Origin of the sequence: Pseudoalteromonas sp. A601 (genome assembly GCF_002165575.1) — a bacterium.
GTDB lineage: Bacteria > Pseudomonadota > Gammaproteobacteria > Enterobacterales > Alteromonadaceae > Pseudoalteromonas.
In genome coordinates, this window is sequence record NZ_MXQF01000034.1 from 1 (window position 1) to 49,993 (window position 49,993).

The 49,993-nt window shown below is 40.4% G+C and carries 36 protein-coding genes; 8 read left to right on the forward strand and 28 right to left on the reverse strand.

All coding sequences use genetic code 11. The annotated features are described in order from the left end of the window. The coding region (locus tag B5G52_RS18405) for a transposase (RefSeq protein WP_140394349.1) at nt 1–666 on the reverse strand (666 nt) is incomplete at its 3' end. A 293-nt stretch (nt 667–959) separates the two neighbouring features. Here B5G52_RS18405 and B5G52_RS18410 point away from each other — a divergent pair. Continuing rightward, nucleotides 960–2,465: a DUF2235 domain-containing protein gene (locus tag B5G52_RS18410; protein ID WP_087534112.1), complete on the forward strand. Its 1,506-nt coding sequence runs from the start codon at nt 960–962 to the stop codon at nt 2,463–2,465. Nucleotides 2,466–2,480: 15 nt separating this feature from the next. On the opposite strand, the gene B5G52_RS18415 is transcribed toward B5G52_RS18410, so the two are convergent. The 10 genes from B5G52_RS18415 to B5G52_RS18460 form a co-directional block, all read right to left on the reverse strand. Further along, nucleotides 2,481–2,720, reverse strand: a complete 240-nt coding sequence (locus B5G52_RS18415; RefSeq protein WP_087534113.1) for a hypothetical protein — start codon at nt 2,718–2,720, stop codon at nt 2,481–2,483. A 128-nt stretch (nt 2,721–2,848) separates the two neighbouring features. After that, the gene (locus tag B5G52_RS18420) at nt 2,849–5,476 is read right to left on the reverse strand and encodes a glycosyl hydrolase family 18 protein (RefSeq protein ID WP_087534114.1); all 2,628 of its coding nucleotides are present in this window, start codon (nt 5,474–5,476) and stop codon (nt 2,849–2,851) included. A 67-nt stretch (nt 5,477–5,543) separates the two neighbouring features. Beyond that, nucleotides 5,544–7,148 (reverse strand): lytic polysaccharide monooxygenase, encoded by a 1,605-nt coding sequence (locus B5G52_RS18425; RefSeq protein WP_087534115.1) that lies wholly within the window; start codon nt 7,146–7,148, stop codon nt 5,544–5,546. A gap of 61 nt (nt 7,149–7,209) precedes the next feature. Then, complete coding sequence (locus B5G52_RS18430; protein WP_087534116.1) at nt 7,210–10,386, reverse strand: glycosyl hydrolase family 18 protein; 3,177 nt, start codon at nt 10,384–10,386, stop codon at nt 7,210–7,212. A 425-nt stretch (nt 10,387–10,811) separates the two neighbouring features. Continuing rightward, entirely contained in the window at nt 10,812–11,012 is a 201-nt protein-coding gene (gene arfA, locus B5G52_RS18435) for a ribosome alternative rescue factor ArfA (RefSeq protein WP_087534146.1), read from the reverse strand. Nucleotides 11,013–11,133: 121 nt separating this feature from the next. Continuing rightward, the gene (gene azu, locus B5G52_RS18440) at nt 11,134–11,574 is read right to left on the reverse strand and encodes an azurin (RefSeq protein WP_087534117.1); all 441 of its coding nucleotides are present in this window, start codon (nt 11,572–11,574) and stop codon (nt 11,134–11,136) included. Nucleotides 11,575–11,658: 84 nt separating this feature from the next. Next, entirely contained in the window at nt 11,659–14,196 is a 2,538-nt protein-coding gene (locus B5G52_RS18445; RefSeq protein WP_087534118.1) for a TonB-dependent siderophore receptor, read from the reverse strand. Nucleotides 14,197–14,491: 295 nt separating this feature from the next. Next, nucleotides 14,492–15,142: a UPF0149 family protein gene (locus tag B5G52_RS18450; protein ID WP_087534119.1), complete on the reverse strand. Its 651-nt coding sequence runs from the start codon at nt 15,140–15,142 to the stop codon at nt 14,492–14,494. Between the two features lie 103 nt (nt 15,143–15,245). Beyond that, complete coding sequence (locus B5G52_RS18455) at nt 15,246–16,199, reverse strand: sensor histidine kinase (RefSeq protein ID WP_087534120.1); 954 nt, start codon at nt 16,197–16,199, stop codon at nt 15,246–15,248. 234 nt (nt 16,200–16,433) lie between these two features. Then, complete coding sequence (locus B5G52_RS18460) at nt 16,434–17,537, reverse strand: HDOD domain-containing protein (protein ID WP_087534121.1); 1,104 nt, start codon at nt 17,535–17,537, stop codon at nt 16,434–16,436. Nucleotides 17,538–17,647: 110 nt separating this feature from the next. Between B5G52_RS18460 and B5G52_RS18465 the strand changes: the two genes are divergently transcribed. After that, complete coding sequence (locus B5G52_RS18465; RefSeq protein ID WP_254911246.1) at nt 17,648–18,949, forward strand: HD domain-containing phosphohydrolase; 1,302 nt, start codon at nt 17,648–17,650, stop codon at nt 18,947–18,949. Nucleotides 18,950–19,047: 98 nt separating this feature from the next. Beyond that, nucleotides 19,048–20,067, forward strand: a complete 1,020-nt coding sequence (gene hemH / locus B5G52_RS18470; protein ID WP_087534123.1) for a ferrochelatase — start codon at nt 19,048–19,050, stop codon at nt 20,065–20,067. Here the strand turns inward: hemH and arfB are convergent. Further along, on the reverse strand, nt 20,064–20,477 hold the full coding sequence (arfB, locus tag B5G52_RS18475) for an alternative ribosome rescue aminoacyl-tRNA hydrolase ArfB (protein WP_087534124.1): 414 nt from the start codon (nt 20,475–20,477) through the stop codon (nt 20,064–20,066). The genes hemH and arfB overlap by 4 nt on opposite strands. A 122-nt stretch (nt 20,478–20,599) precedes the next feature. Here arfB and B5G52_RS18480 point away from each other — a divergent pair, with 122 nt between their 5' ends. Together B5G52_RS18480 and B5G52_RS18485 are read left to right on the forward strand one after the other, a co-directional pair. Next, complete coding sequence (locus B5G52_RS18480) at nt 20,600–21,154, forward strand: short-chain dehydrogenase (protein WP_087534125.1); 555 nt, start codon at nt 20,600–20,602, stop codon at nt 21,152–21,154. Between the two features lie 105 nt (nt 21,155–21,259). Next, nucleotides 21,260–25,306, forward strand: a complete 4,047-nt coding sequence (locus B5G52_RS18485; RefSeq protein ID WP_087534126.1) for a DEAD/DEAH box helicase — start codon at nt 21,260–21,262, stop codon at nt 25,304–25,306. Nucleotides 25,307–25,321: 15 nt separating this feature from the next. On the opposite strand, the gene B5G52_RS18490 is transcribed toward B5G52_RS18485, so the two are convergent. The 8 genes from B5G52_RS18490 to B5G52_RS18525 all read right to left on the reverse strand — a co-directional run bounded on the left by B5G52_RS18490 (nt 25,322) and on the right by B5G52_RS18525 (nt 35,185). Further along, nucleotides 25,322–26,074 (reverse strand): phytanoyl-CoA dioxygenase family protein, encoded by a 753-nt coding sequence (locus B5G52_RS18490; RefSeq protein WP_087534127.1) that lies wholly within the window; start codon nt 26,072–26,074, stop codon nt 25,322–25,324. A 3-nt stretch (nt 26,075–26,077) separates the two neighbouring features. Then, a complete protein-coding gene (locus B5G52_RS18495; protein ID WP_087534128.1) occupies nt 26,078–26,668 on the reverse strand; it encodes a uracil-DNA glycosylase family protein in 591 nt (196 codons plus the stop codon). Further along, nucleotides 26,655–27,029, reverse strand: a complete 375-nt coding sequence (locus B5G52_RS18500; protein ID WP_087534129.1) for a VOC family protein — start codon at nt 27,027–27,029, stop codon at nt 26,655–26,657. The genes B5G52_RS18495 and B5G52_RS18500 overlap by 14 nt, the downstream gene beginning before the upstream one ends. 143 nt (nt 27,030–27,172) lie before the next feature. After that, complete coding sequence (gene yddG, locus B5G52_RS18505; protein WP_087534130.1) at nt 27,173–28,099, reverse strand: aromatic amino acid DMT transporter YddG; 927 nt, start codon at nt 28,097–28,099, stop codon at nt 27,173–27,175. 569 nt (nt 28,100–28,668) lie between these two features. Beyond that, nucleotides 28,669–28,989 carry a DUF2149 domain-containing protein gene (locus B5G52_RS18510; protein ID WP_087534131.1) on the reverse strand — a complete coding sequence of 107 codons (321 nt, stop codon included), beginning with the start codon at nt 28,987–28,989 and terminating at the stop codon, nt 28,669–28,671. Beyond that, complete coding sequence (locus tag B5G52_RS18515) at nt 28,976–29,362, reverse strand: MotA/TolQ/ExbB proton channel family protein (RefSeq protein ID WP_254911247.1); 387 nt, start codon at nt 29,360–29,362, stop codon at nt 28,976–28,978. The genes B5G52_RS18510 and B5G52_RS18515 overlap by 14 nt, the downstream gene beginning before the upstream one ends. Nucleotides 29,363–29,462: 100 nt before the next feature. Beyond that, nucleotides 29,463–33,266 carry a cobaltochelatase subunit CobN gene (gene cobN, locus B5G52_RS18520; protein ID WP_176372582.1) on the reverse strand — a complete coding sequence of 1,268 codons (3,804 nt, stop codon included), beginning with the start codon at nt 33,264–33,266 and terminating at the stop codon, nt 29,463–29,465. Between the two features lie 17 nt (nt 33,267–33,283). After that, a complete protein-coding gene (locus B5G52_RS18525) occupies nt 33,284–35,185 on the reverse strand; it encodes a TonB-dependent receptor (RefSeq protein WP_087534134.1) in 1,902 nt (633 codons plus the stop codon). Nucleotides 35,186–35,757: 572 nt separating this feature from the next. On the opposite strand from B5G52_RS18525, the gene B5G52_RS18530 reads away from it, so the two are divergent. Continuing rightward, nucleotides 35,758–36,756, forward strand: a complete 999-nt coding sequence (locus B5G52_RS18530) for a YecA family protein (protein WP_087534135.1) — start codon at nt 35,758–35,760, stop codon at nt 36,754–36,756. Between the two features lie 416 nt (nt 36,757–37,172). Here B5G52_RS18530 and B5G52_RS18535 read toward each other — a convergent pair whose 3' ends face one another. Both B5G52_RS18535 and B5G52_RS18540 read right to left on the reverse strand, forming a co-directional pair. Continuing rightward, nucleotides 37,173–38,561 carry a HipA domain-containing protein gene (locus tag B5G52_RS18535; protein WP_087534136.1) on the reverse strand — a complete coding sequence of 463 codons (1,389 nt, stop codon included), beginning with the start codon at nt 38,559–38,561 and terminating at the stop codon, nt 37,173–37,175. Next, on the reverse strand, nt 38,545–38,865 hold the full coding sequence (locus tag B5G52_RS18540; RefSeq protein WP_087534137.1) for a helix-turn-helix domain-containing protein: 321 nt from the start codon (nt 38,863–38,865) through the stop codon (nt 38,545–38,547). The genes B5G52_RS18535 and B5G52_RS18540 overlap by 17 nt, the downstream gene beginning before the upstream one ends. Before the next feature lie 525 nt (nt 38,866–39,390). On the opposite strand from B5G52_RS18540, the gene B5G52_RS18545 reads away from it, so the two are divergent. Then, nucleotides 39,391–40,407: a nuclease-related domain-containing protein gene (locus B5G52_RS18545; protein ID WP_087534138.1), complete on the forward strand. Its 1,017-nt coding sequence runs from the start codon at nt 39,391–39,393 to the stop codon at nt 40,405–40,407. A 60-nt stretch (nt 40,408–40,467) separates the two neighbouring features. Here the strand turns inward: B5G52_RS18545 and B5G52_RS18550 are convergent, their stop codons facing one another. Next, nucleotides 40,468–41,145, reverse strand: coding sequence for a uracil-DNA glycosylase family protein (locus tag B5G52_RS18550; RefSeq protein ID WP_254911248.1), 678 nt, complete (start codon nt 41,143–41,145; stop codon nt 40,468–40,470). A 428-nt stretch (nt 41,146–41,573) separates the two neighbouring features. Between B5G52_RS18550 and B5G52_RS18555 the strand changes: the two genes are divergently transcribed. Further along, nucleotides 41,574–43,112 (forward strand): DNA cytosine methyltransferase, encoded by a 1,539-nt coding sequence (locus tag B5G52_RS18555; RefSeq protein WP_087534140.1) that lies wholly within the window; start codon nt 41,574–41,576, stop codon nt 43,110–43,112. On the opposite strand, the gene B5G52_RS18560 is transcribed toward B5G52_RS18555, so the two are convergent. The 5 genes from B5G52_RS18560 to B5G52_RS18580 form a co-directional block, all read right to left on the reverse strand. Continuing rightward, on the reverse strand, nt 43,096–44,466 hold the full coding sequence (locus tag B5G52_RS18560; RefSeq protein WP_087534141.1) for a hypothetical protein: 1,371 nt from the start codon (nt 44,464–44,466) through the stop codon (nt 43,096–43,098). The genes B5G52_RS18555 and B5G52_RS18560 overlap by 17 nt on opposite strands. A 1-nt stretch (nt 44,467) precedes the next feature. Continuing rightward, nucleotides 44,468–46,621, reverse strand: coding sequence for an ATP-binding protein (locus B5G52_RS18565; RefSeq protein WP_087534142.1), 2,154 nt, complete (start codon nt 46,619–46,621; stop codon nt 44,468–44,470). Nucleotides 46,622–46,659: 38 nt separating this feature from the next. Next, a complete protein-coding gene (locus B5G52_RS18570; RefSeq protein ID WP_087534143.1) occupies nt 46,660–47,235 on the reverse strand; it encodes a GIY-YIG nuclease family protein in 576 nt (191 codons plus the stop codon). Between the two features lie 474 nt (nt 47,236–47,709). Then, nucleotides 47,710–48,807 (reverse strand): HNH endonuclease, encoded by a 1,098-nt coding sequence (locus B5G52_RS18575; RefSeq protein WP_087534144.1) that lies wholly within the window; start codon nt 48,805–48,807, stop codon nt 47,710–47,712. After that, nucleotides 48,804–49,403 carry a bifunctional 2-polyprenyl-6-hydroxyphenol methylase/3-demethylubiquinol 3-O-methyltransferase UbiG gene (locus tag B5G52_RS18580; protein ID WP_087534145.1) on the reverse strand — a complete coding sequence of 200 codons (600 nt, stop codon included), beginning with the start codon at nt 49,401–49,403 and terminating at the stop codon, nt 48,804–48,806. Before B5G52_RS18580 ends, B5G52_RS18575 begins: the two co-directional genes overlap by 4 nt. Nucleotides 49,404–49,993: the final 590 nt, after the last annotated feature.

Sequence of the window (49,993 nt, forward strand, 5' to 3'; positions counted from 1 at the left end):
GCGGCGGGGAATAAACCCGAAGAGATTTAAGGCTGAGAAAATTCGACTCTTTACACTGGTATAATCAGAGGTTTCCGGAGAATTTGCGGCTCCAGCACGAACAGGGTTTAGATCTACATATGCCATACACGCGATTAATGCGGGTTCATCAAGTAGGGCTTGTGATTTAAAACGACCTTCCCAAAACCTTCCTTTGCAGTTGTCTTCTATATTAGCCTTGCGTGCAATAAACTCATTCAACGAACGCATGAACCAGCTAATATCCATTAGTCTCGCGCGATACTGCTTTGTTAAACCTAGAATAATTCCCTTCTCACTGGGTGAAAACTTATCTCCTTTAGCAAAACGGCGCGTGAGCTCTGATCCTTTAAAAATTTTATGCCAGCGTATGGCTATTGCTCTGTCATTTAAGCGCTCAGCCTTTTTATTATCAACATGTAATACCATATGTGTATGGTTGCTCATTACTGCATACGCACAAACATCAATAAAAAACACTGAGGCCAACGATATTAACTTATCTTCGACCCACTTTCTTCGATGTTCATATGATTGCCCTGTGTATTTATCTACGCCACACAAGGAAGCTCTTCTTACACAGCGAGAAACACAGTGATAATAGCGAGTGTCAACTAAACTTATTTGTCGGTGCCTTGCTGTAGCCATAAATACCTCAAAATATCGTTCCCTTATTAATACTAGACATTAAAACCGATACTGCAAATGTTATTTTTCCCTTATCCAAGCCGCAAATTAATGTATGCCTGATACTGATACATAAAGATATTGTTCGAATTCTTATTTTGAAATGGGTGTCTTTAAAAAATTTTATTTGAATTCTGATTTTTAGCTGGGTGTCTTCCTAATAATTCCCGGCTTATAAGTTTAACTTTAAAGGCTGTCTTTAATTTTTAATATTTACTGTGTAAAGTGATAAAAACCACATAAGGGATGATGCTATGACGGACAAAACGCTGATTTTCAACTTTGATGGCACGGGTAACGAGCCCCGTGATGCAGAGCAATTTAGTTCTGATCACTTTAAAGAAGACGCCAGTATTTCAAATATCCTTAAGCTACACCTCTTACTCGGTGGCACTTTAAATAACGAACCCACTACCCGCTTTAAAAACCAGCTCAGCTTTTACTTTCAAGGCATTGGTACTAAGGGAAGCCGTTTAAAACGTTTATTGAATCAATCCCTTGCACCGCGAGATGATGATGTAGCCAGTATTTTAAATCACGCAATAAGTGATTTTAAAACTTACTACCAACCAGGCGATACTATTTTACTAACGGGGTTTAGCCGTGGAGCGGCCCTTGCCAGACGATTTGCTAAATGTTTGGAGCCTTTTGTAAGTGACAGTGTTTACCTGTGTGTGTTTGACACTGTTGCATCCATTGGTCTTTCAAAAGTAACCAAAGTAACCCGTGGCGCAGAGCATGTGATTTTTGAAAACCATACAATTGCTAACAACGTTGAAAACGCTTTGCATTGTGTTGCATTAGATGAAAAGCGTCGTGCGTTTGAGCCGACTTTAATGAATCATCAGCATAATGTCCAAGAGCTTTGGTTTGCTGGCGCTCACTCGGATATTGGCGGCGGATATTACCGTGATGGTTTGGCCGATATATGTCTGCGTTTCGCAATTGAGTGGCTACTGGATCAACCTTTATCAATCTCCTTTGTCACAAGTGCACAGATTGATTACCACTCACTATTCCCAAGTGATCACCAAGCTCTTATTGCGCAAGATGATATGACTATCACCCCAGATCCACTTGCATTAAGCCACCAGCAAAATTACTTTTGGTTTAATCCTTTTTTCAAACTGGTTGATCGTGAATGCTGTGTATTGGTTGATGAAGAACAAAGTGATATGAAGCCTCTAATTCACCACAGTGTTGCGACACGAGTTCATAACCTTACCAGCTATCGCCCTGAATCATTAAAAAGCCTGACTTATCAATTAATCTATGCTGATAAAAGTGCGATCGACTTTACCGGCCTAAGCGCCCATATCGCGCTACTAAACCAGAACATGTCGGTATTACAAATTGGACAAAGCCAAGACGTGATTATATTTGCAGCTGAGCAATATAACTCAACAGGATTGATGCTTGAGCAGGGTGCGACTTATCGCTTTACTCCGTACCCTGAACGATACTGGTACGATGATGGCGTAAAGTGTACCTCTTTGGGTTGGAATAGAGATGATGTACAACTCGGAGTTAAAGAAATTCCTATGACATTATTAGAACCGTTTCGTCGTCTCCCTCACGCGCAATGGTTTGCACTCATTGGTGCCATAAACCGCAGTGATGATAACGCTTTTGAGATTGCCGATGGCGGGGAGTTTAAAATTGCTCACTCCGGTGAATTTACCCCTTTTGCTAATGACTTAATACGCTTTTACGGTGCAAATGCAGGGAAAATTAAAGTGCAGGTCACGCGACTCGGTTAGTCCTATACAACCGAGTCAATGAGTATTGTCACTGACTATATGAGTTACTTCCCCTTTTAATTTTACTATTGCGTCGTCTATCATAAAATCAACCCGCTTTGCTCGCAGCATATATAAGCGTTGATTAAAACTTGCAGCAGGTAACATATCAACATTGCCTTTTTCGAGCTCTGCTTTGAGTGTTTTATCACAAGCAACATTCTGTGCGCTAAATAGTATTAATAACAAATACATATATTTAATATGATCATCCATTACTTTTATATAATAACTACAATATGGAACATACTGCTTGAAACACAAAAAAAGCAGCTAAAAAGCTGCTTTGAATGGGTAAAGGTACTTTAAATAGCTGCCTAGAAGTAGGCTAAGCAGCATTTACATTAAAGTAATTTCCATACGTCAGCTGAGCCAGGCACATTTCCTTGAGTCCACCACTTAGCTTGGTATTTATTGCCATTATGGGAAACTTCATCACCAGTATTGTAAACAGCTGATGATTGCCATACAACACTGCCAGTATCATCTACAGGCTGAGTTGTTGCTTCCCACACACCGCCTAAATCAGGACGGTTACCTTGAGTCCACCATTTCGCTTTGTACTCAACACCATTATAAGTAACTACATCGCCACTTACGTATACAGCGTTTTCATCCCAGCTACCAGTCGGCGGCACAGTTGTATCTGTGTTTGTTACTGTGACTGTAAAACTTTGAGTGGTTGTAAACTCACCATCGCTTACTGCTACAGATACCGTCAGACTTGTATCAGCATCAACATTATCAGCTTCTAAGCTAACGTTAGCCCCCGTTCCGACCAGTGTTAAACCAGCTGGCACAGTCCAAGTGTAGGTAAGTGCATCGTTTTGCGCATCGCTCGCTACAACTGCAACAGCTGCAGAGGCGCCTTCTTCAACCGCTACATCAGCAATAGCGTCAACGCTTGGTGCTGTGTTACCACCTGTTGTTGGTGCAATTACATTCACCACAACATCACGACTAACAGTCGCTTCACCGTCAGATACCGCAACAGTCGCAACAAATTGCGTGTCTACAGTCACAGCAGGTGCTGTAATAGCAACAGAAGCTGTATTTTGACCTGAAAGAATTAACGCACTGTCTGCAGTCCAGCTAAAGCTAAGAGGATCGTTGTCAGCATCCGTTGCCGATGCTGTAACGGTAACACTTTCACCCGAGTTAACCGATACTGTGCTTGAAACTGAAAGCACTGGCTTTTTATTACTTGGCGGGTTAACCACACCACCTAAGCCATCGTGCATCGCGTTTAAGATATCGCCATTATCTGCATCAATTTCCCAAGCAAACAAGCCGCCTAGGTTATGCTCTTTAACATAATTACCTTTAGCAATAACTGACTCAGGACTATCGTAAGTGATCAATTTACCAGTAGAGCGGTTCCAAACATAAGCAGCTTGAGCTTGGTCGTCGTAACCCACTTCAAAACCGTTAATACCGGTGCCAGCAGCGCCAATCATGTGCGCTTTAACGCCTTTATAATCAATAACACCGTCTTCCCACACACCTTGCGCAGTTGAGCCTGTTAACTTGCCATTACCTGGGGCAGTCATTGGATTACCATCGATTGTAGCATTTTGTGGATAAACACCTTCCCAACCACGGCCGTACATAGCGGCACCAACAACAATTTTCTTCGAAGGTACATTTTGCGCTAACAATAACTGAATAGCATTATCAGTCGTATAAGCAGGTCCTTTACGCGGCTCGCCATTTTCGTCAAGGCCAGTGCCGTTACATTGGCCTGCACTCATGTGCTCACCACAATAAAGTGCAGTTTGGTGACCGGTTACATTACTCCATGCGCCGTAGAAGTCATAAGTCATGGCGAAAATGTAATCCATATACTGACTAGCCGCTTGGTAATCAACATCTTCAATCTTGTCATAACCTGCACCAATTGCTGAGGTTAATTCATAAGTACGACCAGTTTCAGCCTCTAGTTTATCTAGCATGGCGCGTAGCTCTTGCATTAGTGCAACATATGCAGGGCCATCATTGATTGGATCACCGATATCAGGGTTCGGGCCATCACCACCAGGGAATTCCCAATCGATATCTACACCATCGTAAAACTTCCACGTTCTTAAAAACTCTTCCATTGAGGCCACAAACGTGTCGCGGTTTGCTTTATTAGTAAAACCACCAAATGGGTCAGATAGAGTCCAACCACCTACTGATGGTAGAATTTTTAGATCAGGGTAACGTTGTTTTAACGACATTAACTGCGAGTAAGTTCCGCGGATCGGATCTTTTGAATCTACACCTGGCAATGCCTTTTGCACAGCAGCCCATGGGTCATGAATAACCACTTCATAATCAGCAGAGCCTGCACAAGCTGTATCAAGTGCACGTTTAGGGCCACCAGTTAACGATGCGTTCTCACCACAAATTGGAATAAAGCCGTATAAAATATGGCTCAGGTTTTGAGCAGGCATATTCGTTACATCGTAGTCACGACCGTAAATACCCCATTCAACAAAATAAGCACCCGTTACTAAGCCTTCTTTAGTACCAATATCGCGGTTATTAGGATCAACATCCATAGGGAGTGGCGCTAAATGTCCGCCATCCGTATCGGCAATTACAATTGGTTTACCTGCACTACGTGCACACGTTGTACCGCCTTCACATAATTCAACATACATAGTGTGACGACCCGCTTTATCATACGGGAATGAAATAGTGCCAGTCTTAGAACCTGCACTCAGTGCACCTTCATTAACAAGCATGTCATCAAAATAAACTTTGTAGCTGTCGCCACCGTCACCACTCCAAGCACTCCATTTTATGCTTATGTTTACTTGCTCTACACGGGTAACGAGTTGCTTATATGAACCATTCCCTTCAAGATCCACTTCAACAAATGAATATTGTTGTGGCTCCCAGCTAATGCTAGGGGTTGAAGGCGCTGCCGTTGCAGCACTGGCAAATAAAGCAACACCAATAGCTGCACTTAATTGTTTAATATTCATATTTCTCTCTTATCCATTATTAATGTAATTATTTAATAAGTTTGAACTACAAAACTTAGGTTTTTAGTTAAAGCTGAGTCCATACATTGGCTTGTCCAGGTGCATCACCTTGAGTCCACCATTTAGCGCGATAGCGCTGTCCTTGATGCGTTACTTCGGCGCCAGCTTGATAGGCTTTACCGCTATTCCAAGTAACCGATGTTTCTGGTTGTGCTTGAGACTCCCACGCATTAGAGCTGTCAGGTTGCTGACCTTGGTTCCACCATTTAGCGATATACACAATGCCAGCAAAACTTACTTTGTCATTGGCGTTGTAAACTGTTGTGCTGTCCCATGCAGGCACATTCGGATCAACAGGATCGACTACGCTAGTATCATTAACGGTGACCTTGAAGCTGGTTTGAGTCGTTAATTGACCATCAGATACCGACACCGAAACGGTGTAGTCAGTAGTTGCTGATACCTCAGGCGAGATTAAATTGATGTTTGCATCACCACCGGTAAAACTCAATGGTGCAGGCACTGACCAGGTGTAAGTTAATTCACTTTGCTCATCATCAAAAGCATGTAGATGCACCGCTGTACTGGTGTTTTCATCAACCACTAAATCAGCCGGTGGATGAACTATTGGTGCAGTGTTACTAGGCGCACTCTGTACGCTTAAGGTATAGCTGTAATTTTCATTACTGCTGTACACTTGATTAGTGAGCACATCACTGGCATTAAAGTGCACATCGCCAGCTTGGTTTTGCACCCCAATTTGCACTAAATGGGCATAATCAAGGTTGAGCTTCTCTGCCAGTACTTGTTGCCAATTCGTTTGGTTATCGGCACTAATTCTAAGCTGCTGATTTATAACCTCTTGCCCCGTTTCATCAAATAAACGTGCCCAAACAGTATCGCCCGCAATGGCATCTTGTCCTTGGCGAACAAAATAGCCAACACTGGTCCATACATTAGGATCGGTTGGTCCGGCATCACTAACAATATTAATGTCACTGCAGTTGTAAAAACCTTCGCCAACCACATCGTTACGCTGCCAACGACTATACAAAATAGCGTCACCGCTTCTTCCTTGAGGGATAGCAACACTCATTTTGTAATAACGTTTACCATCGGTGTCTTTAATAACCTCGATATTACTGTGCTCTTGCACTAGCTCAAGATCAGCCCAGGTTAAAATATCTGTTGCCGCATCAAAGCTAGGTTTGGTTAGGTAAAACTGCCAAAAGCTTGGGTTATGTGGTGTTGCAGCAAGGTAACGAATTTGAATATCACCATTGGCATTGGGCACCACATCACTGCGCTGCCAATGAGCTGACGGTAAATCCATACCTCGTTTCGCATTGTCACCACCGGCACATAACGATCCATTTGGCACTGTAGTTTCTACCGCCGTTTGATTGAGGTAGTCAGGAACATTAGCCGAAAACTCAATGTCTTGTACAAACTGCACAGTACCTGACTCTAAAAAAGCTGCGCGGCACGCTAAATTAGGGATATTCGTGCCATCTTCTGGCCACCAGTAGCCGCCATCCGCTTGGCAAAACGCTTGACGCGCTTTTGGGCTATCCATATAACCATGCGCTTGCACGTTGGTTGGCATAATAGCCAGTAACACGGTGCTTGCTACTGCCGATAATAAAAGTGTGTTTAATTTAATTGATGTCATTGTTTTGTCCTTTAAAGACGCAGTGTGGGGCAAGTACATGCTTACCCCTTATTGCTATAAATTACAGACTACAACTTTTAGTCCAATCAGCCGTTGTACCTGGCTCTGAACTTGTCCACCACTTGGCCTTATAAACGCCGTTGTTATGAACCATTAAGTCACCGCCTGTTGCATGGCTTGGGTTGCCCGCCCAATCGGTTTGCGAGAAGTTTGGATAAACCGCAATATCAGCAATTGCTAAACCTTCACACGTACCAGAGGTATCTCCACCTGTACCGCCACCGGTGTCACCACCGCCATTACCTGGCGTAGCATCTGGAAGCATTGGGTATTCCGCTTTGAAAGCGTACACTTTGCCATCTTTTTCAATAGTGAAGTTACTCGGACCGGTAATTGGCATGTAGTACATTACTTGAGCATTAACCGTTGCGCCGGCACTAAAGTCTTTCGGCTCACCGCCCCACTCATTGTTAAGTGTGATAGAAAAGCGGTGGAACTCATTTTCATAACCACCAATATTATTACCTGCGGCATTTGAGCCATTGACTTCCACTGCCATGCCAAGTTTTTCTTGTGCATTCCAGTTAGATTTAAAAATAGCCGAAGTCGAAACAGGCACATCAAACGAAATTTTTGCACCGCTTAAATCAAGGTTTGAATTGTTGGTAAAAGCAAAGGTCGGGCTAATTGGGTAGTTATCATCGCCAATCGGAAAGTCTTTCGCATCAAACGTTACGTCAACAGCTTCAGCCGGCACAGTAAAGTTAGGGTTACCGCCGTGTACGTCATACGCTACGCCACTTTGGTTAAACTTGTCATAGGCAAGTGAGGTCAAAGTAGAGCCCATGAAGTATTCGCCTTTAGCTGAGTCATAATCAAAATCCCCTGCTAATTCCCAAAACATGATACCGCCAAGGCCATTGTTAATGACGTAATCAACTTTAGTCGCCATCGATTCTTCATCTTCAATTGATAAAAATACTTTTTTATCGGCATTCCATAACCAAGGTGCAACGGCAACGCTGTCATAATGACGCGCATAAGTACCCGTTAGTTGATCATTAACGTCCGCCTCTGGTGTTAGGCCATATACGCCTAGGTACGAACCTACAATGCCATTTTCAAGGTTCTTCACATGCCATAATGGATTAGAGCCAGCAGCCATTTCTTCACCGACATCATTTTTGTCATGCCATAAATTGTCGATACCAACAGCACCATTACCGCATTTATTCTTCTCACCTACGCCAGTGCCTTTAGCACAATCGGCTTGATTAGGTAATGCAGCTTGGCCCCACAGACCATTCGTGCCACCACTTACATCTTTAAAGCCACGGGTATAATACGGTAAACCAATATTGATACGACCTGCAGACATAGCACCACGGAAGTAACGCACAGCCCAATCAGTATTTAAATAACCAATACCTTCAAACTCTTTGGTACCGTACACATTCCACTGAGCAAGCTCAGAATCTAAGCCGGTATCAAACAAAGCAGCATTGTGGCCAACATGTGAGTTCCATGCGCCATGTAAGTCATAAGACATGATATTTACATAATCGAGGTATTTAACTGTTTGGAAGGTTTCCATACCGCGAAGTAAATAACCTGATGACGGAGAAGCAATTGTCAGTAAGTAGTGCTTACCAGCAGCTTCACCGGCAATATCTAATTCTTCACGCAGTTTTTTCATCAGTACTTGATACGATGCATTCAAACCTGCACGACGTGCATTAGAGATAGGAAAATCATCAGGATGACCTGAATCATTCATTGACGACGGGTATTCATAATCGATATCAACACCGTCAAAGCCATACTTTTCTATAAACTCAACTGAGCTCTTGGCAAATGCATTAATACCAGCGTGGTTTACTGAGCCATCAGCATTGGTTGTCATGGTATAAAAACCACCACTTTGTACACGGCCTGTTTCATCAAAATAACCACCGGTTTCAGCCCAACCACCAACTGATACCAATGTTTTCACATGAGGGTGCTGTTTTTTATATTTATTAAGTAGATTAAAGTGGCCTTTGTATGCAAATTCAGGGTCCATTTCAGCACCTACAACACCTGGCCATTCCATATTAGTTGCTGGGTTATTAGCTGAATTAGGATCGCCAATCGACACTTTATTGTTTGCGTCAACATGTGCAAATGCGTAATTAATATGGGTAATTTTATCCCATGGAATATCATTCACTAAGTAGCTTGGTTGGCCATTTGCGCCATTTCTCCAGCTAGTGAAGTAACCAATAACACGACGCGGATGATCAGCGCCCATGATCTCACGACCATCAGTATCATACACTGTACAGTAAGGAGTATTCACACCCGGTGTTTGATACAACCCCTGCGGGCGACAATCAGTGTCAGTAATAGGGCCTGTATTTTCTTCAACAACGGTTAACACTTTTGTCGTTTGCGCTGTTGCACCCTCATTATCAGTTACCGTCAACGTAAACGTTGCTTGACCTAACGCCGTTGCTTGCCATGCATAACTGCTTGATGCAGAGCTCGCTTGATGAACATCAACACCATTCGCAGCAAAGCTCAATGCCGTTACTTGACCATCACTATCACTACCTGAAAGCGCAAATACCACTTGTGAGCCAACAATGAGTTGATCAGGTAATGTGCTAAATGAAATTGATGCCACAGGCGCTTGATTAACAGGATCAATAATCACCGCATCAGACACGCTCACCGTGTTTACAACTTCTGCAGAAGACGCACCTTTGTCGTCCGTTGCTACCGCGCTGATTTGATGAGTTCCAGCAACAGCGTCCCAACTTGTGCTAAACGGTGCAGTGTTATCAACAGCCACTGAATTTCCATCAACAAAAAACTCAACACTCACCACTGAACCATCAAGGTCTGTTGCTTGCGCCGACATGACAACGCTGTCTTTATCGGCAAATTGAGAACCATCTGCCGGTGCTAAAGCGGTAACTGTTGGGATTTCATTCTCTGTGACAGCGCTGTCACAGGCACCCAAATTTTTCCACTCTTGCCATTGACCAGCATTTTCCACAGGGTTTGATTGTGTCCACCACTTTGCTTCATACGCATTATCTTGCGCTTGAACTTGGCTTCCTCCTGTATGGGTTTGACCTGCTTGCCAGGTTGTTAATGCGCTGCAATCTACAGCTGCATGTGCACTTAAGCCTATCGCACTAAGTGATAAAGCACTTAGTTTGAAAGCATTTTTTATTATATTACGTGAGCTCATTTGCTCCTCCGCCCAGGGGTTAAAAATAACATTTAATTTACAACTATCACCAAAACTAACACAACTTACCTATACGTCAACAAAAACGATAAAATAACAGGATCAATTAAAACAAAAAAACAGCACAAAAAAGCGACCAAAGAAATAAAAAAACATACTTTAGGATTGATTTAAAAATCACCTCGTATAAAGAACAGGTAATTTCGCACATTAAAAATGAACACACCGTTAATAAGGTGTTAACCCTGTAGTGCGGGTATTTTCAAGGTGTGTAGCCACCTTTACGGGGACGTAAAGTGAGTTAGCTGAACAAAAAGAAGAATTATTGTAGTATATATAACCAAAAAAACCGGCTTAGAAAAAGATTGTCTAAGCCGGTTTCAATTTTTGTTATTGTTGAAAGTGCTATTTGATCACAACTTTAATTAAGCGGCGATTAAATAGGACTCTCGACCTACATGTTTATTGTTACGTTGATATGACCCCTTGCCTTTTTTAGCTTTAACAATTTGTGGTTTAAATATTTTAGAGGTAACTAATGCCGCTAATGCATTATCACGGATAACACCACGACCGGTATCTACCGAGTAATTTTGAGGCTGTTTGCCTCGTTTTTGTTTCTTCATAACGCTTCCAGTTTTATAAATAAGAAATAATAAATAGATAACAAGCACGCTCATCGTGCTTGCTGCGGATTGTAGGGGTAAATAGCTTATTTGCAACTAACTTTTACAAATTTTTTTCAGCTTAAATTAGTTTGAACTCTCCTTGCATCACAGCAAAATGGCCAGGAAAAGAACAAAAAAATTTATAAGATTGCTCAGCACTTAATTGCTCAATTGAAAACTCAATCGTCGTTGACTCACCGCCGCCCACAACGTTTGTTACAGCTAAAACCCTTGGGTCGTTTGTTGGAACATAACTGTTATCAACACCGGCTTGCATGCCTGCAATGGCAACATCCTTAACGTCTGCATTAGCAGTTAATACCCAGTTATGGCCCATAATATTAATTGGTAATTGGCCTGTATGAGTGAGTGTTAATTTAACGCTTTTACAACTTTTATCTACTTCGAGTGATTTACTCGAAAATTGCATTGCATCATTTGCAGAAATACTCAGGTCACAACTCGCTCTCGCAGCATACGAGAACACTAAAGAGCCAAATAAGAAGAGAGATTTAAACATAAGCAAACCTTAAATAAGAATAATTACCAATAGACTATACTGATATTAATTCTCATTCAATGTTCGCGATGTGAAAGTTAATGATTAAAAGCTAAAACTTACTTTTGCATAATAAGTCATACCATCAAAACCATACGGTAGTGCTCTTACAGGGTATTTAAATGCTTGATTAGTTATAAAATCAAGTGCTTCATCTTGGCCTAACTCATCAGGCGTTACATCAAATAAATTATCTACGCCCACGTTCAAGGTAAGGGATTCACTTAATTCATAACCAAAGTTCACATCAACTAATACAGCCGATTCAACAACGCTAGTATCTTTAAACTCTCCCGTTGGCGATAACTCATCAGGTAAACCAATGTGATCATTACCAAAGTACTTAACATCTGTTTTGCCAAAGTAGTTAAACCGCAGCATGGCACTCATTGCATCACGTTCATAATCAAACGTTAGTGTGCCACGCTCTCCAGGCTGTCCATCGGTTAAAAAGCTACGTTGAATATCATCAAGTGCAATACTTTCTGGGATCCCTTCTGGTGCGTTCACATTATCAATTTCAGTTTTATTTAAGTTACCCGCAAAAGTCGCAGAGAAATTACCGTCATATAAGTCGGTGCGGTATGAGGCAATAATATCCACGCCTTTTGTTGTCGAATCCACTGAATTTGAAAAATACGCAGCTTGATCTGCACCGGTTTGCTCAAGCGCAACAACGGCTTCGGGGCTAAATGCCACATCACTCGCTGATAAGAAGCTACCAAGAGTAATACGATCTTTAATCGCAGTATGATAAAAATCAACAGTAAGTGATAACTCACTACTAACATCATAAACAAAGCCAAAGCTTATATTCTCTGAGCTTTCTAGCTCTAAACTTTCAACACCAAGTGCTGCGGGAAAATCAGAGCCCGCAGTCGCAATAAATGATTGCTCAAGTACGCCACCCGCGCCTAAGTTTGTAGTGTAAGCAGTATAAGCACTTTGTTGTAGTGATGGTGCTCTAAAACCTGTAGATACTGCACCCCGAATTGAGAAATCATCAGTAAACTCAAAACGTGAGGCTAATTTACCAATTAAATCATCTCCCGCATCAGAAAAGTCTTCATAGCGGATAGCTGCGCTAATATTCCACGCATCGGTGATCATGGTTTCTGCATCAGCATAAAATGCAAAGCTGTCGCGGCTTTGTTTATTAGACGCCTCAGGACGTAAACCATTGTATGCTTGAAATCCGCACTCAGCAAACTGACTCGCGTCATTGACTGCTGGATATGAGGTATCCATATTTGCCAAACCACATGCATATGATGCTTCATCACCAGGCACTATTTGATAGTTTTCTTTACGGTATTCAGCGCCGAATGACAGATAAATGGGCTCACTACGACCAATATCAATAATGCCATTAATATCGGCATTGACTGTAGTTTGATCAAAACGGAAGCCACCTGAATACCCACCATTAGGGCCAGAATTAGCCGCAATGTCGGCGTCACTGGCATCTGGGTTATTGAATACATACTCAGCGGCGTAAGAGGCATTTAACGTATTCCGAGAAGTAAAGTCATATTGGTTTTCACCATAAACTGTGGATACATCGTATCCCCAATCTGGATTGATTTCCCCTTTAACCCCGACTGCTAATGAAATATCCTCAGCTTCATTATAAATACGCGGTAAAAAACCATCACTGTATACTTGCGTTACATTTTTTGCCGCAACATCAAAATTACGGTAAAAGCCATTACCAAGTGCCGAACGCTCAGAATAACCACCAAATGAATACAACTCAGTGTCACCCATCGGCAAAGACATATTATAAAATAATGAGGTAAATTCACTGGCTGAGTTACCTTGGCCCCAACGTACATCATCGGATAAAGTGCCAAATGGCACATCTGACGAGCCACCTATATCTCGCTCTGCTCGGTTAGTACCATCGGCATCGCGATATTCAAGTGATAAATTAATAAACCCGCCTTCATCACCTAAATCAAAACCACGATTTAACCCCATTGATACCGTATCGCCATCACCTTCACCCGTGCTGCCCATTTGCACATAGCCTGTGGTAATACCCGTTGAGTCATTTAATGAAAGGTTGATCACACCCGCAATTGCATCTGAACCATAACGTGCAGCGGCACCATCACGTAATACTTCAACACCATTTAATGCAGATAATGGTATAGCATTCATATCAGTACCCGCGGCCCCTGCTCCCACGGTGCCCACAAGGCCAAAAATTGATTGATTATGGCGACGTTTACCATTTACTAAAACCAAGGTTTGATCGGGTTGTAACCCTCGCAATGTCGCAGGGCGGAACAGATCCGAGCCATCTGATACTTGAGTACGAGAAAAGTTAAATGAAGGCGCTGTCGCTTGCAAACTTTGGCCAAGTTCAGTAAAGCCACCTTTATTTAATGTGTCAGCATCAATTAAATCAATTGGTGAAGATGACTCTGTCACGGTACGGTTTGATACCCGCGATCCTAAAACTGATATTTGCTCGATATTTTTATCAGCTTGTACTTGCGCATCTTGCGCTAATATTGTTGGTGCAGTAAACGCTAAGCCAACGGCTACTGCAATAGTACTAAAACGAAGTGTTGTCATGTGTGTTCGACCCTGTAATTCATCTTTGCTAGTGGATTGCAGCACTAGCAAGTTGATATAAAATTATTGTTTGGTTCGTTATTTAAAAATTTGCACTTTAAAGTTAAATAACGACTTAGGAACATCCTAGCAACATCTGTATATAAAAAGAAACATATTTAGCTGCGGCGATGGTCGAAATATGCATTTTTTATCTAAATTTTTCATTATGGAATTATTTTGATTGAAATTTAGACAAAAAAAGCATGATTATTCAAATCATGCTTAAGTGAAAATTTATTATAGAGCTACTCTATTAACCCTCTTCTTCCCAAAGAGCGAGTTTTTCATCCTCAAGCATCAGTGCCATTGATGCAATCGACACTAAGCTTTCATCTAAACCTGCATATAAAACGTTAAAGCCACTGTTTAATGTTTCTGGCTCAGGGTGTTCTTTCAGCGCGTCTGGCCACATTGCAAAAGTCGCAAGCAAATTTAAAGTCGCCTCAAAGTTGTCTATAAATAGTTGCCCATCAGTATCAACAGCAGCTTGCTGTTTATCAACATTCAGTAAAAAGTTAAAATCCTGCTGCCACACCTCTTGATTAACTAAATATGCCGCTAAATAACCACTACACCATTGCTGCAATGGCTCACTCGGTGCCTGTGCATTAGTGTCATGCGGGTATATTTGCTTAAGTATATGAGTTTGCTCAACCTGCGCTTCAGTGACATTGTCTAGGACCGTGATCAACGCATCACGTTCTTTTGAATCATTCATTAGCAAGCTATAAGCTTGCTCATTATCATCTGCGATATAATTCGCAATCACTGATTCACCATAAAACTCTGAACATGCCAATAAACCGCTCATAAAACCTAAAACATGATGAGTATTTACTTGGTTTAGCTCAGTATGCTGGCGCAAAAAATCTTCAAGCACCAGAATGCTTTTCTCGTTGATCATAATTTAGTCCTGATTAATTTAACGTAAGCTCTAACTGCTTTACCACACTAGTGACTTAATGGTTTAAATTCAAACAATTTTAAAAATAGTTTCTTAGAACAACTTAATTACTAATAACTGGAAAGACACAGCGAACTTGAGTACCTTCATGCTCAGCACTGTGTACTTCAATAATACCCTGATGGTCTGTAACCATAGTATAAACCATAGACATCCCCATACCAGTGCCCGTCCCAACAGGCTTGGTGGTAAAAAAAGGATTAAAAATCTGCATTTTTACCTCTTCACTCATACCACAACCGTTATCAGAAACCGTAATACTGATTTTCTCGTCTGCAAAACCTACAGCTACATGAATATGCCCTTTATCATGCAAAGCCATATCACAAGCATGCTTGGCATTAATCAATAGATTTACAACCACTTGATTTATACTCGCCAAATTACACCAGGTAAGCGGTAAAGGCCGGATATCTGTGCTCACTTTGCAGCTACTCAACTGGTTTTTTAATAATTTAAGCGCATTTTTAACACTGTCACTCATATCCGCGAGCTGTTTTTCATTATTACTCGGACTGGCAAAGTTAAGTAAGTTACGCACAATAGTATTAATTCGTCGCAGGCCCTCGCTGCTGTCATCTATTAATTCTTGAACATCCTCACGTATCTGACTAAATGACTGCGGTGTTTGTATTTGTATTAGCGCTGTTTTAAGTTCAGTTTCAGTGAGTTCACCCGCTATAAACTCATGATTTAATTTAAGTAGCTTATCTAAGACTAAACGGGTGCCTTGTAAGCACTCAATATTACTCATTGCATAGGCTAGCGGGTTATTTATTTCATGGGCGATGCCAGCAGATAGAGTCCCTAAAGTGGCCATTTTTTCTGCTTGAATAAATAGCTGTTGTTGATGCTCTAGATCAGCAACCTTTTTCACCAACTCTTGATTCAACGCGTACAAAACACGGCTTTTGTCTTCAACGAGTTGTTCTGCTTGCATTCTCGCTGAACGCTCTCGTAAGTACGCTTGTTGGTAGTCTTCGTTATTATCAGTCATTTTTTAGCACTGATTTATAAAAAATATCTAACACACACATCTCATCGCCTCGGTGTTGACACTTAGGATGCTCTATTTTTATTTGCATATTAAAATTAACGCCTCAAAATGCTGATATTGACTAACGACCACTTGATAGTGATGCATTAAATGAGTAAACAAGTGCATTCCAAAAAGCCATATTTCGATGTTTTAATACTAAACTCTCTAACGCCTGAAAAATACAACCTTTCATTAGGGTACAAAATCTGAAATCAAATCTGACAAGCCCAATTCAGCCATAGCCTCTAGTTCACTCGGTGTAAAATCGATTTTCTGCTCCTCCACATACATTTTTGCCAAAAAGTGCACCGCCATTTCAATACTCGTCACCTGATTTAAATGATCTGGCAGCAACATATTTTCTGTTATTGTTGGTGTAAATCCCCATAAATTAAGAATATATGCTGACACCAACTCTTGGTTTAAGAAGTGTGATTCACTAAACCCCTTTGCAAATACAGTAAGTGCCATTGCACCAATGCCACTTAATAAGCCCAATATAAAAACGGTATCTTTTTGTTTCGCGGTTAAACCTAATTTAATGGCAAATTTACGGGCTTGATTTGCTTTAGCAAAAGCATCTAAGGTAATTTTAGCTAGTAGCTGCTCAGCTAATTGGTGTTGATAATGGTTATGTGCTTCAGTATGAATAACCAAAGCATGGCAAGCGGTAGTACCAATTCTTGCCAATGCCAGTTTAAGGTTAACGGTCTCACTAGAAAAACCTAAAAAAGCAGAATTAGCTATTTGAATCACTCTGCCGCTTAAAGCTGGCTCGTTAGAGATTAACTCAGCAATAATAGGAATTTCAACAGGGTTCGCTGCAAACGCCTCCATAATTGCTGTTATTTGCTGGCGCATAACTGGCAAGTTTTTCATTTTACCAAGCAGCATTTTTGCTGGTGTATCAATCGGCAGAGCTTTGACTTGCGCTGTACAATTTATTACATGTCTTAGATCTGCATGACTATATGGTTTAGCTAAACAAAAATGTATGTTGTCATCCAGCTGCCAATTCCACTCTTTTGACGTTACACCTTTTAATAAGCAACGAACAGTCAATGGACTCTGCTGTTGTAAAAAAACGAGCAATGCATGTGTGAATTGCTCATTTTCAACACTGACACTAATAAATGCGACATCAAAATATTTCTCTTTAAATAGTTGCTCATCCAGTTGTTGTTCGTTTATGAGAGTAATCTGCATTGATGAATCAACATTTTGTAATGCTTTACGCAACGCCCTTTGTAATAAAGGGTCGCTTTCAACAACAGCAATTCTGTGTAAGTCCTGCATCTAACTCTTATAAATGATTACTTTTTATAAAATTAGCACACTTTAATTTTTTTTCACGTTTATAAAAACGGTTTCCCACGCTATGTTTAAATAATAGTCTGGAGGTTTATGTGGATAATTCAGCAATTCAAATATTATGTGTAGACGATGACGAAATAGTGCTTCGCGCTTTATCACGGTTACTCAAAAGTCAGCATTACAGTGTTTTAACCTTCTCGGAGCCACTAACGGCACTAAAACAAGTTGAACAACACGAGTTTGCCGTCATTATTAGTGATATGCGTATGCCACTAATGAACGGCGCTGAATTTTTTCATCAAGCAAAAACTCTATCGCCTGACTCTCAACGAATTTTAGTTACTGGCTTTGCTGACATAGACACCACCCTAGACGCCATTAACAAAGGCCAAATACATGGCTTTATACAAAAACCTTGGCAAAATAACCTATTATTAAGCACAATTAGTGACAGTGTCGAAAAGTACCAATTAAAAAAGCAAAATCAGCAACTGCAGCTAAAAGTAACCAAGCAGAACAAAGAACTAAAAGAGCTCAATAACTCTTTAGAGCAGCGTGTTGAAAAACGTACCAAACAAATAAAACAAGTACTTAAACAGTTAGAAATTGCTAATGCACATGAAATAAACGAGCATAGAAGCACTGTAGAGCTGCTATATAACTTTATTAATGCCAATCCCTACCTTGATGGCAATAAAGCACAGAATATTGCCAATACGTGTACCCAAATAGCTAAAGAATTGAATCTACCAGATAAAAATGTCGAAATGGCTTCCATGGCAGGCTACTTAGCGCAAATTGGCTTATTAGCTATGGATCCTGAACTATATAAAAAATCAGTTCATGAGCTAAATGAGCAACAAAGAAAAACATTTTACACTCATCCAAGTACCGCCCAGTTAATGCTCATGCCAGCGACCCACTTACACGATGTTTCAGAGGCAATTTACCACCAATATGAGCACTACAATGGTAACGGTATTCCAAAAGGCATTAAAGGCAATGAGATCCCATTAAGTGCGATGATTTTGGCGATTTCACGTGATTACTGGGATCACTATGAACACAGCAGTTTAGAACAGAACCAACGCCATCAATACGCGCTTGAGTGTGTAGCAAGATACAGCGGTAATTATTATCACCCTAGAATAGTTGCCGCGCTGCAGCAGTGCCATACCAATTTCATTAAGCAACAGGCTCAAGTAGGCTCAATGCAAATAATCAACGCGCAAAAACTTAAACCTAATATGTTGCTAGGTCATGCACTGCATAGCCATGCTGGCATTATGCTACTACCCAAAGGACATAAGTTCAGCACTAAATCAATTGAGAAACTACAGCAATTAGAAGCTAAAAAACCGACCCCATTTAGGATCATGATCAAATCAATGTGATTTAGTGATCTTATTAAGCCTTTCATTCGTTATAATACCCTTATAAAATTAAAGGAATTTATTCCTAATTGACTCAATTTTGCTTGAAGGAGCAGTGCGTGTCACTATTTTCAGCTATTACAGATAACCCACATGATGGGCGTTTTAACCAAAAAACAGGCATTCTGTTGACCAACTTAGGCAGCCCAGACGCGCCTACTGCAAGTGCCCTGCGTACATATTTACGTGAGTTTTTATCTGATCCACGTATTGTTGAAATACCACGCCTAGTTTGGATGGTTATTCTGCACGGTATTATTTTACGTGTAAGACCAAAGCGCTCAGCTAAACTTTATAAAAGTATTTGGACTGAAAATGGCTCGCCATTAACCCATATCACTTCCCTGCAACGAGACAAACTTGACGCATTTATTAAAAGCCAGGGCTATACCGACACCGAAGTTGTCATGGCAATGCGTTATGGCAACCCATCGATTGAAGCTGGTTTAGAGCAGTTAAGAGACAAAGGCCTTACCCGTATTGTGATCATGCCCTTGTACCCACAATACTCAAGCCCCACCACAGGCTCAACTTTTGATGCTGTATCAAAAGTACTACGTAAATGGCGCTGGGTACCTGAACTGCATTTTATTAATGGTTACCACAAAAATGAGTTATACATTGAATCATTAGCCAATAGCATAAGTGAAGACTTACAAACAAACGGAACCCCGCAAAAACTTGTTTTTTCATATCATGGTATGCCAAAACGTTTTTTGGAAAGTGGTGATCCCTATTATTGTTTATGTATGCAAACCACTCGGCTTGTAGTCGAAAAACTAGGCCTTAATAAAGATTTAGTTATCAGCACCTTTCAAAGTCGTTTTGGTAAAGCTGAATGGCTAAAGCCCTATACTGACGCAACACTTGAAGCTCTACCAAGCGAAGGTATTAAAGATATTGCAATAATCAGCCCAGCCTTCAGCGCCGATTGTTTAGAAACACTTGAGGAGCTCGAAAGTGAAAACCGCGAAATATTCGAACATGCCGGCGGCGAAAAGTACCGTTACATTGCAGCATTAAATGACCGAGACGATCATATAAGTGCCATCTTCAATGTTATAAAACCAATGCTCTAAAGTTTTATATTCCCGCGCAGCGCTTTGGTTTGACCATGTTTGGTTTTTTTATCCATGCGCTTGCGCTGAGAGCTGCGACTAGGCTTGGTTGCACGCCGCGATTTTTGTACCTTTGTTGCACCAACAATCAACTCCTTCAAGCGTCCTAAAGCATCTTCTCTATTGAGTTCTTGCGTTCGGTGGCTTTGAGCTTTTAATACAATAACACCGTCTTTAGTTATTCGGCTGTCATTGAGATTTAACAAGCGTTGTTTGTAGAAGTCTGGTAGTTTAGAGCGCTTAATATCAAAACGAAGATGGATCGCACTAGCCACTTTATTAACGTTTTGTCCACCAGCACCTTGGGAACGAATAGCGGTTAATTCGACTTCCCATTCATCGATAGTTACGGTATTTGAAATAATTAACATTAGGTTCAGCTAGTTTTGTCAAAATTAGATTGTAACATTTGTTATTAAATCAGCCTATGCATTGGCAAATTATTGATTTTTACACTTCAATTTAACAGAAATATTTAATAAGGAATTTCAACATGAAAAAATTACTAGCTGCAATCGGGTTAATAGCAATGAGTTTTTCGAGCTTTGCACAGGATATTACTGAAAATGATCTACAAAGTTACATCAAAGCACTCCCAGCTGTTGTTGACTGGTCACAAAACCAAGACGCATTAAATAGCCTTGATTTAGGTAATATGCTAGGTGGCTCAGAAGCAGGGTCAGGTGCGATGGCACTAAGCGCGCTAGGTATGATCAAAGATAACGATTTATACAAAGAGTTTGCAGCGCTTACCAATCAATATGGATTCACACCTGAGCAGCTAATCTCTGTGGGCTCTGAAGTGTCAATGGCTTACCTTGAAAACATCAAAGGTAATTTATCGCCAGAAAATAAAGAAAAAGTGAACCAACTTATGGGCGGCTTACAAAGTATGAGCGGCTCTAAAGATAAAAGCGCAGCGTCTATGATTGGCAGTTTAGGTAATACAGCAAATGCTGCTGATGCGCCTCAAGTAAGTTCAAACAACTTAGAACTTGTACAAGAATACATGCCACAGCTACAAAAGCTGTTTTCAATGGTGCAATAATTTAAAATCACACTTATTAAAAGCGACTTTCGGGTCGCTTTTTTATTGCTTGTTATAAACACCTCTTTATACTAAAGCCATTGTGGTACTAACTTTAGCCGTTTTATGTCATTGAATACCCTGCCAAGAGTCCAAACTCAAGATCAACAAAAACAACTCTGCGTGCTACTGGCACAGCTTTTGAGTGCATCATCATATGGCTATCAAAACTCAACACAGCAAATAGCACAGCGAATTTATCGCCACCTAAAACCTGGCTACTCATTCTCAAAATCAGATGTAACTAGTTACACTGAGCAATTGGAACAGATGGATTTACTGTACAAGCTCCCTTACGGCCCACACTATAAAGTATCCGTTGATGCGGTTAGTTATATAGTTATCAACTTACTTGAACAGCTCAAAGACTTAATTCGCCCAATTTTGATTGAAATTAGCAACGTCTACCATCAACAAGACCGAGCGCTTAATTTTATTACCGTATTGCTGCATCACTACGACAATGCTGATAGAGGTTTTGCTAACAGACCAATCAATGCAAGCCAAGAGTTAGACGACCATTTTTTAAATTTAATTGCTCAATCACTCTACGCACAACAACTTTGGCAAGTACTCCCTAAGCAGTGGCAACAAGAGTGCCTAACATATTTTATTCGTGGTCAATTTTTTAATTTAACAGTCCAGCCCGGGTGGCCTGAGTTAGTAAAATCATCGCCTTTGCTTGAGCGTGACTTTCGGCTTTATTACAATGAAAACTTGGGTGTTTTATTACAAAAGAACAAGTTTGATCAGTTACTTAAAGATAAAACCGACTGGCTGCTCGGCTACTTTTTAGAAGCGAATAATACCGCGATAGGTGGCAGCTGCCCTGATATTGCCATTATGCAATACAAAAGCGCACTGACTCGCTTTAGAAAGGTATTTGGTAAAGGTCGTTATCCAAGCGAAATCACCGGTTTATTGTATACGTTAAGCTTATTTACGAGCGGCGAACCTGCCGACGTTAAGCAACTCGAAACATGTAAAAAGTGGTACCACAAACATTTGGGCGAGCACAGTTATACTAGTATCGCACTCGATTACTTACTCGATAGTGACCCAATAGCGCAGTTTCAAAGCCACCGCCTAGCTAAACGACTTGAACACTTAATTGCTAACCCGAGCGCCATTGCTGCGTTATTTTGCTTTTTAATTGCACTGGTGAAGTACGCAGAAGATGCACAAATTAATGAGTTGAGATCGCAACCAACATTGCTTAAGCAATTGCTCGACGCCACCGCACTTCATCAACATTGGCTTGGTGAACAATGTATGCACTTAGCGAACTGGTTAAATGATGATACTCCATTGCCTGCTACAGGTATTTTACAGCACTTTGAACGCGTACCGCAGTGGCAACGTTGGCTCGAAGAGGTAAGTCAAATAGAGCAGCCACAAACATCTCAGCGGGTGATTTGGCAACTTGATACCACCCATCTCGACCTGCCGTTAATACAAGCAAAAGTGCAACAACTCAATGCCAAAGGTGAATGGACTAAAGGCCGTAAGGTTGCCGTACATGACCTAGATGCAAGCCAATATAAAACGGCGCTAACAGCAGCCGATAAAAGCCTCGTGCAGGTTCTTTATAATCACGCAGGGTTTGGCTATAAAGAGGTTCAAGCAACGGCAGCTGTATTGCATTCGTTAATCGACTATCCCAATTTAGAAGATCACCGAGGCGAGCCACTCACCATAATAAAAGGTGAGTTTGTCATTGAAATAGCAAAAAATAAAAACGACTGCTACAAGCTAGTATTACAACCCAGTATTGATGATTTTGACGGTGACTTTTTACTCACTCACAGCCATGGTAATACGTATCAAGTATTTGCTGTTGATGAAAAACAACGAAAATTACAACACTTATTTGATCAACAACCCAATAACCTTACACAAGAGCGACTACCACAGCTCAATGCGGCACTAAAAACGTTAGCAAACGAGCACCACATAAGTAGCCAACGCAGCGAATTTGCCGAGGTAAATAACGTACGCCTAGGCGACTTTGAATTTAGTGCCGTGATCAAACTGACTCAACTAGGTATTGACGTTAACTTTTATGTCATGCCCTACACGATAGATGGCCCATGGTTAGAGCCCGGTGAAGGTGCAACCAACTTAGTCTATAACGACGACACTGATAGTAACAGTGTTGTGATTAAACGCGATCTAAAAGCTGAAACCCGCCATTTTAAAAAATTACTAAAAAAGCTCAATGGTGTATTTGTAGATAAAAATCATCAGCTCAACTCATCGCTGCAACAATTTTTTATCCCACCAGATATAAGCCAAGCAATTGAAACACTCGAAGAGGCAAACAAAAACAAAGCGCTCATACTAAGCTGGGACGAAAACAGCCAAGGAATGAAGCTTGCGAGCAGTAAACACCTGTCACTAAGCTTAAACGACGATAATGACTGGCTAAGTATCAGCGGTGATATTTCCCTGCCAAGTGGCGATATTTATGCACTGCAAACCCTACTAAAAGCCCCACGCCGTGGCAGTATTATAAGTTTAGATGACGATAAATCGTTAATTCTAGATCAACGTTTAACTAACTTACTTAACCGCCTTGAAGGCATGCAACAAGATAGTGAAGAGTCTGAGCAATTGCGGATAGCCAATGCTCGGGCTTTGCCGCTTTATCAAACGGTTGCTGATTTGGGCGATGTGACCTTTGGCGAAAGCTGGCAACAACGCCTAGCCAAATTTAACCAAACTATAGAGCCGACCATCCCTGCTCATTTAGTCAATACACTACGTGACTATCAAATTGTCGGGGTTAAATGGTTAATGCAATTAGCAAATTGGGGCCTAAACGCCTGTTTAGCTGATGACATGGGGCTCGGTAAAACCCTGCAAACGCTCACTGCATTACAAATTCGTAGCAGCCTAGGTGCTAGCCTTGTTATTGCACCAAAATCGGTATGTCATAACTGGGCCATTGAAGCACAACGCTTTGCCCCTACATTAAATATAAAAACCATTGATAACGCCGGTATGTGCGATGAAATACTTAACTCAGCAACAGCCAATGATTTAGTTATTGTTAGCTATGGCCTGCTACCTTTAATTGGTGAGCAATTAGCGAGTCACGAATTTGCAAATATTGTGCTCGATGAAGCACAAGCCATTAAAAATCCACTGAGCTTAAGAGCCAAAGCCGCCTTTGCCCTAAATGGTCAGTTTAAAGTTGCGCTTTCTGGCACCCCGATTGAAAATCACTTAGGGGAATTGTGGAGCCTGTTTAACTTTTTAATGCCCGGCTTTTTACACACCTTACCGGTATTTAAAAAGCGCTTTGGTAATGCCGATAAAAACCAGCAACAGGCCGATACCTTAAAAACATTAATCGCCCCATTTATTCTGCGCCGTAATAAACAAACGGTACTCACTGAATTACCTGAAAAAACCGAAATAAACCTGACCTTTGCGCTTAGTGATAAAGAGCAAGCCTTATACCAAGCAACTCGCTTAAATGCACTTGAGCAGGCCAATCAAGAAGACAGCCAATACATCACCATTTTGGCATCACTAACCAAACTACGCCGCGCATGTATTGCCCCACAGCTGTTACTTGAAAACAGTAAAATGCCCTCAAGTAAACTTGATACCGCAGAGGCAATTATCGAAGAGCTGCTAGAGAATAATCACCAAGCGCTTATTTTTAGTCAGTTTGTCGATGTGTTAAAACTGGTAGAACAACGCTTGCAAAAACGCGGCATTGATTACTGTTATCTCGATGGCAGCATGAGCACCAACAAGCGTAAGCAGCAAGTTGAAAAGTTTCAAGCAGGTGATGCGCCGCTATTTCTAATTAGCTTAAAAGCTGGCGGAACGGGCCTAAACTTAACCGCTGCAGATTACGTATTACACCTAGATCCATGGTGGAACCCTGCTGTTGAGCAACAAGCCTCAGACAGAGCGCACCGTTTAGGGCAAACGCGCCCCGTTACTGTATATCGACTGATCGCACAAAACACCATAGAAGAAAAGATTCTGCAATTACACGAGCACAAACAAGCGCTGGCCGATAAAGTACTCTCTGGCAGTGGAGATGCAGGGCAATTGTCAAAAGACCAACTACTTGCGTTATTACAGCATCAATAACCGTGAAAAAAGGCTTTATTGATGCTCAAGCGTTGTCTTAAACGCAATGGGATCTTCTAAACTTGCCATCATCGTTGGCGTTGGTAGGCAAGTTTTTTGCACAAAATGCAGTACTTCGGGCTGCGGATCAGAAAATAAAATATCAAGTGCTAAACGCTCTTTGCCATATAAGCCACGGTGAATCATATTAGCCGAAAAAATAAGTAAGTCACCGGCTTTCATTGCGATCTTATGGCCCGACGCTAAATCGTCACTCGGCTTATGCGGCTCACACGCTAAACGAGTATCTAACTCAACTTGTGTATCCCAGCGTCGGTGAGTTCCTGGTACTAGCTCTATTCCAGGTTCATCTTCAAGAGCAACACGACAATGCAACACCTCTGGGCCTGTTAACGCCGCTTGTTGTTCGCTTAAATCTAAATGATATTGCATATCACGGTGCCAATAATTAGCCTGTTTTGGGTTCACTGGATTAAAAAATAACTGCGTATTAATAAACGCCGTGCCAGATAAAATAGAATCAACTTGAGCCATTAATTTATGGCTAGCAATAAACTTAAAAAGCACTAAGCGCTGAGCATCATCTAAATACGTATTGGCCGTCAAATAAGCGCTATTCACCGCTTTACTGTTATAAAGCTGCTGATTATCGGCTATCCATTGCTGATGAAAACAATCTATGACTTCACGTATTTGGCAAAGCTCCGCAGCACTATAAAACTCCGGCACATGAAAATAACCGGTTTGCTCAAACTGTGTGTTGATCATCAATTACTTTTCCTCATCGGCTAATACAATCGCAATCCGCTGCGCTAATGCTGGTAGTACATCAGACTCAAACCAGGGGTTTTTACTCAACCAAATATTATTACGCGGGCTTGGATGAGGTAGTGGAAGTATAGCAGGCCAGTAGTCACGCCACGATTTTACTAACTCAGTTAACGGCTTATTTTTACTTTGTGGTATATGGTACGCCTGTGCATATTTGCCTAACACTATCGTTAACTCTATGTTTGGCAATGCATTTAATAACTGTTTTCGCCACGCTGGGGCACACTCTTTACGCGGTGGTAAATCACCTGATTTACCTTTGCCGGGGTAGCAAAAGCCCATGGGTAAAATAGCTATTTTGCGCTCATCGTAAAATACTTGCTCAGTTAAACCTAACCAGTCTCGCAGCCGCTTACCGCTGGCATCATCAAACGGTTTACCACTTTGATGAACCTTCAGCCCGGGTGCTTGCCCTGCAATTAAAATGCGAGCATTGGGGTTAAACTGAATAACCGGGCGGGCTCCTAAAGGTAAATGTGGCTCACAGATCACACATTTACTAACTTGCTGTGCTAAATCATACTGATTCACTATTTTGCCCAATTCGCCACAATACTCCCGATGGGTCATAAATTACAAAATCGGTCATATTCCAAGGCTGTACGCAGGGCTCACTCAGTTCTACTTGGTATTTATCTGCCAACCCCTGCACGGTTAAATGTTGATGCCAAGCAGTCACATCTTCAACTAAAAGGTGCATCATAAAATTATCAGCGTGTGCTTTGTTATAAAAGTTTTGTAATAAAAAACTACAATCACCATGATAAAAGTAAGCCATATCAGCACTTTGCCAGGCTAGCTCAAAACCCATATCAGTATAAAACTCACAACTGAGCACAAAGTCTTTTGCTGGCACAAATGCTTTTATTTCTTCACATGTTAAATTGGCCAATCAACGCCTCGTCTTAGTTAGTAAAATAATGATCTAATAAACATCAAATCGAATGATTAATTAAATGTGTTCAGATCTCACAACGAACTCATTGTCTCTAAGCTCACATCAATCTAGCTCCCTTTCCAAGCCTAGCTTATTTTTCAGCCAGCGCCAGAGTACTTTTTACTACGTGTTTTTGGTTTATCTTTTGTCACTAAATAACACATTAACGAACCAAACGTGACCAATGCGACCCCCTGCCAAAACGACACTGGCAACGTGATTGCCAAATAAAATGATGAAAAAATTGCAGAAAACACCGGAATGAAATACGACAACGTTCCTAATAAAATCAAATTCCCGCCCATAATAGCTTGATTCCATAATGCATAACCGGCCCCCATCACAATACCAGCAAGTAATAATGTAAAAGTAGAACTAACTGAAAACTCAAAGCCCGTCTCACCACTTAGGGCATATTTAACCCATAAAGCGACGGCTGTAGCTATAAAGAACAACGTAATTGCATTTTTACCATTACTCAACTGCTTGGTAGTTAGGCAATAAATAGCCCAAATAAACGCAGCTGAAAAAGCCATAAAATAAGTCGCCGGGTTCTCCGTCATATTTGTCGCTAATACACTAAGAGACAAGCCGCTGTCTCCTGCAATACACCAAGCAACTCCCATAAAAGCGATCGCCACGCTAGGGTAAACCAATCGATTTACTTTTTTCTTACTCAACATAACGCTAAGTAATATAGTAATTGCAGGCCAGAGATAGTTAATTACAGCCATTTCCATTGCTTGATGACGATTAGTAGACATACCTAAAGATAAAGCTAAACAAATTTCATATAAAACAAATAGCGAACCACCAATTATTAAATAACGCTTAGGAAAATCGCTGAGTTTCGGCAACCCCATTACTAAAGTTAAAAATAGTGCACTAATTGTATACATCATCGCAGCGCCACCAATAGGGCCAAACAACTCTGAAACATCTCGGATCAAAGCAACAATACAACTCCACAGTATGATTGCAGCCACACCAAAAAGTGTGTATTTATTCTCACTAAAAAAAGCCATGAAATCTCTTGTTATGTAGCAAATTTAACACCCGCAAGGTAACAGTGATTATAATATTAAACAATAATATACATGGACTTTATGGCATCAAGCGACAGGCTTAACGCCTTTAGCTGTGATTGTTTTAAAGCCAAATTCACCACCGAGATCAGCGAGGCGCTTCGCTACACAGAGAAGAAAAGTTATGGCTTCGTGCGGTGGGCGACGAGCTGCGGAACAATCTTAGCACTTACCACCTATTCATCATTTCCTCATCAGCGCAGCGCCTCTTTACCTCTTTGTGAATAAATCACTTAATTATTTTTTTGCACAAAGAGAAGACAATGAGGGTAAATGAGAAGGCAAAAGTCATGGGTTTCGAGCTACGTGATAATCCTAGAATTTAGCGCTTTTATTTTGTAGGAGAGCGCTTTAGCGCCGAATGGCTTTTAACACATAGCCTAAAACAGCATCACGGCTAAAGCCTGTTCCCACAAAAAATATGGAAAAATGCTTCGAGCAACGTGCAGCGAACTTCGGGCTAACCCTAGCACCTTTATCTTGCCTGTGATTGTTCTAAAATCAATATATCAATTAGCTAGCTCAGTGCTAGGTACATAAATAAGACTACCATCTTCCATTTGATAAGTTTCTCCTGCTTTTGTACCTTGCCCTTCACCAATCTCACCATTAGATTCATAACGTGTTAGTTTTTCACCTTGTTTAACGGTAATTTTCATATCCGCTTTTCCAGGGTTCTCAATAACCACAACATCTTTGTCAACAAAAGGGCTTAATGGATTTGTAGCTATCACAACCAGTAAAATACCAATTATCACTAAGAATAAGTCAACTAAATTAACGACTGATAGTATTGGGTCATCTGCTTCATCACTATCAAGAAAGCGCATGTAACTCCTCCTGCTGTTGAGATGCTCGCTCAAAATCTCGTAACTCTTCGAGTAAAAACCTGCGTTTAACAGTTAATACAGCAAATGTTATACTGGCAGCAATTAACGACAGTATTACTGCTGAAAATGCCACAACCATATTACTCGACACTTCGTTAACCAGCCCATCCCCTAATGCCAATAATGCTGGCCCGATTGAAATCATCGTAGCAACTAACCCCAGCATAGGTAATGTTCTTGTCACTATGCGTAACTTCTCAAGCCTTTTAAGTATCCATAGTTCTAAATCTTCACTCGTGAGATCAGCATTACTACGGCTATAATTAGCAAGCTCCGAGGTATATACGTTACGTTTTCTCTGTGTATATTCCATTATAAAGCTACCCAGTATCAGTAATGAGTACCCTAGCGATAGTAATATTATCGCCATTATCGGTAACAAGAAAAAATGGGTTAAATCATATATTACACTTTCAAATTCGTTCATTTAACATACCTTTCGTTCGATTATTATTTATTCTATGTTGATGTATCGCTCCACCAATAACCAACCCAAGCATGGCTAAAGCAATTAGCAAACGGATATAGTCTGGAGGTGTTTGACTTGTTTGTTCAGATACTTTTTGCAAAGTTTGGCCTACTATATTTTGGCTGCCGCCAGCTTGGCCTGCGTTCGGTCCATAACCTGACACTAACTCAGATAAAAAGTCAGCTGTTTTGACAGCTGCCTGATGTTGAGGATTTTCTTGCTGCAACTGCATGTACCGCACAGCAAGAGCCGCTTTGGCTTTTTCACTCGCTTGCCAGTAATCTTTTCGTATAGCTTCAGCCATACGTTCAATAATTTGCATTTGAGCAACCGGCTGTTGCTTATCAAACCATTCGTTAACCCCTAACTCATATTTATCTTCAATATAAACTTCGCTGATCGCTTCCCATTGATCGTTTCGAATTACATCAGGCGCCGTTGCTTGCCAACCAAATACATTGTTTACAGTGTCTAGAATTTCTAATGCGCCTGCGTACCCCTCACCTTGCATTCCTTTAACCCAGTTTGGATTTAGATATCGAGCCCGCATTTCTTCACTAATAAAATCAGCAGCACTTACAACTTGCCCGGTTGGTTGACGCAAATCACTGACATATAATTTAGGTGACTTACCATTTATCGCTCTAACAGCCGCAGCCATTCCACCTAAAAATTCAAACGGATGATCTGTCGATAACATGCCATGTAAATTACTCGAACGAGACATTATAGCTGCATCAACACCTTTTAATTGGTGGCCAAATAAGTTAACGCCTTGCCCAACACTTACTCCCCAACCTTTACGACCATAACCATACTGTAAGCGGGCGAGGTATTGTTCAGCTAATGCACCGTCACCCTCCCATGAAGTAGAGTCTAAGGCCAGACTGGTAACTCCCGTGCCATAATCTCCAGGCTGATTACTAAAAATCCTAAGCTCGGCTAAGTCTGTAGCATCTTCTTGGGTAATTCCCTTTTTCATTAAATCTAGACGAGTTGCAAGGGTATTCTTTGCAATGAGATTACCGTCATCAAGTTCAGCTAATTTTGCAATCGCATTCGCAAGTAAGCTCATAAAACCATCGAATTGATCTCGATAAACGCTCGTTACCTGTACCACAACATCAATTCGAGGATGAGAAAGTTGCTCCTGTGCAATAATTTTAAAATCAGTTACACGACCGTTTCTTCCCCATATTGGCTGTAAGCCTAATGCTCTTAAAACCTGTCCTTCAACAATCCCCAAATGACGTTGGGTTTCTCCTGACCATAATGAAAATGCTAGTTTTTTGGGGTACTCATTATGCTCTACTTGATAATTTTCAATTAACTGCGAAAAAGCCCGTTCACTCGCTTTATACGCTGACGAAGTAGGAATTTTCAAAGGGTCAAAACCATAAAGATTAGTGCCATTAGTGGTTTCTGGCATACGCACTGGATCACCACCTAAACCTGCCGCAATAAACTTACCACTAAGTGCTTTTAGCAACGCAGGTATTTCTTGGTTAGAAATAAGGTGATTATAGTTTTTTTGCGCCGTCATAAGACTCGCTTTTAGCGGTTTATTATCCTCAGGAAAATGATCATCTATTAAAGCACTACGCAATAACTTCATTGCATTAGTTTGTTTAATATCTTCAATACCCGTCGCAAAGGACTCTTGAGGATCATCTCCTGTTAGCAACAAGAACTCTGGTCCTAGCTGCTGTAATACTGTTAACAGTAGATATTCAGTTTTAGCACTATGACCAAATGAATGTAAACCTAGTGGAGTTATGGTTGCAGCTAACTTGTGCAAGTGATCATGTAATGCATTATAAAATAAAGGAAAGTCAGCATTGATCTGCGAATCGCTGAAGCCTAATTCGATATCCAACGACATATTTTTAGCTTGATCACGAAGCTTTTTCTGTACTTCATTTTTTACTTGCCCTGCAGATAATAATTCATACTCATGTACTAAGGTATGAATATCCAGTAATTCTTCATATAAACCCGATGGTGAAAATGCAGGTGTTTGATGGCTAATTATTGTTGCTCGTCCCCGACGTCTTGCTTGCAAAGCCTCTGCCACATTATCCTGAATATAAGGGTAAATAACGGGCATATTACCCAAACTTAGAAATGGATAATCATACGCACTTAAGCCCCTTGCTTTGCCTGGAGTCCATTCTTGCGTGCCATGAGTACCTAGATGGATCAATGCATCCGTTTTTCGTAATTGCAACGCTAAGTAGGCAGCCAAATAATAATGGTCCGGCGGCACTTTTGTATCATGTGTATCGGCCCCAACTTTGCCTGATCGAGGCGGCTGAGGCATCACCAATAAGTTGCCCCAACTTACTGCTGGGAAAACAAACGATAATTGATCGTTAATATCACGCAATCCCCAATGTTTGCTAGGCTCACCCCACTTTTTATTTAAAGCTTGCTGTATTTCAACAGGCAACATTGAAAACCACGATAGGTAGTCATTTAAAGGCAAACTGATTGCCTGCTCTTGCTGCCACAAATCGACTAGTTTATCTGGGTGATAAATCCCACTGAGCAACCGCTTTCCTTGCTCAATAACCTCGTTTTCGTTTTTACTGTCAATCGAATAACCGGCCTTTTGTAGTTCTGAAGTGATAGTCGCTATACTTGTAGGAATGTTTAGATTCGAAGCTGACATGTTTTCTTCGCCAGAAGGGGAGTTCCAAAACATTAGAGCAAGTTTTTTAGTTTTATTTTCGGCCTTTTGTAAACGAACTAACGCGTTTAATTTACCTAATAATAATGACACCTGCTTATCAATTAACTCGGCTTCACCATTATGCATCGCGGCAATAACGATAGGATCTGTCATTCCCCAACTTTCTGGTACTGCCATTAACGTTGCAGCAGTGCTGGCAGCGAGCCCATCAGCTGACGATAGCCAATCTTGCTTACTACCATTGCGGTAAGTTAGCGCTTGCAGCACTGGTACACCTAGCTGTAAAAACTCTGACTTACGTGCCTCACCATTTTGCATATGAGTCATATTAATTAATGCGCTAGGTTTTTGCTGCTGCCAAAAATCAACCAACCCATTATCATTAACACTATCAAACCAAAAAAATACCGGCATCAACCCTGCATCAATAACTCGTTGATACAAATCGTTTATTGTTTTAGTTTGCATATTACGGATCAAACTATTTGAAATAGCAAAACCGACCATCGGAAGAGGTTCCAAAGACGGATTGTTTTTTAAAAAGTGAGCTAAGTTATCAAATACTCCTGTTGGCGAATACACACCTTGCTTTTTAAGTGTAATCGGCTCAGGAAAAACAATATTAGTTTCTTTATTCACTATTTTTTGTAAAGCACCAAGTAAATACTCGTAATTTTGCTGTGTGCCATTATCATAATAAGCAATAAAATTACGCGCCCACGGCCCCGGTATTTTGCCAAATCCAGGCCGCCCCCCACCTACTTGAATCCAAGGCACATTAAGCCCCATCACTCCATCAGGTAACGTAGCAACAACTGCCGCTCTATCCGAAGGTCTTGGCCCATCTAAAATCACTAACGAAGTGGTATTTAATTGGGCCTCTGATATTTCATTAATTTGTTGGGCATAAATATAATCAACATGTATGTTGTATTTCTCTGCAATGCTCGCTAACTGTTTAAACTTACCTGCAGCAACAAAATCAGATGCAATCACCAGCACCTTAGCGGGGGCTTTCGCAAGCGCGGGCGCTGCTAATAGCCATAAAAATAACATAAAAAATCTTAGCATAATCAAAAGTTCATCCGCGCACCAAGAAACAACGTACGTCCAGGCTCAACAAACTCAAACTCTACCGATTCATCAGGTAAGTAAACATCCGTTAAGTTTTCAATACTGGCTCGAACTGACCATTGTGAATTAATGCGATAACTAGAACTTACGTGAAGCAATTGATAACTAGGCAGTTTGGCATCATCTAAATACTGTTCACCAACATACTCTAAGCGTAATTGAGTATCTAACCTTTCGCTTGGTTGCCATACCAACTCTGCATAACCAGACATTTTGGGTTTATTTTCTAGTGCTTTATCTTCGGTATCATTGCGTGCATCGAGGTAATTCATATTAGTTGAAACACTCAAATCATTTAATACTTGCCACTGCGCATTTACTTCAACACCTGATAAAGTCGCACTTTCAATATTTCGATAATTGCGTAATGCACCGCGCCCATCGCAACCCGAGATGCAAAATGTTTCGATTAAATCATCTACTTTTGTTTCAAATAAAGTTGTTGTTATATTCCAATGAGTATTTCCATAGCGTGCAGATAACTCATAAGCCTTATTTGTTTCAGGTTGTAAATCAGGATTACCCACAATATAAAACAGGCCACCGGCTGCAGACGTTTCATATTCAGCAGAAAGTTGCTTTAGGCTAGGAGCTTTAAAACCTTCACCATACCCCCCCTTAAATACCCAATCGCCTTGACTCCACACTAAATAAGCACGAGGACTCGTTTCCCAGCCGTACATATCATGATGGTCAAAACGGCTCCCAAGTAACAATGATAAATCATTACTCATTGCCCAATCATCCTGAACAAAAGCAGATTTTTGTATCGTTTGACTTTCTCCAGCCTCATTAACAGTGCTGTTTTTGAGATTCTGGCGTAACCATTGTCCGCCAAACTGTAACTGATGGACTCCTAACTCTGTTCCCAATCTAAAATCGGCAATATCTTCTGTTATGGTACTTGGGCTAGTAGCTGAAATGCCATTCGTTCGCGTATTTTCACGATCAACTTCAGTATGATACATGCGTACAGTTGAGTCTCCCCATGACCAATAGCCCTGGTGCCGCATTGATAATTGCACCTGTTCAATGTCATCGTTAAAAGTATAGTAAGTTGAACGAGAAGCCGTATCATGCCAACGGTTATCATCTATTAATGCTACTGATGCATCTATTGTTTGATTATCGGTAGCTGCCCATATCATTTTCAGGCGTAAATTATCTGTTTTTTGCCCTTCGATATCTGAAAGATTAGGATCAATGCGGTTTGCTACATCTTGTTGATATTCACGAACCACAGATGCTCTAATACTCAAATCTTCAGTTATAGAACCCGACGTTGACGCACCCATACTATAACTTTGTGCCTCTTCATCGCTTAGCTGCTGACCACCGTTTAGCGCCAGTGAGCTACGCCACTCACTTGATACTTTCTTAGTAATAACATTAATAACACCACCTAATGCATCTGATCCATACAATGCAGAAATTGGCCCACGTACAATTTCAATTCTTTCAATATCATCGACTGGAATTGAATTAAGCTCAAAATTTGAATGAGCAATCAAGTCTGACGAACCACCAACTCGTTGCCCATCAATCAAAACCAACGTTTGATCTGAGTCCATACCTCTAATTTCAATTCCTTTTCGTCCAAAGCCAACGGCACTCAAATTAATACCCGTTTGGCCTCGTAGAGCATCTGATAGATTCATAACAACTCGCCGATTAAGGTCAGCTTGTGTAATAACGCTGATACTCGCAGGCGCTTCACTTACTATTTTTTGTGTTGATGTTGACGTTATTACTATCTGCTCAATATCTTGAGCAGCAGCTATTGCATTAATTGACAGTGTTAAAGGTGAGAGATAAAGAAGTGGATAAATATATCTTTTCATTATTATGTTACAACATATCAAAACATCATAATATTGATGTAATTAAATTAAAATAATTTGAGTGATAAAACCCAAACAACAGCAAATTAGTTTTCCAACCGCCAAATATAATATGTTATACCATAACAGATTTCAAGCGATGCTAACTAATATCCACAATAGTCACCGACATTTCCTTGTAGAAAAAGCTTCAACTTTAAGCGACGAGCCGCGCTACACCGAGAAAACATTAAAAACCATTTTGCACAATGAGAAGCCACAAAGTTACGGGAATCGAGCGACGCGCTATGAATTCAGCCTAGCTCCTAGTCACTTCCCTAAAACCTAGCGCCTTTATCTTGCCTGTGATTGTTTTAAAACCAATTCACCACAGAGATCAGCGAGGCGCTGCGCTACACAGAGAAGAAAAAACCACGGGCTAAGGGCTACGAATACAGCTAGCACCTAGTCAATTTCCTAAAACCTAGCACCTTTTACTGCTCAAGCGCCAAATTATTGCAGCTCTTACTTTGACCCAAAACAGATAGCTTGTATAAAATAGAGTAAAATCACTCCATATTAAGTCTCATCACATGAAGTTAGGCCGAAACGATCCATGTCCGTGCAATAGCGGTAAAAAGTATAAGCGCTGTTGTATGGATAGCGCATCAAAGCAGCACTGCGAAGTATTTGACGAAATAGCACAAACCATTGCTACTAACCCTGACTTAAGCCTAGATGAAATGAATCTAGTAGCTCAACATAAAATTTCAGGTATCAACAACAATCCATTAGATGATTTTTGCGGCCTCTCAGCCAATCAAATGGATAATTGGCTAAGAGCACCATTTAATGAGTTAGCAGAGGTAACAATAACGATACCTAATGAGCTAACAGCAAGCCCCGTGATGCGTTACCTAGCGATAATACTTGATGAAGCAATGCATCAAAGTGGCTCATTTAAAGCAACAGCCAAAGGTAATTTACCAGCCAAAATAGCCAAGCAAGCTAGTGAATTACTTCCTGAGTTTGCCGTATCTGAGTATGAAAAGTCCGTAAGTATCAGTGAGTTCTCCGGTAGTAACGAAGACAAAATTAACGCCTTACATTACACCCGAATTTTGGCAGATATTGCAGGTATTATTTATCTTAAAAGCGGTAGCTTCCATATTAAGAAAATCGCCCAAAAACAATATCAAACTCATGGTATTAAAGCCTTTTTCTTACCCATGCTTGAAGCCGCCACCACACACTATAATTGGGGCTATTTTGATAGTTTTGTCAGTGATAGCGATCTACGTATTTTTTGGGTGTTTATGCTGTGGCGAATCCAAACTCACGGTTCCGTTGAGCAATTGATTGAAGAAGTCATTACCGCATTTCCGGCTCTATTAAATGAAGTGCCAGCTACGCAATACAAAGAGCCACAAGATTTGTTAGGTGTTTTAATCAGATCACGTTTTATAGAACGTTTTTTAGAATTTTGGGGATTTATAACCGTTAACCCTAAACGATTTTCAGATGGCAAACCCATTGCAATAAAAGCAAATATACAACCATTATTAAAGCAAACTTTTACGTTTGATATATAAAAAAGAGCACATCTTATTCGCCTCACCTAATGAGGCGAATAGCCAACTTAATTGCCTCATTATGGAGTTTGCGAGTTTAAAAAGACTAAAGCTGGCGAGTTGAAATAGCAACGGGTTTCGGGCGGCGTGCTGCGGGTTACGGATTCACCCTAGCACCTAGTCACCTCCCTAAAACCTAGTGCCTTTATCTTGCCTGTGAATGTTTTAAACCCAAATTTACCACCGAGGTCGCCGAGGCGCTTCGCTACACCGAGAAAGCATTAATAAAACATGTTTGCACAAAGAGAAAACAATGAGGGTAAATGAGAAGGCAAAAAGCTGCTGGAATCGAGCGACGGCTACGGATTAATCCTAGAACCTAGTCACTTCCCTAGCACCTAGAACCTTTAATTGCCTTTTACTTACAATGAAGAAGCCTAAATAAACACTTTCATACTTGGTAACAGCTCAACCTGTTCACCCAGTTCGACAGCTGCTTTTTTAATAATATTAATACATAAACCGATGTGTTCTAGTTCACTATTAGACAAGTTATTTGCAATAGCAGCCGCTTTGGCCATATTTATTGCCGCTAATACTGACTCAATTGTTTGACTCATCAGTAGCTGCATACGCGCAAGAGAAATATTAAACTCATCAGCAAAATCAGCTAACATATAAGCCGTTATTTCATTACTAAAATTACCCGCGCCTTGTGAATTATAGTCACCTAGCGACATTGCATAGTTCCTTGAAATAGCTGGCTGTGAACCACTTTTTGCACAATCAATGCTCGTCTGTTCAATAATCGCTTCAATGTTTACCAAGTCGTAAAACGGTGTGAGTTCTAGACCATTTTTACCAACAAAAAAGCTAATGTTTTTGCCGTGAGCATCATAATTACGCACTAAAATATTAAATGTCATCCAACGAATAAGTTGCGCCTGATACGCTTGTACATTCGATGTTTCAATATTAAAAAGCTTAGGAAAAGACACTCCATCTCGAATATAAATACCATCACCTTCATCACCGTGCTGACGCTCGTATTTGTAAGAAGGCGGCAAATTAGTCGCTTGGCACCCATCAATAACATGACGACGTAACACTCGGTTTTGCTCTTTAACAACACGCCTATCAAAACGATCGATAACAAAGGCCCGCATTTCACCATAGCTACGCAATTCAACGTCAGGCACATCAAGTCCTGCGCCTCTTGCCAGTAACATAGTAAATAGTTCGTTCACTGCAATGAAAGGCGCAGCACCCGTTTCAAATTTAAAGATTTTATTAGAGCATAACTGGCCTTCACCAAACCCTAATCTTCCATCTATTTCGAGTAGATTAAGCTTATCTTGAACCCCAGCAACAGAGAGCCTCGTTCGCCCATCCCACAGTGTAATTGGCTCGCCCGCTTGCTTAAATCGACTAAGCTTTTGGCTTAACTGCTCATTCGTCACTTCACGAAAAGAGGTTTGCTTTGCAGCACTATTACTTGCCCTAAACGACAAAGCACCTGACGTCTCCTCGCCAATCACTTTAATCAAGCCGAAGGTGTTATTGTTAGAAATAGTCGTGCTACTGATGATCTCCTCAAGCCCTTTACCTTCCGGTAATAAATTTTGCAAATAATTACGTACTGCACGAGAGTCAAAATCGCCATTGAGTGGCAAATGTGGTGAAACTGCAAAACCCTCGTTGACCCAATTAGCCTCATAAGTAAATGAAATTTCACTTTCAGAGCCTACTGCTAATGTTATCTCAGCCACCTTTTGCGATTGACCAATAAACACATCTAAGCGGTTGGTATTAGTACCACTGTTCATCGCTCACCTCATCATTGCTATGAGCTATATCATCGCTAACAAGGCTAAACGACAACCCTAAATACTCCATCACTTTTAGTACATTATGCAGTTGCACGGTTACATCGCCTTTTTCTATTTTTATCAGTGTAGGCTTAGAAATAGCAAGCGCGTGTGATACATCCATTAATGTCAGCTTCATTCCTGTTCGTTTTGCCGTTATGGCTTTAGCCAATTGCACGGGCGAAAATGGCTTAGAAAGCTCAGGCATTTCAGTACGCTTAACAACTCTTCCGAGTGTTTTTTTGCCAAGTGTATCACTCATATTTGGTCAACTATAATTTACTTATACAACCGATTTTAGGACACCCAAAGCAAAAGTCAACAATACTTTACTTTTAGCTTAAAGAGCAAATTAACCACACCATAAGAGAATTATATTTTACTTATGGAGAGTTGAAATTTAATTAAACCCCATAAGTAAATTTAAATTGACTAGCTAATAAGTAAAGCTGGCGAGTTTAAAATCGTAGGAAACCGCTTTAGCCGTGATTGTTTTAAAACCAATTTTACCACCGAGGCGCTGGCTACACCGAGAATAAATCACTTAAAATCAATATGCACAAAGAGAAGACAATGAGAGTAAATGAGAAGACAAAAACGGCGGGCTTCGAGCCACTGGCTTCGGCAATAACCCAAGCACCTAGTTACTTCCCTAAAACCTAGAGCCTTTTACTTTGTGGGAAACGGCTTTAGCCGTGATTGTTTTAAAATCAAATTAACCAGAGCAGTATTTTTATTGGGTACTTCAATGTTATTCTATACAAATACATGATTGAAAGGATGCCTCATGATTTTAAAAGATAAAGTATTCTCACCAAGCACTTCAGCCAAAATTAAAGCTGGCCAGAAGCAAGAGCTAGACGTGGCATTTTACTTACGCCGCGCATTTAAAGACCACCCTCAAGTATTTGTGTTTAATGATGTAAAGTTTAAACACAACGGCGAAACCGCACAGATAGACCACCTTATTGTTTACACCTACGGGTTTATTCTTATTGAATCAAAAAGTATTACCGGTGAAGTTGCAATAAACCAACATCAAGAATGGAGTCGCAGTTACCGTGGGCAATGGCAAGGCATGTCGTCACCAATCAAACAAGTTGAGCTACAATTAGCATTACTAAAAAGTTTAGTAAGAGACAATGCTCCACAACTCCTGCCAAAGATGTTTGGCAAATTACAGCAAAATTTTGGTGGTCGTGAATGGCATAGCATCTGTGCAATATCGAGTAATGCCATAATTAATCGAAATAACACACCAAAAACGCTTGAAGAACGTCTCGTTAAATCAGAATTTATAGCAGATAAACTTTTAGACATAATGAAGCTACCTGCTTCAACACCAAATGCTTTGCACTTTATTTCAACTAATATTCGTCCTTGGTTTAGTGAAGAAAGCCTAGTTAGGATTTGTGAGTTTCTATTAGAGCAAAATATTGCCCCTGCCACACATTTAAAACCTGACGCAATAACATCAAATATCAACGAGCCAAGAGCAATTTATCAAGATGAATCAACACTTATGGCACCAAGTTCTATCGCACCCGTCGCTCAAGAGCAATCAAGCGCCAATAATGAAGTAAATCTAAAGTGCAAACAGTGCAGTAATAGCCAGACGCTTAAAGCGCGCTCTGGCCGCTATGGCTATTTTGTTACATGTGGTGAGTGCGAAACCAATACACCGATGAAAACGTCTTGCCCACAGTGTACCAGTGCAAATACTAAAGTGAGCAAACGCAAAGAGTCTTATTCATTAGTGTGTAGTGATTGTGAAAACACTGCGCTTTTCAAATTTGAGGGTTAATGTCGCGTTGGCGACGGCAACCAAGGGGCACAGAGCGCCGCCCCCACTAAGTTAATAGCTTTATATGCCAGAAAACTCTTTAATCCATTTTAGAACAGGCTCTTTGTTTGGGTTGTAGTAACTTAAGTGAGGCAAACCGATTATTGCAGTTGATCTACCATTAATATTAGTTTTAAAACCGTAGCACTTCCATTTCCCATGTCCGGAAGCTACTTCTTCAAAATTACTTTTATCAGGCTCTTCACAGTATAGTGATTTTAAAAAACCAAAAGGTGAGTGAAGCCTAGAATTACCAAAAGATAAGATTAGTTTAGGCTGAACTATCTCTATAACTGCTTGATGAAAAGGCCAGAAGGTGCCTGCAAAGCCAAAATTATAATTATCATGAGAAGATGATCTTGAGGTCGTGAAAATTAAATTACTGGCGCATACATCTTCTACTCTTTGATTAATTCCCGTTAGTAAACTTTTAACCCTCTTTTGTAAAGGTGCATTACCTAAAGCATGTTTATTGCCCCATTTTTCATCAATATATGCATTATCGGGTTTAGTAAGCATTTTCTGTATATGATCACCTAATAAAGTATGCCCATCTCCACCAGGGTTTAGGCCTAATAAATACACATTTCCTTTTTTTAAAGTCTCATGTGAACTATAGAGTCCTTCACCATGACGGTGGTATAAATGACCGAAAAGTCGCTCGCCTAGCTCAATTAAATCTCCCTTTTTATAATTCACTCTAATTCCTTAAATATATTTAAATTTTAACCTTTATACGTCAATAATCCTAACAAAACTAGATAATACATGTCGCGTTGGCGACGGCAACCAAAGAGAAGTAACCGCCGACTTCTCTTTGGAATCTCTCGGCGCCCCGAGGATCACACTGTTTCCTCAATTTAAATTAATGATATGAACGTAACCAGCGTAGATAGGCCATCCTTGGCCAAGCTACGCTTTTTAACAGCATCCATGCTGTAAATTACTCATCATTAATTCAATTTCGGGTGTGATCACGGGGATTTACCTTGGCATCGGTCTTCAATTCATAACTGTTAGCTGCTATTTTAGCCAGTCATCCTCTTTAATCTCATATAACTCTTTATGACTCGGATCATGCCTGGTATGATTCTCTGTCTTTTTATTTTGTAGTTGCTTAGTTAGTTATGGAAAACGGTGAAATTCTTGTCATTGATTTGTTTGCAGGGCCTGGCGGCCTTGGTGAAGGGATTTCCGCAGCTAAAACAGATGACGGTAAAACACCTTTTCAAATAGGTATTTCTGTTGAGAAAGATGTAAATGCTCATCAAACATTAACCACTCGCGCTTTTTTCCGTTTACTCAAAAACAAGTCTCAACCGTTAGATAATTACTATGATTACCTACATGGAAAAATTACACGCGATGAGTTATTTGGGCTTCACCCCGATATTGCATTCGAAGCCAATCAAGAAACATTAAACGGCGCAAAAGAGCTTGGTAAAGACAATGAGCTTATACACAAGCGCATTACAGAGTTAGTAAAAAAACATAAAGGCCCAAAAGTCCTAATTGGTGGTCCACCATGCCAAGCATATTCACTCGCAGGGCGCTCTCGTAACGCTGGTAATAAAAGTTACGTAGCAGAAGCTGATACTCGCCATTTTTTATATAAAGAATATTTACAGGTAATAAGCCTAGCTAAACCAGATATTTTTGTAATGGAAAATGTTCGCGGAATCCTCACGGCAAAAGTTAATGACCAAGTTATGTTTCCACAAATATTGGAAGACTTGCGTAACCCAGGCTCAGTAACTAAACAAAAAAAGATTCCAAAATATAAAATCTATTCATTAGTGGTTGATGCCGAGAACCCAAAAGACCCACAATACAAGGACTCTGCCGATTTCTTAATTCGCTGTGAGCAATACGGTATACCTCAAGCAAGGCATCGTGTGATTTTACTGGGTGTGCGTGAGGATATTAAAGCCACCCCAGAAACATTAAGCGTATGCGAACATCAAGTTACTGTAAAACAAGCTATTGATGATTTGCCTAATTTACGCAGTGGCTTTTCAAAACAAAAAGACAATGCAAAAGATTGGGAATCAGCTGTTACTAAAAATGCAGCTAAATTAAAGAGGATACTGAAAAAACAATTTAATGCAGAATCAGCCAATTCATTAAGCCTTAAGCCAAAAATCGGTTTGTCTAGAATAGAAACTGCATTAAGCGACAAAACCCCAGCTATGCCAGAGCCACTAAAAGCTTGGTATCTAGACCCTAATTTAAACGTAGTGCTAAACCATGAAACCAGAGGGCATATGGTTGATGATTTACTTCGCTACGCTTACTGTGCCGCTTATGCGCAGATAGAAGGATCATCACCTAAATCTCGTCACTTTCCAAAAGAGTTAGCTCCAGCCCATGCAAATTGGGATACAGGAACACACGCAGACCGTTTTAGAGTACAAGTCGCAGATAAGTATGCAACGACAGTAACAAGCCATATTTCAAAGGATGGTCACTACTTCGTACATTACGATCCGCAACAATGTAGAAGTTTGAGTGTTCGAGAAGCGGCCCGCTTACAAACATTTCCTGATAATTATATTTTCGAAGGTACGAGAACGAATCAATATGTGCAGGTAGGAAATGCTGTGCCACCATATTTGGCACAGCAGATTGGCAAGGTTTTGCTTAATTTAATTAATCAAAACGAATGATTCCAGGCCGAGTTGCATGCTGGGAGGCTTTAAAACTAATATCAGATAAAATTTGATTTTTTAGCCTGAATACTGGCTTTCCAAGCCACTTACTCACATCTGGTATACTCCCTACTTGATAGAGAAAGCTAACTTTGATGATATATTCTTTTCCATTAATCATAACATTAGGAACCCTGTATATTCCTGCATGTTTCGTATCACTGGTATCCTTTCTAAATTTAGTGAACTTTTCGAATTCCAAAGGAATCATTGCTGATAAAAAATATTTATTAAGCTTTGTTTTCCGTTGAGCTTGATCACATTCAGCTGATAACTCAAGAAATCCCAACTTAGTGGCTTCGTGTGCATCTGCTCTCGTAAGCTTTGTTCCTTGGCTATCATCCAAAAACTCTTCATTTATTAGTGTTTTAATATTTCTCCCTAAGTTTTGCTGAATCTTTGCATTATTTTTTGTGTCGCCAAAATAATCATGATTAAGCTCGATCCAACTACCTCTTTTATTTTTTGGGGAATCTTCTCCCAGTTCTTCGACATGATAAAAAGAGTTCAAAGAAGCTTTCACACTTTTTTCAGCACTAAGTCTTGCTCCAATTCCTTCAGCAGCATCTAGCCAAGTAGCACGATCAATATTTTCATAATTAGCTTGTATATGGTCGTAAAGAACAGGTTCGAGCCCTAATTCAATCGCTACTTCGGGCTCCTCTTTTGCATTCTTAACACCAATAGTTTCGTTCCCAATAACTGCTAACATTTTTTGGAGATTTGTAGTTGTTTCAGATTGGAATTGAGTAATACCATTAATTTCTGCTGGTTTTGCTAACTTAAAGAGTGAATCAACAGTATTTTGAGCTGCAACTGAAACTCTATTTTCCCAACTGAATAATGCATTAAACATAGGGTTTTCTACGAATAATTTGGCTACTTTATCCGTTAGTTCTTGTGTTTTAAACTTAAATTCAGTTTTATCAAGAACCCCCCATGATAGCGGAAAATTAAGGTCTGAATACCTATCAGATATCAACTCCATTACTCTTTCTACAGTACTTGCATTCTTAGACCAAAAGTAAAGTAAATACGGCCCTTCAGTAACCAGTTTTTTAAGAACTTCAACGATTGGGCCTACAAGTTTTACTGCGTCAACTTGTAATTCTTGTAAATTTAAATCTGTAATAATAACGCGAGGGTTGATCATTTCTATTTTCACATGATCAATACCCGATATATTATCAGGTTCATCTTTCTTATAGTGGATTGGAAAGCATGGATATCCAGCTTGGACTAAACTACTTTGAATTTCATCTAGGTCCTCTTTAGTGTCATCAATTAAAACTATGCTTGGCAAACAGATCATTCTACTTTCCTTGATTAAAAATCATTACTACTGCAGCTCCCTGAAAAGACTCCGGTAGCTCTAAATCCTCAGGCTCACATATTTGAAGCCTTCCCCCAATACTTTCCATCACTTTATCTGAATAATAAAGACCGACTCCCATCCCTCCGGGTCGAGAAGTTTTAAAAGGTTGAATCGCTTCTTCAGGTGTAAGACTAAAGCCTGGTCCATTATCCATAACAACAATCGCAGGCCCTTCTTTAAACCAATTAGGTAAACTATCAATTCTTATTGCTGGAATATAGTTTTGACCTTCTTTTTCTGCCTTTAAACTAGTCCAATGAATAGCATTATCGATAAGGTTTGTAAGGGTGGCCTGCAATAGTCCAAATGGCGCTGTTACTTCAAATGAATCAGACTCCTCACTATTGATAGGGCAAGAAACTGTCACTTTATGGTGCTCAAAACGATGAGTATTTAAGTTTATAATTTTTTGAGTTAAAGCCTTGATATTAAATGTTTTTTGCTCGTTTCTTCTCAATAAAGGAGCAAAACCTTCTAATAATTCAGCTAAATGTTCGGCACGTTTTAATAGCGTAGCGTGATCATCAGACTGGCGTATAGAGGTGTTAAGATCATCAACTCCACGCTCAACCTCATGGAAAATTACGGCTAGGTTTATTCCAGCGATACCTGAGCTGAGTGTTACTTCGCGCATTTGTAGATAATCAGATTCAATTTGCCTGACTTTACTACCAATTTCATCTTCAAGATTATGTTTTTTTAGAGTATTTTTAATATCAATGATACTTTCAGCAAATCTAGTCGTAGCAGGTGAAGCATCTTTCACGTTACCTTTTAAATAGAGATCAAGTGCTTCGCGGTCTTTCCTATGTTTTAACTGAAAGTCTTCTACTATGCTTGCAATTATCCATCTAAAGCGTTTGTATGTGTCATTTTCATCAAACCCTTCTCTATTAGTTTTCTCTTTTAAACCTTCACTTAACTCTAAATCCAAGTCAACACCACCAATGACCATACCCGTATCAATTTTCTGACCAGGCATATTTATCCTTCCAGCATTAAGCCCAAGCCAATCATCTTTGCCTTCCCCATAATTGAAGACTCTGATGCCGTCTCTATAAACACGAACTCCAGATTGTTCTTTCAAATAATCTTTAATCAATTGAGGCGAGCCAACAGCAGCCAAAATAGCAGGAGTTTTCATAAAAATATAAAAAGTTCCAGATATTGGACCTATCTTTTGTATATCTTCAGGATTTAATAGTAATGACTCACGAATCACCTTATCTCTAGCTAATTCTTCTTCTTTAGTAGGTGCTAAAAGCTCCAATCGAGAATCATCATCATTTTTGCTTGAGGAAGCTAGCTCTTTAAATGTTTGGGGAGGGTTGAACTTGTAGCTTGAAGAAAAATTTCCTGACTCATCGATAGTAAAATCGTATGTCCAAAGTGCTTTATCTAGTATATCTTTGGCTTCTAGCAGATCCGCTATGTCTTTTTCTCTTCCTGGAACCGACAAATTTACATTAAAATCAGATACAGTTTTAAACGGTGAAATTAGGCTTGTTAGAAGGCGTTTTAATCTTCTTAAATCACCGCGCGTCCAATGAATATTATTTAACTCACTAATTTCGATACGAGTACCAGTCTCTGTTACAAAATATTCGGGTTCATCCAGCGGAGTAATAGTGACTCTTGTATCTTCAATATATTCAGCCTTACTTATTAAACTAGGCCAATCTATTTGAATCTTATACTCAACTGAGTTTTTGGAGCGAGTGTTAATCGTCAACTTTTTTCCAAGCTTATGAACAGCAAGGCGACCGACACCTTTTTCACCAAGAGGAAGACGATTTAATTCTGGAGTTCTAACTTTATTATTGTTTCTTTTGCTATTAGTGCCTACCTCCATCCATTTGTTTAAAATATCATCCTTTGTCATACCGAAACCTTTGTGGTCCCAGATTACAATGTTCGGTGATTTCACTTCTAAATTAAGCGTAACATCAACACTTAAGGCATTAGCATCATAAGAGTTTTTTACAAGCTCAAATACAGCTAACCTATCATCCCCAATTAGCTCATCACCAAGTAGTTTTAACAAATGAGCGTTAGCTCTGAATGGCTTTATAATAGGTTTATTCGTATCCATATTAGATTACTCCTAGTTGTTTGAGTTATATTTTTATCTCAAACTTTTCTATATTTTCTTTTATTACCTAATCTATAACTTTCCAGTGAGCCTTCTTTCATTAGAAGCCCTAAAACACTATATGTTAGATAATCTTGCTGCTTGCCCTCATTATCTGACTGAAAGCCTAAGTAATGAGCACAATCTGAGTTTGTTATTCCATCAGGGTTTTCTTCTGATAATAAAGAAATTGAATCTTTAAGTAACTTTAAACCTAGTTGAGCTTTTTCTAATGCACCACTTGGCACAGTTATTTCATTATCTACCTTTCGTTTAATCGACTTTGGTATAACACTGTTATATAAAGATCCACCAGTATCAATGGTTCCAAAGCTTGAAATTAATTCGAGCTCAATTTGGAAAGCCTGATCTTCAGTCAATTGCTCTACTATTTTAGCTACAATCGGAGAATAGCCTGAATCTAAAATTTCTTGAATAAACTTACCTTTTCTAGTTTTATCAATTTTCTTAAGATGATCTGTCGCTCGACTGCCTGTACCTTTTCCAATATAAAAAACCTTTGCAGGCTTTGTTCTTGGATCTTTTAACGAATATACATAATAGGTATTCGACATACAGCTTCCATATATTTAAGTTACTTATTGTTAAGTTTTGGAGTAACACTTCTTTAAATGAATCTGCTTACATTCATAAACACCAATCTACCAATACACTCCAACTCCCCGTGATCACACCCGAAAGTTATAAATTGGTGAGTAATCACTTGCGTGGATGCAAGTTAAGCCGTGACTTCGCCATGGATGGCGAATACACGGCGCTTACGTTCACATCAATTTTTAACTTGAGGACACAGTGTGATCCTCGGGTGCGCCGAGAGAGTCCAAAGAGAGGTCGGCGGCAGCCTCTCTTTGGTTGCCATCGCCAACGCGATAAAACCTCGAATAGAGGTTGTTAAATCCCTTTTCCCAAAACCATGTAAAAAATCACGGCTAAAGCCTGTTCCCACCAAAACCAATAAATTACATTGACGCGCTAAAGCACGACCTACAATTTAAACGCTGCGCTTTTCGCGCGAGCAAACTTCATGCTTACGCGTCATACCTCGGCTTACCTTCCGCCACTAAACTAAGCTCTGTATCTCTATTAAGATATAAACCCACACCAGCAGCTTGTTCAAAGCTGTCTTTCGCTAACCACAACTTAGCACTGTTCGCCTGCGCCACCTGATACGCCCAATCACTTACCGAACGTGATTTATCTGCATCACAATTAAAATAATCACTGAGTTCACGGGTTATATGCTGGCTATTCAAAACAAGGTTTTGTTCTTGCCAGCGTTCGCGGTGCAACTGCGCCGCTAAAAAGTCGCGTTTGCTGTTATTACACGTACTGTGCGCCGCCACAAAGTTGTGGCCTAAATCGTTTGCATAGCGAGCAAACGGAATAAAATGGTCAACCTCGGTTTTATTGTTCAACGGCTTTTGGCAATAAAAGCAATTACCGTGTTGCAGCTCAATTAGCACAGGTTTGGCTTTACTCAGCGCGTTACGGTCAAAGCCGAATAAAAAGTCGTGCAGTTGGCTTTGTGGGCCAATTAACTTTTGGTTATGTTTAATACTTTGAATTTTTTGTAGCCACGCATTTTTGGCTAAGTACACCACCAAATCATAAAAGCGCCGAAAACAGCTAGCAATGCCCGCATTGAGGGTAATGTATTTAGTGCTATTGGTATGCGGATATAAAAAGCATTCGGCTTGTTTTGCTAATATTTGTAAGCGCCACAATGGGCCAGTTTTGAGTGTGGCTAATGCCGCGTTAAAGGTGGGCTTATAAAACGCGCTTTGTTTTAATGCGCGTAAATTACGAATGTTGTTTTGTTGGCACTCATACAACACCGAAATCACTTTAGATTGCGCGCCAGAGTTTTGCTTAAGTAAAGCACTTTCGCCCGTTTGCTCTGAGGCAAACGGCACCGCATGATGCCAATATAAAACAATGAGTTTATCGGCCAAGGTGGCTAAATCTATTTGCAGCTCTGCTTGGTCTGATATCAGCGGTTGTTCAACACATACATCAGCCAATGCATGCAACAACGCAAACTTGTACGTTGCACTAAAATCGCCTTCCACCAGCATACGCTGAATGTAGGCGATAAAGTCGAGTTGCTGCTGCATTGCACCAATCATAAAACGGGCACTGCTTTAATTAACGCATTGAGCCACACTTCGCTTTCACGACCAGGGCGCTGATCAACACTTTGCCATTGTTTTATTATTTTAAGCTCAGTGTGATGGGTAATAAGCGAGGTTAAGCCCTCTTCATTTAAATCAGTAAATTCACGGCCATTATGTTCCCGCTCAGTGTCGCCGTATTTAAACGACACATACAAAACACCATTTGGTTTAAGCGCGTGTTGCAGGTTTAAAAATACCTGCGGAAGTTCGTTTTTTGGTACGTGTAATAAGCTGGCACAACACCAAATACCATCGTATTGGTTGCTGCAATCAAGCTGCTGAAAGGTTTTAACTTCAACAGGTTGTTTCAAGTAATCACTTGCCAACTTTGCAAGTTCTGCGCTTGCATCAAACGCGCTAACAGTAAAACCTTGCTGTTTAAAATACGCCGCGTCGCGGGCTGAACCACAGCCAGCATCTATAATATGACCATGTTTAGGAATTAGCGGTAAAAACTCCGCGTAAAGCGCCGACATATCAACATGAAGCGTTGAGTCGCTAAAGCTTTGTGCGTTTTGGTTGTAGTAACTGAGTGTTTTATTAGGCACTAATTCTACCGCTCCTTGGTTAATTAATAATACTTAACTACTAGCTTGTTAAGCGTTGATTAAGTTTAACCCTAACCTAACATGAAAATGTATTAAAAATATAGAGATATTCGATAAGCACCAAAGACATAGACTATTTGCAGTACAAATTAAGAATTTAGTCTGGGTGATATTTAGGCACTAGGTTCTAGGGAAGTGACTAGGTGCTAGGGTTTGCACGCAGCCCGCTGCTCGTAGCCCGTCAGTTTGTCTGCTCATTTACCCTCATTCACTTCTCTTTGTGCAAAATGATCTTTTAGTGATTTATTCACCACAGAGGTTAAGAGACGCTGCGCTGATAAGGAAAAATATGAAAACTAGGTTCTAGGGAAGTGACTAGGAGCTAGACGTGTTCGAAGCTAGCAGCCCGTCGCCCACTGTTACCGCACGAAGCCATAACTTTTCTTCTCTGTGTAGCGAAGCGTTTCGGTGCCCTCGGTGGTAAAATAGGCTTTAAAACAATCACGGCTAAAGCCGTTTCCTACGTGGAATATTAAGCCAGCAGCTCGAACCCCGCAGCTTTTGTCTTCTCATTTACTCTCATTGTCTTC

Bases quoted from the DNA above. Each gene is read 5' to 3' on its own strand.
- B5G52_RS18410 (WP_087534112.1), top strand. From the start codon at position 960: ATGACGGACAAAACGCTGATTTTCAACTTTGATGGCACGGGTAACGAG.
- B5G52_RS18515 (WP_254911247.1), bottom strand. From the start codon at position 29,362: ATGGAATATACACAGAGAAAACGTAACGTATATACCTCGGAGCTTGCT.
- B5G52_RS18450 (WP_087534119.1), bottom strand. From the start codon at position 15,142: ATGATCAACGAGAAAAGCATTCTGGTGCTTGAAGATTTTTTGCGCCAG.
- arfA (WP_087534146.1), bottom strand. From the start codon at position 11,012: ATGAAGAAACAAAAACGAGGCAAACAGCCTCAAAATTACTCGGTAGAT.
- B5G52_RS18480 (WP_087534125.1), top strand. From the start codon at position 20,600: ATGAAAAAATTACTAGCTGCAATCGGGTTAATAGCAATGAGTTTTTCG.
- yddG (WP_087534130.1), bottom strand. From the start codon at position 28,099: ATGGCTTTTTTTAGTGAGAATAAATACACACTTTTTGGTGTGGCTGCA.
- B5G52_RS18510 (WP_087534131.1), bottom strand. From the start codon at position 28,989: ATGCGCTTTCTTGATAGTGATGAAGCAGATGACCCAATACTATCAGTC.
- B5G52_RS18425 (WP_087534115.1), bottom strand. From the start codon at position 7,148: ATGACATCAATTAAATTAAACACACTTTTATTATCGGCAGTAGCAAGC.
- B5G52_RS18485 (WP_087534126.1), top strand. From the start codon at position 21,260: ATGTCATTGAATACCCTGCCAAGAGTCCAAACTCAAGATCAACAAAAA.
- B5G52_RS18420 (WP_087534114.1), bottom strand. From the start codon at position 5,476: ATGAATATTAAACAATTAAGTGCAGCTATTGGTGTTGCTTTATTTGCC.
- B5G52_RS18565 (WP_087534142.1), bottom strand. From the start codon at position 46,621: ATGGATACGAATAAACCTATTATAAAGCCATTCAGAGCTAACGCTCAT.
- B5G52_RS18525 (WP_087534134.1), bottom strand. From the start codon at position 35,185: ATGAAAAGATATATTTATCCACTTCTTTATCTCTCACCTTTAACACTG.
- B5G52_RS18490 (WP_087534127.1), bottom strand. From the start codon at position 26,074: ATGATCAACACACAGTTTGAGCAAACCGGTTATTTTCATGTGCCGGAG.
- B5G52_RS18415 (WP_087534113.1), bottom strand. From the start codon at position 2,720: ATGGATGATCATATTAAATATATGTATTTGTTATTAATACTATTTAGC.
- B5G52_RS18555 (WP_087534140.1), top strand. From the start codon at position 41,574: ATGGAAAACGGTGAAATTCTTGTCATTGATTTGTTTGCAGGGCCTGGC.
- B5G52_RS18575 (WP_087534144.1), bottom strand. From the start codon at position 48,807: ATGATTGGTGCAATGCAGCAGCAACTCGACTTTATCGCCTACATTCAG.
- B5G52_RS18570 (WP_087534143.1), bottom strand. From the start codon at position 47,235: ATGTCGAATACCTATTATGTATATTCGTTAAAAGATCCAAGAACAAAG.
- B5G52_RS18560 (WP_087534141.1), bottom strand. From the start codon at position 44,466: ATGATCTGTTTGCCAAGCATAGTTTTAATTGATGACACTAAAGAGGAC.
- B5G52_RS18530 (WP_087534135.1), top strand. From the start codon at position 35,758: ATGAAGTTAGGCCGAAACGATCCATGTCCGTGCAATAGCGGTAAAAAG.
- azu (WP_087534117.1), bottom strand. From the start codon at position 11,574: ATGTTTAAATCTCTCTTCTTATTTGGCTCTTTAGTGTTCTCGTATGCT.
- B5G52_RS18430 (WP_087534116.1), bottom strand. From the start codon at position 10,386: ATGAGCTCACGTAATATAATAAAAAATGCTTTCAAACTAAGTGCTTTA.
- B5G52_RS18540 (WP_087534137.1), bottom strand. From the start codon at position 38,865: ATGAGTGATACACTTGGCAAAAAAACACTCGGAAGAGTTGTTAAGCGT.
- B5G52_RS18535 (WP_087534136.1), bottom strand. From the start codon at position 38,561: ATGAACAGTGGTACTAATACCAACCGCTTAGATGTGTTTATTGGTCAA.
- B5G52_RS18445 (WP_087534118.1), bottom strand. From the start codon at position 14,196: ATGACAACACTTCGTTTTAGTACTATTGCAGTAGCCGTTGGCTTAGCG.
- B5G52_RS18545 (WP_087534138.1), top strand. From the start codon at position 39,391: ATGATTTTAAAAGATAAAGTATTCTCACCAAGCACTTCAGCCAAAATT.
- cobN (WP_176372582.1), bottom strand. From the start codon at position 33,266: ATGTTATTTTTATGGCTATTAGCAGCGCCCGCGCTTGCGAAAGCCCCC.
- B5G52_RS18460 (WP_087534121.1), bottom strand. From the start codon at position 17,537: ATGCAGGACTTACACAGAATTGCTGTTGTTGAAAGCGACCCTTTATTA.
- arfB (WP_087534124.1), bottom strand. From the start codon at position 20,477: ATGTTAATTATTTCAAATACCGTAACTATCGATGAATGGGAAGTCGAA.
- B5G52_RS18455 (WP_087534120.1), bottom strand. From the start codon at position 16,199: ATGACTGATAATAACGAAGACTACCAACAAGCGTACTTACGAGAGCGT.